Raw genomic sequence first — 57671 nt, forward strand, 5'->3', positions numbered from 1 at the left:
TTTTCTTGGTTTGCATCAGCGTTGTCAGCGGCGTTGTTCCCGGTTTGTTGTCGGTGTCGATCGCCTTCTTTGTGCCTGCGTCGCGTTTTGCTTCGACTGTCGGCTTTTTCGTTTCTCGGTTGTTATTGTAAGCGCTTTTTTTTTTTCTTTTTTTTTTTTTTTTTTTTCTTTTTTTTTTTTTTTTTTTTTTTTTTTTTTTTTTTTTTTTTTTTTTTTTTTTTTTTTTTTTTTTTTTTCTTTTTTTTTTTTTTTTTTTTTTTTAAGAGACGGCAGACGAGAGCAGCCTCGGTCTGCTGGGCTCGCGGATGTGCAGGAGAGGTGGGCTCGGACTGTGTATAAGAGACAGGTTACTGCCCTACTGCCCTACTGCCCTACTGCCCTACTGCCCCTCAATATTCCCGTGTGCTGATGTAAAGGATAACGCTTCATTAAGCTTAATATCCGATAACTGACGAACGAATCCGCCTGATCGTCACCATGACGGCAAATGGCCGGAATCTGCAGGCAGACACAGGATAGCGGGGCAACTCCCGGGAAAGGAACGGAATGATGGCGAGCCTCGGCGGAGACAAATCTCAAGCCGAAGGGGCTGAAGTCCGTCACGTTCCGGTGTTGATCTCCGAGGTGATTGACGCTCTCAAGCCCAAGCCCGGCGAAGTCATCGTCGACGGCACCTTCGGGGCAGGCGGCTACACCCGGCGCATTTTGGATGAAGGCGCCGAAGTGATCGCGATAGACCGCGATCCAATGGCCATCGAAGCCGGACGCGCCATGGAAAAGCAGTTTCCGGGGCGTCTGCATCTGGTGGAAAGCCGGTTTTCGGCGCTGGATAAAGCCGTTGCGCAAGTGAAGGGAGCAGGCAGCAAAGTGGATGGCGTTGTGCTCGATATCGGTGTTTCGTCGATGCAGATCGATGAAGCCGAGCGCGGCTTCTCCTTCCAGAAGGACGGGCCGCTCGACATGCGCATGTCCAGCAAGGGGCCGAGCGCTGCCGATGTCGTCAATCGCCTGAAAATGGGCGATCTGGCGCGCATCTTCAATTTCCTTGGCGAAGAGCGTCATGCAGGGCGTATCGCGCGGATGATCGAGAAGCGCCGCGAGGCGCAGCCTTTCACGCGCACGCTCGATCTCGCCAATGCGATTGAATCGCTGGTCGGTCGGAATCCCAAAGTGCCTATTCATCCCGCGACGCGCGTGTTTCAGGCGCTGCGCATCTATGTGAATGACGAGCTGGGCGAACTGGCCCGCGCGCTTTTGGCTGCCGAACAGGTTCTGAAGCCCGGCGGTCGGCTGGTGGTGGTGACGTTCCATTCGCTCGAAGACCGCATGGTGAAGCGCTATTTCGCGGATCGCGCAGGCGGTAGTGCGGGCTCGCGGCATATGCCCGAAACCCATGTGCGCCATCCAAGTTTCACGCCCGCGGTCAAAGGCGCTGTTGGGCCGACGCCGGAGGAAGAAGCCAGCAATCCACGCGCGCGCTCGGCGAAGCTGCGCGCCGGTTTGCGGACGGCTAATCCGCCGCTTGAAGATGATCTTTCGCTGTTCGGGCTCCCAAAATTGCCTGAAACGCATGAACTGAGCCGGAGTTGAACGAGTGCTGCGTACTTTTGATCTCATCATGATTGCGGCGATGTTGGTGGCGGCAGCTGTCACCTACACCATCAAGTATGACGCCGAAAAACAGATCGCGGTCATCGCCAAGCTGACACGCCAGATCAATTCCGAGCGCGATACGATTACGCTGTTGCGGGCAGACTGGGCGCTGATGACGCAGCCGGGCCGGTTGCAAAGCCTGACCGGCGTCTATGAAAAAGAGCTGAACCTGCAGCCCATCGTGGCCGAGCAGCTCATCCTGAGCGTATCCGATATTCCGGAACGTCCGCTGGACGACATTCAGAAAATCATCTCCGGCACGGATGAACTGGTCGCAAGCGGTGTCCTCGAACAGGACACGGTCACCACCGGCAGCATCAAGAAGAAGAGCGGGGCAAAGCACTGATCATGCGGCTGAAACTCGGTCTTTCCAAAAAGAACAAAAATGCGATGGACGGTCTGGAGCCGGTCGGCGATGAAAAGCTGGCTGGCAACATGGCTTTTGTCGGGTCGCGTAAAAAACACGGCAATCGTGCGCGCAACCGTTTGTGGATGGCGATTGCCTGCTTCGTCGGCATCTATGGCGTGATTGGCGGCAAGCTCGTCTATTTCGGCATGATCGGCGGCGAGGACGAAGACGCGTCCGGCCCCGCTGTGCACCAGCTGGCCTCGCGTCCCGATATTCTGGACCGCAATGGCGAAATTCTCGCGACCGACATCAACACCGCTTCGCTTTATGCCGAACCGCGCAAGATCGTAGATCCGGATGAAACCATCGAAATGCTGTCCACGGTGCTGCCCGATCTGGATTGGGAAGCGACCTATAAGCGCCTCAAGAGCGGCGCGGGCTTCGTCTGGGTCAAGCGCGGCCTGACGCCGAAGCAGCAGAGCCAGATCATGGCGCTCGGCGTACCGGGCATCGGCTTCCGCACCGAAAAGCGCCGCTTTTATCCGGGCGGTCCGACCGCATCGCATATTCTCGGCCTGGTCAATGTCGATAACCAGGGCATTGCCGGTATGGAAAAATATATCGACAGCCAGGGCCTGACCGATCTCCGCCTTGCCGGTCTTGCGACCGGTCAGTCGCTTGAGCCGGTGCGCCTGTCCATCGATATCCGCGTGCAGCACATCATGCGCGACGTTCTGGTCAAGGCCATGGAGCGCTATCGCGCCATTGCCGCAGGCGCCGTCGTTCTCAACATCAAGACCGGCGAAGTGATCGCCATGGCCTCGGTGCCGGATTTCGATCCGAACAATCCGGTCAATGCGCTCGACAAGGATCGCCTCAACCGCATGTCGGCGGGCACCTATGAAATGGGCTCGACCATCAAGACCTTCACGACGGCGATGGCGCTCGATTCCGGCAAGTTCACCTTGCAGTCGAAGCTCGATGCAACGCGCCCGCTGGTGTTCGGTCGCCAGACCATCCGCGATTTCCACGGCAAGGGCCGCTGGCTGACGCTGCCGGAAGTCTTTATCTATTCGTCGAATATCGGTTCCGGTCGCGAAGCCGATGCGGTGGGCATCGAAGGCCATCGCGCCTTCCTGAAAAAGATGGGTCTTCTCGACCGCATGCAGACGGAATTGCCGGAAGTGGCGCGTCCGGTCGAGCCGCGCGTCTGGAAGAAGGTCCATTCGATGACCATCTCGTTCGGTCATGGCATGATGACGACGCCGCTGCAGACGGCGGTGGGCGCGGCAGCGCTGATGAATGGCGGCAAGCTGTTCAACCCGACCTTCCTGATGCGTTCTCAGGCTGAAACTGTCGCTCTCGGAGAGAAGCAGGTCGTTCATCCACAAGTTTCTGCTGATATGCGTTATCTCTATCGCCTCAACGCCACGGCGCCGGGCGGTTCGGGCAAGCGCGCGGCCGTTCCGGGCTATCGCGTCGGCGGAAAGACGGGTACGGCTGAAAAAGTGGTTCACGGCCGTTATTCGAAGGATTCGCGTTTTAACGCCTTCCTTGCCTCGTTTCCCATCGAAGATCCGGCCTATGTCGTGCTGACCATCATCGATGAGCCGAAGCCGGAACAGGGCAAATTCGGCGCGACCGCGGGCTTCAATGCTGCACCGATGGTCTATGAAATCATCAGCCGTTCCGCGTCGTTTCTCGGTGTCAAACCTGACTTCGAACTGGATGCGCAACCGGCAACGGTTAGCAATATGAGCGGTGGGCCTGATTTAAAACAGGAATTGCCGCCAGCAATGGTTTCCAACGAATACGACTGATTCGCGCAGCATAGCTTGGGTACGCAACGAAATTTGGATTTGATTGCCATGAAACTGAAGGAAATCGCTCTTTTTACGGAACTGGCCACCGGCACCGACGGTGAGGTGGAAATCACGGGCGTGACCTCGGATTCCCGCAAGGTCGAACGCGGTTTCCTCTTCGCCGCGCTCAAAGGCGTGAAGGCGGATGGCGCGGCATTTGCTGCCGATGCGATCAAACGCGGTGCAGCCGCCGTGATCGCCGCCAAGGATGCCGCCATCGTGAATGCGAGCGTGCCGGTTCTGCATGTGGACGATCCGCGCCATTCTCTGGCAACCGCAGCGGCACAGTTCTATGGCAAACAGCCGGAGATTATGGTTGCCGTCACGGGCACCAGCGGCAAAACCTCCGTTGCTTCCTTCACACGTCAGATCTGGGCTTATGCAGGGTTTCCCGCTGCGAATATTGGCACGACGGGCGTATTTTCGCCGACCCGCAGCGACTATAATTCGCTGACGACACCCGATCCGGTGGAGTTGCAGCGGGTTCTGGCTGAACTGGCCGATGAGGGCGTGACCCATGCTGCGATGGAAGCCTCGTCGCACGGGCTTGACCAGCGCCGTCTCGACGGGGTGAAACTCGCTGCTGGCGCTTTCACCAATCTCGGTCGCGATCATATGGATTATCACGCGACCATCGAAGAATATCTTGGCGCGAAAATGCGCCTGTTCGATACGCTGCTGCCAAAGGGTGCGCCTGCGATCATCTTCTCGGACGATCATTTCTCGCAACAGGCCATCGATGCGGCGACCGCTGCCGGTTGTGACGTGAAGACCGTGGGCCGCAAGGGCAATTTCATCAACCTCAAGCGCGTCGAGCATGAGCGTTTCCGCCAGCATGTCGAAGTGCGCATTGGCGACGAAATCTTTGAAATCGAGCTGCCGCTCGCCGGTGATTTCCAGGTGGCGAATGCGCTTGTTGCTGCTGGTCTTGCCATGGTGACGGGCGTGCCCGCCGCTGCCGCCATGCGCGCATTGGAACGCCTGAAGGGCGCGCCGGGCCGTCTCGATCTGGTGGGCGCGACCGAAGACGGCGCACCGGCCTATGTCGATTATGCGCATAAGCCGGAAGCGCTTGAAAATGTTCTGACTTCGGTTCGCCCCTTCACCACGGGCCGCGTGATCGTCGTGTTCGGCTGTGGCGGTGATCGTGACAAGGGCAAGCGCCCGATCATGGGCGAAATCGCCTCGCGTCTTGCCGATGTTGTTATCGTCACCGACGATAATCCACGTTCTGAAGTTCCGGCGCAGATCCGTTCGGAAATCATGGCTGCGGCGACTGGCGCGACGGAAATCGGCGACCGTCGCGAAGCGATCTTCACGGCTGTGTCCATGATGATGCCGGGCGACACGCTGGTGGTTGCGGGCAAGGGACATGAGGAAGGCCAGATTGTCGGCAGCATCACCTTGCCGTTCTCCGACCATGCGGAAGTCGCAGCCGCACTGGCCGCACGTCTCGAGGAGCGTCAGGGATGAAAGAGTGGCTGTGGTCATCGGCTGATATGGTTGACGCCATGGGAGGCAGGCCCTTCGGCACGCTTCCCGCAGGTATAACCGGCATTTCCATCGACAGCCGCACGCTGAAACCCGGCGAGGCGTTTTTCGCGATCAAGGGCGACCTGTTTGACGGGCACGACTTTGCGACGGCGGCCATGGCGGCTGGGGCGGGTCTACTGGTGGTGGCCGAGCATCGCCTGCCTGCATTCGGCAATCTCAAAGTGCCGATGATCGTCGTGGAAGACGTGCTGGAAGCACTGACCAAGCTGGGCATCGCCTCACGCGCGCGCTCGAAGGCGCAGATCATTGCGGTGACGGGTTCAGTCGGCAAGACGACGACCAAGGAAGCGCTGCGCCATGTTCTGTCCGGCGTCGGCCAGGTTCATGCCTCGGTCGCATCCTTCAACAATCATTGGGGTGTGCCGCTGACGCTCGCCCGCATGCCAGCCGATACCGATTACGGCGTATTCGAAATCGGCATGAATCACCACGACGAAATTCGTCCGCTGGTGAAGATGGTGCGTCCGCATGTGGCGCTGATCACGCTGATCGCGCCTGCGCATCTTGGTCATTTCGCCAATCTGGAGGAGATCGCGGTCGCCAAGGCCGAGATTTTCGAAGGCATCGTTCCGGGCGGCTATGCGCTTTTGAACCGTGACGACAAGCGTTTCAAGCAGCTGGAAGAACTGGCGGAGAAAGCTGGCGTCGAACATATTTCGACCTTTGGCGAGAATGCGCGCGCCGATTATCGCCTGCGTGAAGTCAAGCTGCATCCGTCTTGCTCCTGCATGACGGTCAAGATCGGCAACCATGAAGCTGTCGTGAAGGTCAGCATACCGGGCCGTCACATCGCGCAGAACATGCTGGCGGTTCTGGGCGCTTGCGACCTCGTCGGCGCTGATCTCGCCAAGGTTACCATGGCCATGGCGACCCTTTCGGCAGAAGGCGGGCGCGGCGCGCAGCATGTGCTGCAACATCCCGATGGCGGCACGTTCACGCTGATCGACGAAAGCTACAATGCCAATCCGACCTCCATGCGGGCGGCGCTGGCATTGCTCCAGTCGTCCAAGCCGGAAGGTCCGAAAGGGCGGCGTATCGCGGTTCTCGGCGACATGCTGGAACTCGGTCGCCAGTCCGGAAAGCTGCATGCCGACCTCGCACGTCCGATCGTGGATGCCGAAGTGAATTCACTTTTTATCGGCGGCCCTGAAATGTCGGTGCTTAAAAACGCCTTGCCGGTTGAAATTCACACCGAATACAGGCAGAGCACCGATGAATTACTGCCGCTGGTGATAAAGGCGGTCCGTCCCGGCGATGTCGTCATGGTGAAATCGTCCAAGGGAATCGGCTTCTCCAAAATCGTCAAGGCTTTCACTGCCCAGTTTCCGCCGGTCGAGCCGGCGGAATAGGCGATGGTCGAGGGAATTTTCTCCACATGCTGATGCTTCTCACCTTCTTCGCCGAACACATGACACCGCTCAACGTGTTCCGCTACATCACCTTCCGCACCGGCGGCGCAATGATTACGTCGGCGCTGATCGTGTTCCTGTTCGGCCCGACGATCATCAATTCGTTGCGCGTGCGTCAGGGGAAGGGGCAGCCGATCCGCGCCGACGGCCCGCAGACCCATTTCAAAAAAGCCGGTACGCCCACCATGGGCGGTCTGATGATCATGACCGGCATTCTCATTTCGTGCCTGCTTTGGGCCAATCTCTCCAGCGTCTATGTCTGGGTGGTGCTGCTGGTCACGGTGGGTTTCGGCGCCATCGGTTTCTATGACGATTATCTGAAAGTGACCAAGCAGTCCGACAAGGGCTTTTCCGGCAAGGCGCGTCTGGGCATCGAATTCCTGATCGCAGCGATTGCCGCCTTCGTCATCATGCGCGCGGGGCAGGAGCCTTTCTCCTCTTCGCTGACCTTCCCATTCGCCAAGCAGTTCGTGATCAATCTGAGCTGGTTCTTCATTCCCTTCGCCGCCTTCGTGATGGTCGGCGCGGGCAATGCCGTGAACCTGACGGACGGTCTCGACGGTCTGGCCATCGTGCCGGTCATGGTTGCCGCCGCCTCCTTCGGCTTCATCGCCTATCTTTCGGGTAACGCGATCTTCGCCGATTATCTGCAAATCCATTTCGTGCCGGGCACGGGTGAACTCGCCGTGGTGCTGGGCGCGGTGATTGGTGCGGGCCTTGGCTTCCTGTGGTTCAATGCGCCGCCTGCCGCTATCTTCATGGGCGATACGGGTTCGCTGGCGCTGGGCGGCATGCTCGGCACCGTGGCCGTTGCGACCAAGCATGAAATCGTGCTCGCCATCATCGGCGGCCTGTTCGTGATGGAAGCGCTTTCGGTGATCATTCAGGTCGGCTCGTTCAAGCTGACCGGCAAGCGCGTCTTTCTGATGGCGCCAATCCACCACCATTTTGAAAAGAAGGGCTGGACCGAGAGCCAGGTCGTGATCCGTTTCTGGATCATCGCCATCATTCTCGCGATGATCGGCCTTTCCACCCTCAAGCTCAGATAGTCACAAGACCAGTATCGACAGGCAAGAAGAATGATCCCGATCACCGCCCTTAAAGACAAGACCGTCGCCCTCTTCGGATTGGGCGGGTCGGGCATCGCCACGGCCAAGGCCATTGTGGCCGGAGGGGCGAAGATCATTGCCTGGGACGATAATCCCGACAGTGTGGCCCGCGCACAAGGTGCGGGCATTGCAACCGGCGATCTGAGGCAGGCGGACTGGTCGCAGTTCGCCGCCTTCGTGCTTTCGCCGGGTGTGCCATTGACCCACCCCAAGCCCCATTGGACCGTCGATCTTGCCCATGCGGCAGGCGTTGAGATTATTGGCGATGTGGAGCTTTTCGTGCGCGAGCGCAATCATATCGCGCCCGATTGCCCGTTCATCGCCATTACCGGCACCAACGGCAAATCGACCACCACGGCGCTGATCGCCCATATCATCAAGGCGTCTGGCCGCGACATGCAACTCGGCGGTAATATCGGCACGGCAATCCTGACGCTGGACCCGCCAGCGGCTAACCGCTTCTATGTGGTCGAATGCTCGTCCTACCAGATCGATCTGGCACCTTCGCTGAACCCGACCGCAGGCATTTTGCTGAACCTGACGCCGGATCATCTCGACCGTCACGGGACGATGGAAAATTACGCGGCCATCAAGGCGCGGCTGGTTGCGGCAAGCCACACGGCGATCATCGGCGTTGACGATCTTTACTGCACGGCGATTGCCGAAAATCTGGCGGCGAACGGTGTCAATGTTGCGCGGATTTCCAAGGAAAAGCACCTCGACAACGGCTATTTCGCCGAGGGGCAGACCCTCTCTCATGCCACCGATGGCAAGGTTGAGGAGCTGGCTTCGCTCGCCGGGATCGGTTCGCTGCGCGGCGCGCATAATGCGCAGAACGCGCTTGCAGCCGTGGCGGCTTGCCTTGCGGTGGGCCTGTCGCTCGATGAAATCCGCGCCGGGCTGAAAAGCTTTCCGGGTCTGGCGCACCGCATGGAGCAGGTGGGGCGGCGCGGCAAAGTGCTGTTCGTCAACGATTCCAAGGCGACCAATGCCGATGCGACCGCACCCGCGCTGTCGTCCTTTCCGCAGAACATCTACTGGATCGCTGGCGGCGTGCCGAAAGCGGGCGGGATCGAGTCGCTCGGCGGGTTCTTCCCGCGCATCGCCAAGGCCTATCTGATCGGCGAAGCGGCGGCGCAATTCGCGGCGACGCTGGGCGACAGCGTGCCGTTCGAGATTTCCGATACGCTGGCTGTGGCCGTCGATCATGCCGCGCGCGATGCGGGCAATGATGCAGCCTCGGAGCCGGTTGTGCTGCTTTCGCCAGCCTGCGCCAGCTTCGATCAGTTCCAGAATTTTGAAAAACGCGGCGATGCCTTCCGCAGCGCCGTATTGGCCCTTCCGGGTATCATGCCTATTGGAGGAGAAAGCTGATGGTAAGCCGTGTCGATCGCGGTCCTGTCGCCAACTGGTGGTGGACAATAGACCGCTTCTTTCTCGTAGCCTGTCTGGCCCTGATGGGGCTTGGCATTCTCTTGTCCTTTGCGGCAAGCCCGGCCGTGGCGTCGCGCATTGGTCTCGACAGCTTCCATTTCGTCGAACGCCAGATCGTCTTCATGATCCCGGCGGTCATCGTCATGATCGGCGTGTCGTTCTTTTCTCCGCGGCAGATCAGGCGTTTCGCCCTGATCCTGCTTGCCGTTTCCATGGTGCTGATGGTTGCGGCGCTCTTCTTCGGGATTGAAGTGAAAGGTGCGCGCCGCTGGGTCAATCTGGCGGGCATTTCCATCCAGCCGTCCGAATTCATGAAGCCCGCTTTCGTGGTGGTTTGCGCCTGGCTCTTCTCCGAGCGCGAACGCGGCGGCGACATGCCGGGCTATTTCCTCGCCATGCTGCTGTTTTGCGCTGTTGCGGGTCTCTTGGTCTTGCAGCCCGATCTTGGTCAGACCATGCTGACCACCGGCACATGGGGCGCGATGTTCTTTCTCGCGGGCCTGCCGATGTTCTGGATTCTGGTTCTGGGCGGTCTTGCCGTTTGCGGCGGTTTCGGCGCTTATTTCGTGTTCGACCACGTGGCCGGTCGTATCAACCGCTTCATGACGGGCGAAGGCGATACGTTCCAGGTGGATGCCGGACGCGAAGCCATTCTGCGTGGCGGCTGGTTCGGGCAGGGGCCCGGTGAAGGCACGGTCAAGCGCATCATCCCCGATAGCCACACCGATTTCATCTTCTCGGTGGCTGCGGAAGAATATGGCATCATCCTGTGCATGATCATCATGTTCCTGTTTGCCTTCATCGTGGTGCGCGGACTTTCCATCGCGCTCAAGGAACGCGATGCGTTCACACGTCTGGCCGTGTCGGGCATCGTGATCCTTTTCGGCTTCCAGTCGATCATCAACATGGCGGTGAACCTGCATTTGATGCCTGCAAAGGGCATGACGCTGCCGTTCATTTCCTATGGCGGCTCGTCGCTGGGGGCGATTGCCATCACCATGGGTATTCTGCTGGCGCTCACCCGTCGCCGTCCGGAAGCGCGCATGACGCACACGGTTGGGCATATTGGTTCAAATCGGGGCGAACGCATTCCGGCGCTGTGAGGGATTGATGGGTAAAGGTGTTATCGTATTGGCCGCCGGGGGAACGGGCGGCCATCTTTTTCCGGCGGAAGCGTTGGCGCATGAGCTGAAATCGCGCGGCTGGGATGTGCATCTGGCGACCGACGCTCGCGCGCAGCGTTTTGCGGGCGCTTTCGATGAAAGCCATGTGCATGTGATCCGTTCGGCTACCATTGCGGGCCGCAATCCGATTGCGCTGCTCAAAACGTTCTGGTCGCTGTGGCAGGGCAATCTCGATTCACGCAAATTGTTCCGCCGCTTGAAGCCGAAGCTCGTTGCCGGTTTCGGAGGCTATCCGACCTTGCCGCCGCTTTATGCCGCGAGCAACATGCATATTCCGACGCTGGTGCATGAACAGAACGCCGTGATGGGCCGCGCCAACAAAGGCCTTGCGGGGCGCGTCAAGGCGATTGCAGGCGGGTTTCTGCCGGAAACAGGCGGTGCCTTTGCCGACAAAACGGTCACGACCGGCAATCCGGTGCGCCCGCCTGTGTTGGCGGCAGCCGCCACGCCTTACAAGCCCGCAAAGCCTGATGAGCGTTTCCGTCTTTTGGTTTTCGGCGGCAGTCAGGGTGCGCAGTTCTTTTCAAACGCGATACCGGCTGCTGTTGCTCTTCTGCCCGAGAAGGAACGTGCGCGACTTCTGATCACCCAGCAGGCGCGCAAGGAAGACGAAGCTTCCGTGCGCGAGGCCTACAAGAAGCTTGGCATTCCAGCCGATGTGGCCCCGTTCTTCAACGATATGCCGGCACGCATGGCGGATGCCCATTTCGTCATCTCGCGCTCCGGCGCATCGACGGTTTCGGAAATAACGGTGATCGGTCGTCCGGCCATTCTGGTGCCATTCCCCCATGCGCTTGATCACGATCAGGCGGCCAATGCCGCTGCACTCGCCAGCGCTGGCGGCGGCGAGGTGGTGCGGCAAGCCGACCTTTCGTCAGAACGCCTTGCACAAATCCTGCAATCGGCGATGAATGAGCCGGAAAGGCTCGAAAATCAGGCAAAAGCCGCAAAAAGCGTCGGTAAGCCAGATGCTGCGCGGTTGCTTGCCGATCTGGCAGAGGCTATTGCAGCAGGAAAATCTGTCCAGGAATTTAAAAAAGGAACTCGGTCATGAAAATGCCGCTGAACATCGGGCTCGTCCATTTCATTGGAATTGGCGGCATCGGCATGAGTGGCATCGCCGAGGTGCTGCATAATCTCGGATACAAGGTCCAGGGCTCGGATCAGTCGGACAGCGCCAATGTGCAGCGTCTGCGCGAGAAGGGCATCGAGGTCTTTGTTGGTCACAAGGCGGAAAACCTTGGCGACGCGGAAGTCATCGTTGTTTCGACGGCTATCAAGAAGACCAACCCCGAGCTGGCCGCTGCACGCGAAAAGCTGTTGCCTATCGTGCGCCGCGCCGAAATGCTGGCCGAGCTGATGCGCTTCCGTCGTGCGGTCGCCATTGGCGGTACGCATGGCAAGACGACCACCACGTCGATGGTGGCGGCGTTGCTTGATGCGGGGCATCTCGATCCGACCGTTATCAATGGCGGCATCATCAACGCCTATGGCACCAATGCCCGCATGGGTGACGGCGACTGGATGGTGGTAGAAGCCGACGAAAGCGACGGCACCTTCCTAAAGCTGCCCGCCGATATTGCGGTTGTAACCAATATCGATCCGGAACATCTCGACCATTACGGCAATTTTGACAATGTGCGCGCCGCTTTCGCGCAGTTCGTGGAGAATGTGCCGTTCTACGGCTTTGGCGTCATGTGCCTCGATCATCCAGAAGTGCAGGCGCTTGTCGGTCGCATCGAAGACCGCCGCATCATCACCTATGGTCAGAACCCGCAGGCGGAAGTGCGTTTCGTCAATCAGCGCATGGAAGGTGCGGCGAACCTGTTCGACGTCGTCATCCGTTCGCGCAAGGGCGAGACGGTCGAAATCAAGGATCTGCGTCTGCCGATGCCCGGCCAGCATAACGTGTCCAATGCCACGGCTGCCATCGCGGTCGCACATGAACTGGGCATTTCCGCTGACGATATCCGTCGCGGCCTTGGTTCATTCGGCGGCGTGAAGCGCCGCTTCACCCATACGGGTTCGTGGAATGGCGTCGAAATCTTTGACGATTACGGTCACCATCCGGTGGAAATCCGAGCCGTGCTGAAAGCCGCACGCGAAGCCACCAGCCAGGCAGGCGGTCGTGTGATCGCCATTGTGCAGCCGCATCGCTATACGCGCCTGCACAGCCTGTTCGACGAATTTGCTGCCTGCTTCAACGATGCCGACACCGTCATCGTCACGCCGGTCTATACGGCTGGTGAAGACCCTATCGAAGGCGTGAACTCCGAAACGCTCGTTAGCCGTATCAAGACGGCGGGCCATCGCGATGCGCGTTATGCCAGCGGACCGGAAGCCTTGGCTCCGCTGGTTGCCTCTATCGCGCAGCCGGGCGATTTTGTGGTCTGCCTCGGTGCGGGCAACATCACGCAATGGGCCTATGCTTTGCCCAAGGAACTCGCCGAACAGGGTAAGAAGTAATGGACTATCACCCGATGGAAAGCGGCGAGACGCTTCTCAAGAAGCTCGACGGCAAGCTGTCGGGCCTGCGCGGGCGTCTGACGCCCGATACGGGCATGGACAAGATTACCTGGTTTCGCGCCGGTGGTCCGGCACAGGTTCTGTTCCAGCCTGCCGATGAGGAAGACCTGTCGAATTTCCTGAAGGCAGTGCCGGAAGAAATACCGATCCTCGTGGTCGGTATCGGTTCCAATTTGCTCGTCCGCGACGGTGGAGTACCCGGCTTTGTTGTCAGGCTCTCCGCAAAGGGCTTTGGCGAGGTGGAGCGCGTCTCCGAGACGCAGCTTAAGGCCGGCACAGCGACGCCAGACAAGCGCGTGGCTGCGGCGGCGCTTGAGGCGGGGCTTGCGGGCTTCCATTTCTACCACGGCATTCCTGGTGGCATTGGCGGGGCGGTGCGCATGAATGCGGGCGCAAATGGCGTGGAAACGCGCGAGCGCGGTGTGGAAGTTCGGGCGCTTGACCGCAAGGGCGAGCTGCATGTGCTTTCCAATGCCGATATGGGCTATGCCTATCGCCATTCTTCGGCATCGCCGGAGCTGATATTCACCTCGGCGCTGTTCGAGGGCGTTCCGGGTGACCGCGAGGATATTCAGCGCGCCATGGACGAGGTGCAGCATCATCGTGAGACGGTGCAGCCTGTGCGCGAAAAGACCGGCGGTTCTACTTTCAAGAACCCTGAAGGCACATCTGCCTGGAAGGAAATCGACAAGGCTGGCTGTCGTGGATTGCGCGTCGGCGGTGCCCAGATGTCGGAGATGCACTGCAATTTTATGATCAATACTGGCACTGCGACCGGGCATGATCTGGAGACTTTGGGCGAGACAGTTCGCGCAAAAGTTTTCGAGAACTCGGGGATTCGCCTCCACTGGGAGATCAAGCGTCTCGGTTTGTTCCGCGACGGCGAGCGCGTAGAAGAGTTTCTCGGCAAAGTTTAATAAAAAAATTGCCCGGATTTTCTGCCTGAAATTCCGGGCTTTTTCGCCTTCGCAAGCGACGCGTAAGGTTCGTCCCTTTTGATAGGGTCTTGTCACGGAATCAATCCTCTGATTCTTTATGGTTAACCACACAGTGATTTGATTCGGCAGGATTTTCCTGCCGCGGGTGTCTGCGGCCTGTGCCGCTGGACTGTTCGGACTCTGTTCTTGATTCACCGCGCAGGGGATTGCGCAGAGGGGATGCTTAACATGACGGGAAAACACGTCGCCGTTTTGATGGGTGGATTCTCCTCCGAGCGTCCTGTCAGCCTGTCGTCCGGCGCGGCCTGTTCAAAGACCCTCGAAGAGTGCGGCTACCGCGTGACCCGCATCGATGTGGACCGCAATGTTGCCAGTGTTCTGGCCGAGCTGAAGCCGGATGTCGCCTTCAATGCGCTGCATGGCCCATTCGGTGAAGATGGCGCCATTCAGGGCATCCTCGAATATCTCCAGATTCCCTACACCCATTCCGGCGTTCTCGCTTCCGCGCTCGCCATGGACAAGGATCGCGCCAAGAAGGTTGCTGCCGCTGCTGGCGTGGCCGTCGCGCCGTCGCGTCTTATGAACCGTTTCGATATCGGTTCCGAACATCCGATGGAGCCGCCTTATGTCGTCAAGCCAGTGCGCGAAGGCTCTAGCTTCGGTGTCGTGATCGTCAAGGAAGACCAGACTCATCCGCCGCAGATCATCGGCTCCGCCGACTGGAAATATGGCGATGAAGTTCTGGTCGAAAGCTACATCGCCGGGCGCGAACTGACCTGCGCCGTGATGGGCGATCGCGCCATGGATGTCTGCGAGATCGTTCCGGTCGGCCATCAGTTCTACGATTATGATTCAAAATATGTTGCAGGCGCATCAACTCACGTGTGTCCGGCAAAAATTTTACCAAATATTTACCAAAAAATACAAACAATGGCCCTTACGGCGCATCGGGCAATCGGGTGTCGGGGCGTAAGCCGGTCGGACTTCCGTTTCGATGATCGTTTTTCAGAAGAAGGCGAAGTTATCTGGTTGGAAGTTAACACCCAACCGGGGATGACGCCCACCTCGCTCGTGCCTGATATCGCCAAAGCGGCTGGTATCTCTTTCGGTGAATTGTTGAGTTGGATGGTGGAGGACGCGTCTTGTTTGCGTTGAACGGCAGAAATGATGGATATGGGCGCTCGGGCGCGATGCGAAACGCATCGGCGATGAATGTCGCATTCGTCCTGCCGCGCTTTCTGCGCAAGCCGTTTCGCTTCGCCGCCCGTCTGTTTCAGGGCAATGTCAGCATTCCGCGCCATGCGGGCACTATCGGTATGCTGGGCTTCCTTGGCGCCACCGGTCTTTACGGCATGGTTGTTGGCGGTCACTCGCAGGACGTGGTGAAGGCCACGGCCTCGACGCTTGGTTTCGCCATTGAGGACGTCAAGGTCGTCGGCAATCACGAGACTTCCGATATCGATATTCTGGGTCAGCTTAACCTTGATGGCGAGACGTCGCTGGTCGGCCTGAGCGCTGAAGAAGCGCGCGCTGCAATCGCAAAGCTGCCATGGGTGCAGAGCGCCGAAGTGCGCAAGGTTTATCCGGGCACGGTTCAGGTCGCGCTGCAAGAGCGTCAGGCCTTCGCCATCTGGCAGAACGACAAGGAACTGTCGCTGATCGATGCCGAAGGCGATACCATCGTGCCTTTCCGCGCCGGTCGTTACAACACGCTGCCGCTCGTGGTCGGTGAAGGCGCTGAGAAGGTCGTCAAGGGCTTTGTCGACGAGGTCGCAAACTATCCGGCGCTGGCTGGCAAGGTTCGCGCCTATATCCGCGTCGCCGACCGTCGCTGGGACCTGCTTTTGGACAATGGTGTGCGCATCATGCTTCCGTCGGAAGATCCGCTGAAGGCTCTCGCGCAGATCCAGAAACTCGATGAGGAAAAGCATCTTCTGACCCGCGATATCATGGCGGTCGATCTTCGTCTGGATGACCGTGTGACCGTTCAGTTGACGGCAAGCGGTATGGAACAGCGCCAGAAGTTCCTGGCGGAGCGTAAGAAAGAATTGGCCCGCACGGGGAAGCGCGTATGAGTATTCTGGGCGGTAAGGGATCATCACAAGGCGGAACTGCAGGGCGCAAGGTGCGCCTGCTCACGGTTCTGGATGTTGGCTCAAGCAAGGTGTCCTGCGTCATCGCAAGGCTGCGTCCGCATGAAGGCGGCGCGCTTCTGCCAGGCCGCACGCACCGCATGGAAGTGCTGGGCATCGGCCATCAGCGTTCGCGCGGCGTGAAGTCCGGCGTGATCATCGATCTCGATGCCGCCGAACAGTCCATCCGTCTCGCTGTGGATGCCGCAGAGCGCATGGCCGGTCTGACTGTCGACAGCCTGATCGTGAATATTTCGGCCGGTCGCCTCAAGAGCGAAACCTTCACCGCGAGCGTCAATCTCGGCGGACACGAGGTCGAGCAGACCGATATTCGCCGCGTTCTGGCCGCTGGCGCGAAGCAGGCTTTGGCGGCTGAGCGTCACCTCGTTCACTCGCTGCCGATCGGCTATACGCTCGATGGCGAGCGCGGCGTGCGCGACCCGCAGGGCATGCTGGGCGACAGCCTCGGCGTCGATATGCATGTGCTGACGGCTGATGCCGCTCCGCTGCGCAATCTCGAGCTTTGCATCAATCGGTGCCATCTTTCGGTCGAGGCCATTGTGGCGACGCCCTATGCAAGCGGCCTGTCGGCTCTGGTCGGCGATGAAGCCGAAATGGGTGCTGCCTGCATCGACATGGGCGGCGGCACCACGACGATTTCCGTCTTCTCCGAAGGCAAATTCATTCACGCCGATGCGGTTGCCATCGGCGGCAATCACGTCACGATGGACGTGGCGCGCGGCTTCTCCACTCGCATGGAAGACGCCGAACGCCTGAAGGTCATGTATGGCTCGGCGCTGCCAAGCGCTGCCGACGACCGCGATCTCATCTCCGTCTCGCCGATTGGCGACGACGAGCGTGATGTACCCAATCAGTATCCGCGGTCGGTTCTGACGCGGATTATCCGTGCAAGAGTGGAAGAAACGCTGGAACTGGTTCGCGACAGGCTGAACCAGTCGGGCCTCGGACACATTGTCGGCAAGCGTGTGGTTTTGACCGGCGGCGCAAGCCAGTTGCCGGGTATGCCGGAGGCCGCCAGACGAATCCTTGCAAGAAATGTACGAATCGGGCGTCCTCTAGGAATAGCGGGATTGCCTGAGGCGGCTAAGGGGGCAGCTTTTGCCGCGACCGTCGGACTTCTGATCTACCCGCAGGTGGCCGGGATAGAAGAGCGGTCGGTAAAAGCAGCTTCCTCCGGTCTCATGACCGGTACGGGTGGGCGCATTCAACGTGTCAGCCAATGGCTGAGGGAGAGTTTCTGAGTAACCGATCTTTGAGTGAACAGTCGAATTTTCCGGGACGTGACCATCTGGGTAACAACCAATCAGCACCGCAGCGGCGAAACGCGGTGACGGGCTTTAAGAGGAACAAGGACCAATGACTATCAATCTGCAAAAGCCGGACATCACCGAGCTGAAGCCCCGCATCACCGTTTTCGGTGTCGGCGGTGGCGGCGGCAATGCAGTCAACAACATGATCAATGCCGGTCTTCGCGGCGTGGATTTCGTTGTGGCCAACACTGACGCGCAGGCTTTGACCATGTCGAAGTCCGACCGGATCATCCAGCTCGGCGCTGCCGTGACGGAAGGTCTGGGCGCAGGTTCCCAGCCCGAAGTCGGTCGTGCCGCTGCTGAAGAATGCATCGACGAAATCGTCGATCACCTCAATGGCACGCATATGTGCTTCGTCACCGCAGGTATGGGCGGCGGCACCGGCACCGGTGCAGCTCCGGTTGTTGCCCGCGCAGCACGTGAACGCGGTATCCTGACCGTCGGCGTCGTGACCAAGCCTTTCCATTTCGAAGGCGCGCGCCGCATGAAGACGGCCGACCTCGGCATCGAAGAACTGCAGAAGAACGTCGATACGCTCATCGTCATTCCGAACCAGAATCTCTTCCGCATCGCCAACGACAAGACCACCTTCGCCGACGCATTCGCGATGGCCGATCAGGTGCTCTATTCGGGTGTTGCCTGCATCACCGATCTGATGGTCAAGGAAGGCCTCATCAATCTCGACTTTGCTGACGTTCGCTCGGTTATGCGCGAAATGGGCAAAGCGATGATGGGCACCGGCGAAGCTTCCGGCGAAGGCCGCGCAATGGCTGCTGCCGAAGCTGCGATTGCCAACCCGCTGCTCGACGAAACCTCGATGCGCGGTGCAAAGGGTCTGCTGATCTCGATCACCGGCGGTCGCGACATGACCCTGTTCGAAGTCGACGAAGCTGCAACGCGTATCCGTGAAGAAGTCGATCCGGAAGCAAACATCATTCTCGGCGCAACCTTCGACGAAGGTCTCGAAGGCGTCATCCGTGTATCCGTGGTTGCTACCGGCATCGACAAGCAGATCGGAGATGCGGCGCCTGCGCCGCTGGAATTTCGCCAGCCGGTAAAGCAGCCGACCTCGCAAGCCAAGCCGATGGCTCCGCACGGCGCTCTGCGTCCTCCGGTCGTTGAACAGCCGCGTCAGGCCGACCCGATTGCTCAGGCAATCCAGTCTGCCGAAGTCGATATGCCGATTGCTGCGCCAGCCGCACCTGCTGCTTCCGCAGAACCTGATTTCCGTCCGCAGAGCCGCATTTTCCAGGCGCCGGCACCGGAAGCTTTCGAACGCGCTCCGGTTGCTCGCGCACCGATGCCGCAGGCGCAGGCAGCCCATGCTGTTCAGCCGCAGGCTTATCAGCAGCCGCAGCAGATGCATGCAGAACCGGCCCGCGAACCGCGCCCGGCTCCGCGTATGCCAGCTGTTTCGGATTTCCCGCCGGTTGCACAGGCTGAAATCGCCGCCCGTCGCGCTCCGCAGCAGCCACAGCCTGCTCAGGAAGAGCCGCGCGGTCCGATGAGCCTTCTCAAGCGCCTGACCCATGGTCTGTCGCGCCGTGAAGAAGAGCAGCCTGCAGCCCGTCTGGAGCCAGCGCAGCATCGCGAACCCGGCATGCGTCCGGCTGAACGCCGCCCGATGCAGCAGGACAGCTCGATCTACGCGCCGCGCCGTGGCCAGCTCGACGATCAGGGCCGTCCGCAGCCGCGTGCAGCGTCTGAAGACGACCAGCTCGAAATCCCGGCCTTCCTGCGCCGCCAGTCGAACTGATCGAACGCCGATGTAAAATCCCAAAAAGCCCGCCTGTCTCAGGTGGGCTTTTTACTTTTTGCCGGGAATGCTGGAATAAAACGGCCTTTATGGTAATAGAGCGTAAGAAAGCGTGATTTTGTCCCCGCGACCCGGCTCACTATTTTAAGCGTGGTCGGTTGTATCGGGGCTCACACGGGGTTGTGATTCTTTTTGTCTTCCCTGCCGCTAATTTTGCCATATCTAACGGATTAATCGCGTTTGCGAATTAGATTGTGCGATTGCGGGAGCAGGGTACGCCAGCGAGCAAGTGCGGCCTGTTTACGCGTTGAGCGTATATTCTGGATTTTGAATAGATTGGAACAGCCTTGAGCGCTTATCAAAAGACAATTGGTCGTGCGGTGACCCTTTCCGGTGTGGGTGTCCATGGTGGCGCTCCGGCGTCGGCCACGTTTCTTCCTGCCGATGCGGATACAGGCATCATCTTCCAGCGCTCGGACCTGAAAGGCACTGCACGCGAAATTCGCGCCCATGTTTCGGAAATCGGCGCAACGGATCTTTGCACGTCGCTCGGACCAAAAGAAGCGAAGATCGATACGGTCGAGCATCTGATGGCCGCTGTCGCCGCACTCGGCATCGACAATCTGATCGTTGAGATTGACGGTCCGGAAGTGCCTATTCTCGACGGCACCTCGGCGCGCTTCATCGAAGCGCTCGACGAGGCGGGCATTGTCACGCAGCAGGCCAAGCGCCGTTTCATCCGTATTCTCAAGACGGTCCGTGTGGAAGCCGGCGGCTCCTGGGGTGAGTTCCGTCCGTTCTCTGGCACGCGTTTTGAGGTCGAGATCGATTTCGAATGCCCGCTGATCGGACGTCAGAAATTTGCGAACGACATGGACGAGGCGGTGTTCCGTAAGGAGATTTCCACTGCGCGCACCTTCGGCTTCATGAAGGATGTGGAGCGTCTATGGGCCTCCGGCCATGCGCTTGGTTCGTCGCTCGACAATTCGCTGGTCATTGGTGACGACAATTCGGTCATCAATCCGGGTGGTCTGCGCTTCAAGGACGAGTTCGTGCGTCACAAGACGCTGGATGCCGTGGGCGATCTGGCGCTGGCCGGTCTGCCGTTCATCGGCTGTTTCCGCTCCTATCGCAGCGGTCATCGCCTGAATGCAGAAACGGTCAAGGCGCTTCTGGCCGACAAGAGCGCTTTCGATATCGTTGAAGCATCCGGCGTGCGCCGCAATGCCAAGAGCTCGGATTTCGTTGCCGTGAAGCCGAATATCGCTGCGCCCTGGGCGCTTTAAGAGGCGCTTCCGGTCTTCGTGGCACAGTCCACAATAATTTGGATGATCCCGGAACTCGGCCTTAATTGAGCCGTGTTCGCCGGTTCACCATTGTGATGCGAGTCGCCTGCCGTTTTACGGCGGGCTGATGAGGGGACCAATCTTCACGGTTCACACGTTGCGAAGGAGCCGTCCGGACAGTGTTTCGGCCAAAATCTGGCGATTGTAGAGCTAGACGATTGCGCCTGCATGTGGTTTATGGACGGCCAAAACAGCCTTGGCACTGTTTAATCTTTGCCAAAGTTGAATGATTTGGATGGATGAAGCACGGTTGCAATGCTACAAGCGCGCACGTTGCTTCAAACAGGAATGACGCTGCCAGAAGGCCGGAGACCGCATGACGAGTTTCAAATTCACGGGTGTGACGAAAACCGCGCTGTTGACTGGCGCTATCGCCGTTCTTATCCCGCTCGCCGGTTGCGCCAGCAAGAACGACGATATTGATCTCACCAAGTATGTTGAGACGATCGATCCTGCCGACAAGCTCTATAATGAAGGTCTGGCCAATCTGGATGCGGGGCGTCTTGACGAGGCATCCAAGAAGTTTGCCGCCATCGACCGTCAGCATCCCTATACGGAATGGGCACGCAAGGCGCTTGTGATGGCTGCCTTCACCAATTACCGCAAGGGTAATTACGAAGAAGCGATCAGCATGGCGAAGCGTTACAACACGCTTTACCCGACATCGCCCGAATCGGCTTACGCTTATTACATCATCGGTCTTTCCTATTTCCGCCAGATTCCGGACGTGACGCGCGATCAGGCTGCAAGCCGCCGCGCCATTGCCGCGATGCAGGAAGTGGTCGATCGCTTCCCGGATTCGGAATATACCGACGACGCGAAAGCCAAGATCCGCTTTGCCCGCGACCAGCTTGCAGGCAAGGAAATGCAGGTTGGCCGTTACTATTTGGAACGCAAGGAATATCTGGCCGCCATCAAGCGCTTCCGCGGCGTGGTCGAGGAATATTCCAACACCCGTCAGGTGGAAGAAGCGCTGGCGCGTCTGGTCGAGGCCTATTATGCGCTTGGCCTGACCTCGGAAGCCCAGATGGCCGCTTCGGTTCTCGGCAAGAACTTCCCGGACAGCCAGTGGTACAAGGACAGCTACAAGCTCTTGCAGAGCGGTGGTCTCGAGCCGCGTGATAACGGCGGTTCATGGCTGGCCAAGGCTTCGTCGCTCATCACGGGCGGCGGTTCATAACAGTTTGAGCCCGACATGCTGTCGCACCTCTCGATCCGCGATATTGTCCTGATTGAAAGGCTCGACATCGAGTTCAAGACCGGCTTGTCCGTGCTCACGGGCGAGACCGGCGCCGGTAAATCCATCCTGCTCGATTCGCTGTCGCTGGCGCTGGGTGCGCGTGGCGACGCTTCGCTGGTTCGCCATGGTGCGGACCAGGGGCAGGTGACGGCGGTATTCGATGTGCCGGGTGGTCATCCGGCCCGCCTTTTCCTTCGCGAAAATGGTTTTGACGATGACGGCGATGTCATCCTGCGTCGTCTCCAGATGGGCGATGGGCGCACGCGCGTTTTCATCAACGATCAGGCGGCAAGCGTTGCGCTGTTGCGCGATCTGGGCCGCAGGCTGGTGGAAATCCACGGCCAGCACGATGATCGCGCGCTGATCGATACCGATCTGCACCGCACTTTGCTGGATGCTTTCGGCGGTCTTGATGCGGAAGCTGCGGTGGTGCGCGAACGGCACAAGGCGTGGCGCGATGCGGAAACTGCTTTGTCGCGTCATCGCGCCCGCGTGGAAGCCGCCGAGCGCGAGGGCGATTATCTGCGCTCTTCCGTGGATGAACTGACCAAGCTCGATCCGCAGCCCGGCGAGGAAGACGAGCTCGCCGAGCGCCGTGCGGTGATGATGAAATCTGAAAAGATCGCCGGTGATGTGAATGAAGCGGGCGAACTTCTCTCGGGCAATGGTTCGCCGGTGCCGACGCTTGCAAGTCTGGTGCGCCGTCTGGAGCGTAAAATTCCGGAAGCCCCGCATCTGCTTGAGCCTGTCTGCAAAGCCATCGATGAAGCATTGAACAGTCTCGCGCTGGCGCAGGACGGCATCGATCACGCCATGCGGGAGATCGATTTCGATCCGCGCGTGCTGGAGCAGGTGGAAGAGCGCCTGTTCGCGCTGCGTGCGGCGGCGCGCAAATATTCGGTGGCGGTGGAGGGCTTGCCCGCGCTGCGCGACAAGATGGACGCCGATCTTGCCGAGCTGGATGCGGGCGCGGAAAAACTGGTGCAGCTTGAAGCGCAGGCGAGCGACACACGCGCCGCTTATGACGCCGCTGCGGCTGAACTGTCCGCCCGACGCAAGGAGACGGCGGAGCATCTGAAAGCGGCCGTCATGGCCGAGCTTCCAGCGCTTAAGCTGGAACGCGCCGAATTCCTCGTCGAGATGATCACCGACCCGCAGGCGCGCGCCGCCGAAGGCATCGACACGGTGGAATATTGGGTGCGCACCAATCCGGGTACACGCGCCGGTCCGATGATGAAGGTCGCTTCCGGCGGTGAGCTGTCGCGTTTTCTTCTGGCGCTAAAAGTGGCGCTAGCGGATCGCGGTTCTGCGCCGACGCTGGTTTTCGACGAAATCGATACCGGGGTGGGCGGTGCCGTGGCGGATGCTATTGGCCAGCGTCTGGCGCGGCTGTCGTCGCGGGTGCAGGTGCTGTCCGTTACCCATGCGCCGCAGGTGGCGGCCCGCGCATCGACGCATTTCCTCATCGCCAAATCCGCGACCCATGAAGACCGCATGTCGACATCGATCCGGTCTATCGGCGTCGATGAGCGGCAGGAAGAAATCGCCCGTATGCTCGCCGGTGCCAGCATCACCGATGAGGCGCGCGCGGCGGCGGAACGTCTGCTGGCGGAAAACAGCGCTCTGGCCTCCTGACAGCTCTCTGACAGTATCCTCTGTTCGTAAAGTCAGGCGGCTGTAGGCTAAATGACTTTTCTTGGATATGTTTCAGCTCGATTCAGATAGCCAGGATGCTTGTCGCATATGTCCGAGACGCCCGTTGAAAAACTGACCGCCCTTGAAGCCGCTGCCGAACTGGAGCGACTGGCGCGTGAGATTGCTCATCATGATGAGCTTTATCATGCCAATGACAGGCCGGAGATTTCGGATGCGGACTATGACGCCCTCAAGCGGCGCAACGAGGCGATAGAGGCGCGTTTCCCGAAATTGGTGCGCGATGACAGCCCCTCGCGCCGGGTGGGTGCAGCACCACTGCTGGCGACTTTCGCGCCGATTGTCCATTCGCGGCCCATGCTGTCGCTCGACAACGCCTTTTCCGATGAGGACGTGCGCGATTTCGTCGGCAGTGTCTATCGCTTTCTGGGGCAATTGCCGGACAATTCCATCGTTTTTCCCGCCGAGCCGAAGATCGACGGCCTTTCCATGTCGATCCGCTATGAAAAGGGTGTGCTGGTCAGCGGCGCAACGCGCGGCGACGGCACGACGGGCGAAAACGTGACCGCCAATATCCGCACCATCGGCGAAATCCCGAACCGGCTTCCGGCAGGCGCGCCTTCGGTGGTGGAAGTGCGCGGCGAGGTCTATATGGCCAAGAGCGACTTTCTGGCGCTCAACGCCCAGATGGAAGCGGAAGGCAAGCAGACCTATGTAAACCCGCGCAACACGGCGGCGGGCTCGCTGCGCCAGCTTGACGCTAAGGTCACGGCAAGCCGCAAGCTCCGCTTCTTCGCTTATGCCTGGGGGGAAATGTCGGACATGCCAGCCGATACGCAGCTTGGCATGGTCGAGGCCTTCCGCAGTTGGGGTTTCCCCGTCAATCCGCTGATGAAGCGCCTCTCGAGTGTCGATGAACTGATCGCCCATTACCGCGCCATTGGTCTGGAGCGCCCCAATCTCGATTACGATATCGATGGCGTGGTCTATAAGGTCGACCGGCTCGATCTGCAGACGCGGCTCGGTTTCCGCTCGCGCAGCCCGCGCTGGGCGATTGCGCACAAGTTCCCTGCGGAACAGGCGACCACCATCCTGCGCGGCATCGATATTCAGGTCGGGCGCACTGGCGCGATGACGCCCGTGGCGCGTCTGGAGCCGATCACCGTCGGCGGCGTGGTGGTGACCAATGCCACGCTGCACAATGAGGATTATATCAAGGGCATCGGTCAGAAGGGCGAGCCTATTCGCGAAGGGCGCGATATTCGCATTGGCGATACGGTGATCGTGCAGCGTGCTGGCGATGTCATTCCGCAGATCGTCGATGTGGTGCTGGAAAAGCGCCCGGCGGATGCGGTGCCGTTTTTCTTCCCGCATCAGTGCCCGGTTTGCGGCAGTCATGCGGTGCGTGAGGAGGGTGAAGCCGTCTATCGTTGCACGGGCGGACTAACCTGCGCCGCGCAGGCGGTCGAGCGCATTCGCCATTTCGTGTCGCGCAATGCCTTCGACATTGAGGGTCTGGGCGAAAAGCAGGTCGAGTTTTTCTTCCATGCGGATGATGAAAGTCTGAAGATCAAATCGCCTGCCGATATTTTCACGCTGCAAAAGCGACAGGCGGCATCTCCATTAAAGAAGCTCGAAAACATTGAAGGCTTTGGCGCAACTTCGGTCAAGAAGCTCTATGACGCGATCAATGACCGGCGCGAAATCGCGCTGAGCCGCTTCCTGTTTGGCCTCGGCATCCGTCATGTCGGCGAAGTCAACGCCAAGCGCTTTGCGCGGGCTTATCTGTCCTATGCTGCGTTTGAAAAGGCAGCGCATGAAGCCGTTCCGCCGAAAGGCGGCGACCGCACCGACAAGGGCAATGATGCCTGGCAGGATATGCTGGCCGTCGAGGGCATCGGTTCCATCGTCGCGGAAGCGGTGGTCGATTTTTATAGCGAACCACATAATCGCGAGGTGCTGGCCGCACTTCTGGCGGAAGTGACCCCGCTGGACGAAGCACCGCGTGTCGCCACCGGCTCACCGGTGGAAGGCAAGACGGTGGTGTTCACCGGTAGTCTCGAACGCATGTCGCGCGATGAGGCCAAGGCCATGGCGGAACGCTATGGCGCGAAGACCGCCGGTTCCGTCTCCAAGAAAACCGATCTGGTGGTGGCTGGTCCGGGAGCGGGCTCGAAGCTCGCGAAGGCTGCCGAGCTTGGCATCGAAGTGATCGATGAAGATGCCTGGTTTACGCTCGTCGGGGAGGGTTGATCGAATGGCACCGTTCAAGGGTTTTGGCGACAAGGCTATTCCATTTTTGAAGGCGCTCGATTTCCACCAGAACCGGGAATGGTTTGTGGAGAACAAGGAACTCTTCGAAGAGCACCTGAAAGAGCCGCTTGGCGATCTGGTTGAAGAGCTGAGCGCCCGCTTTGAAAAAGCGGGGCTAGGCTTCAAGGGTGATCGCGTGAAATCGCAGTTCCGCATCAAGCGCGATACGCGTTTCTCCAAAGATAAAGCGCCCTATAACCGGCACCTCTCGGCGCTGCTTTCACGCTCCGGCACTAAATGGGACGAAAGCGGCTGTTTCTATGTCTGCATCGGGCTGCCGGGCGTGCGCGATTGCTATGCCGGGGTGGCCTGGTGGGGGCCGAAACCGAAGCTCCTGCTGGCCATCCGCAAAGCCATCGCGGAGAAACCGGACGAATATCGCGCCATGGTGGCAAAGCTGAAGAAGAACGGTTTGCAGATCAGCGACAATGATCGTCTGAAGCGCACGCCGCGCGGCTTCGAAAGCGTGACCGACGCGGATCTGGTCGAGGCTATCCGCAACCGTCATTTCGCGGTGCGCATGGAAATCGATCCGGATAGTATTACGGAGGCAGCGCTTGCGGATCGGCTGGTTGATTTTGTCGAGCGCGCGCGCCCTCTGGTCGACTGGATCAGAAAGATTGAAGGCACACTGCCGCCAGATCAGCCGGATTGATCCTCATATCAATTATCTGCATGAGTGATGCCTAAATGTTGCGCGCGTCAGATAAACTGACCGCAGTTCCTCTATTTGTATGATTTTTGCGGGTAACCTATTCCAACGAGTCATGGAATTGCCTAATGACTGCTCGTCTGGAGGAGGGGATTCCGTGGACCAGGGTTTCAGGCCTGCTAAGGCCTCTGCGAGCAGCGAGTTTGTCGAGGGCGCAAAACGTGCCGTCCCGATTGTCGTGGCAGGCTCACCTTTCGGGGTGTTGTTCGGTGCGGTTGCTCTCGATCACGGCCTTTCGGTCGGCGAAGCGGTATTCATGAGCGCGTCGCTCTACGCAGGGGCAAGCCAGATGGTTGGCCTTGACCTGTTCGGCCAGAATATCGCGCCCTGGATGATCGTTCTCTCCATTTTTGCGGTCAATTTCCGCAATGTGCTCTATTCGGCGACAGTGGGGCGGCGTATCCGCCACTTCTCATTCTTGCAGAAAGCAGTCGCCTTTTTCGTGCTGGTCGATCCGCAATATGCGGAGGTCGAGATTCGCAGCGAAGCGGGCAAGAAGATCACCTTTTCCTGGTATATGGGACTGGGGCTGACTTGTTATATCTGCTGGGTTCTGGAAGCCTGGATCGGCGCCATGTTTGGCGACCTGATCTCCAACCCTTATGCGATTGGCGTCGATTTCCTGCTACCGATCTATTTCCTCGGGATGGTGATGAGCTTTCGTCATCGCAGGCATTGGTGGCCGGTGGTTGTCGTCAGCGCGATTTCTGCCATTGCCGCCTATAAATTCGTTGGTTCGCCCTGGCATGTGACACTTGGAGCCGCTGGCGGCGTGGTTCTGGCGGCGGCTCTTGCCAAGCCACACAATGTGAAGGTGTGACGCCTATGGACACCACGACCTGGATCATCATTGTTGCGGCCTTCTTCACCTATCTGACCCGTATTGGCGGGCATCTGGTTCTGTCGCGCTTCGAGCGCCTGCATTATCGTGTGGAGGCGGCGCTGAATGCCGTGCCTGCGGCGGTTCTGACGGCGATTGTCGCCGCGCCTGCCTCGGATCATGGCTGGCGGGAGCTGCTCGTGCTCGTCGTTTGCGGCTTCCTGTCCTTGCGGATCAGCATGCTATCGATGTTTTTTGCAGGCGCAGCGCTGTTGATCGCGCTGCGCCACTTTTGCCCGATTTGAGCTTATAGCGGGGCCGTTGCCGTTTCCAGCCACTTGCGCTCGGCATCCTTCAGATGACCGGACAGCTTTGCGCGCACGCTGGCGTGGTAATTGTTGAGCCAGTCCAGCTCTTCCTGCGTCAAGAGTGACTTGTCGATCAGACGACGGTCAATGGGGCAGAAGGTCAGCGTTTCGAAGCCCATCATCGGAATATCGCCGCCTTCCGGAATTTCCGGTTCGGTGACGATGATGAGATTTTCGATGCGGATGCCGAATGAGCCTGGCTTGTAATAGCCCGGTTCGTTGGAGAGGATCATGCCCGGCAGAAGTTCCTGCGAACCGGTTTTGGCGATCCGCTGTGGTCCTTCATGCACCGAAAGATAAGCGCCCACGCCATGGCCAGTGCCATGCGCATAATCGAAGCCGTGTTTCCACAGCGCGATACGCGCAAGAACATCGATATCCTGTCCGCGCGTACCCACCGGGAAGCGCGCCGTGCTGATCGCAATCACGCCTTTCAACACGAGTGTGAAAGCCTTGACGGTTTCAGACGCTACTCTGCCCACCGGAACGGTGCGGGTGATATCGGTGGTGCCGTCACGATATTGCGCGCCGGAATCGACCAGATAAAGTTCGCCATCCTGTAGAATGCGATTGGTATCCGTGTTGACGCGGTAATGGATCACCGCACCGTTGGGGCCGGCACCGGAAATCGTGTCGAAGGACACGTCTTCGAGCGGCATCTGGAAATCGCGTCCGGCGCTGGCCCGCGCTTCTTCCAGCTTTTGGGCTGCGCCGATTTCATCCACGGTGCCCGGCTTTTGCGCATCGACCCAGGATAGGAAATTGACCATGGCCACGCCGTCGCGTTCATGCGCGGCGCGCGAACCGTCAAGCTCGGCCTTGTTCTTCACCGCGCGTGGAATGCGGGCAGGGTCCTTGCCGTCGATCACGGAGCCGCCCGCGCCGGTGACGATCAGGCGCAGTTTTTCTGCCGCGAGCGCCGGGTCGAGCAGAATGGTTTCACCCTTTGCAGCGCGTGCGCTGAGATGGCCTTCCAGATTGCTGGGAGCCGACAGCTTGGCAAGCTGGGTGAGATAGGCGCGGGGCTCGATGGCGAGCTTGGCTTCGTCGATGAAGATTTCCGGTTCGCCCTTGGCCGGAATGATGGCGAAGCTCAAGGGCAAGGGCGTGTTGGAAACATCCTTGCCGCGAATGTTGAACACCCACGCGACGGATGACGGATCGGTCAGCACGGTGGCGGTGGCGCCGCTGGCAGCGACTGCCTTCTGCATGTCCCTGATCTTGTCCTTGGCCTCATGACCGGCAAAACGTGCGGGCTGAATGGTCACGGCGGCGGCCGGTGCGGCTGGCTGATCGTCCCAGATCGCATCGACCAGATTGGTTTCGACCGGCACCAGCGTGCCCCCCTGCTTTTCAAGCGCCTCGCGAAGCGCATGGGCCTCGGAAATGGTGTGAAGCCATGGATCGAAGCCGATGGTCAGGCCCTTGCCATTCTCAGCCAGCCAGACGGAAGGCGGGGTGCTGACGAGGCTTTCATAGGAAAAGACTTCCGGGTCGGTCTGCGCGCGCACCTGCAATTCATAACGCCCATCGATGAAGATATAGGCCGATTTCTTCAGGATGAGAGCCGCACCTGCCGAGCCGGTGAAACCGGTCAGCCAGGCAAGGCGCTGCGCATGGGGCGGCACATATTCGCCCTGATGCTCGTCGGCGCGGGGCACCAGAAAACCATCGAGGCTGAGCGCCGCCATTTTCTCGCGCAGCTTCGCCACGCGGGGCGCGCCATTGGCCGGGTTGGTGGTGACGTCAAAGGTCTGAAAAGCCATGGGTCTAACTCGCAACAGATGAAAGATAAGCGTTTCCGGATCGCGTTATTTCAGATGGATCGCCACCCAGCCTTCGCGATGCAGCGTCTTTTGGTGCGTCAGGCCCTGCGCCTGATAGGCGGCGAGCACCGCATCATGCTGGCTGTCCAGAATGCCGGAGAGGATAATCGAACCGCTGGGAGCCAGATGCTGCTTCAACGAGGGCGCAAGTTCGATCAGCGGATTGGCGAGGATATTCGCGACGATCAGATCGAAAGGCGTATAGGACCGGAAGATCGAATGGTCGAAACCTTCCGCGGTTGCCGTGATGACGTGCTCGGCAACGCCATTCTTGGCGGCGTTTTCTGCCGCGACGGTGACGGCGATGGGGTCGATGTCGGTCGCAAGGACCGGGATCGGCGCGAGCTTGGCGATGGCGATGGCCAGCACGGCGCTGCCGGTTCCAAGATCGAGCGCATTGGTCGGATGTTCGCTCTCAACCACGTCCTCGATCAGTTCGAGGCAGCCAGCCGTCGTGCCATGATGGCCCGTACCGAAGGCAAGACCCGCATCGATCTCGATTGGAATATCGTTCGGCTCGATCTTGTCGCGGTCATGCGAGCCATGGACGAAGAAACGCCCGGCGCGAACCGGCTTCAAGCCTTCGAGCGAATGGGTAACCCAATCGATATCCGGCAGTTCCTCGGTTTCGAACTTGTCGGCGCCAATCAGTGTGTCCGCACGGGCCGCGACCTCTTCGGCACCGTCCTCGACATAGACCGAGACCTCGAAAATCTGCCGGTCTTCATCGATTTCGGTGATGGCGATGGGAAAGCCGTCATCCTCGAAAGCCTGTTCGAGAATATTGTAAACGCGCTCGGCTTCCGCCTTGTTCGCCGAAAAGAAAAGTCGTGACTGGGCCATGAGGTAAAAAGCTCTCTAAAAGTTCTGGAGACTTTACTTACCCGTTTGTTGCGCCTTTTGCCAGATTCTTCAACTTTTCCAGTGCCGTATCCGGGTTTTCCTGATAGGCGATGGTGCTGCGGAACCGCCCGCCTTTGTCGAGCAGGAAGACAGAGGCCGTGTGATCCATGCTGTATTCGCCGTCTTCGCCCGGAACCTTCTTGGCATAGATGTGGTAGGACTTGACCATATCGGCGATATTTTCCGGCGTGCCGGTAATGCCGACGATGCGCTTTGAGACATTGCCCACATAGGTTTTCATGATGTCCTGCGTGTCGCGCTCAGGATCGACGGTGATGAAATAGGCCTTGAGGTCCTGACCTTCAGCGCCCAGCTGGTTCAACCAGCCGTCAAGCTCGTAAAGCGTCGTGGGGCAGACATCCGGGCAATGGGTGAAGCCGAAGAAAATGACCGAAGGCGTGGCCCGAAGGTCTTTTTCGGTAAATGGCTGTCCATCCATCGTGACGAGATTAAGCGGTCCGCCGAAGGGTTCCTTCGCCGCCTCTCGATCACGAAACATGTTGAAACCAGCAGCCCCGACAATCACGACGATGAAGGCAACGATGAAGATGGGCAGGAATTTTTTCATGTCCGATGAACCTTGCATTTTTGAACGCGCCTTCACGCTCTACAATCACGCACTTCTAAGTGGGCCTAATCTACGGTTCTTTTTCCAATTTTCAATAATTTCTGAAATTTTTGTTCGCTCGTTCTGTTTTGCGGGACAACCAAAGTTGATCGGCAAAATGCGATCTTTCCTTGGGTAAGGACCGATGCGTTGTTATATCTCGGTAGCAAAACTGTAATACTTCAAGAGAGCAGCATTGGAAATCGATTACGTAATCGCCTGGGTGGATGGACAAGACCCGGCGCACAAGGCCTCTCGGCAGCGATTTGCGCCAGATTCTGAAAAGACCCATTTCGAGGCGGTAACCAGCGAGCGCTATTTCGACAATGGTGAAATCTATTACAATATCGCCTCGGTGATTAAGTTCGCGCCGTTCATACGGCGTATTTTCATCATCACAGATAACCAGAAGCCGCAGCTGCTGGATGCTTTCGCGGCGGAGGGCAAGTGCGATCCGTCCTTCATTCAGATTGTCTCGCATGACGATATTTTCAAAGGACTGCCCGCGGCGCGTCCATCCTTCAATGCGAGAGCCATCGAGGGCGCGGTATGGCGCATTCCCGGACTGGCGGAACATTTCATCTATTCCAACGATGATTTCTTTCTGAATGCCCCCTTGGACGTGACAGACTTATATGAAAACGGACGTCCCAGATTGCATGGCGACTGGGTGCGGCCGGAAAATTCCCGTTTGAAATACAAGCTGCGGCGCTTTCTCGGGAAAATTTCCCGGTACGAATATACGTTCCCCAAATTCCGCCTTGCGCAATGGAAAGGCGCTGTTGCTGCCGGGGTGAAGAACAGGTTTCTGAGTATCCATCACCACCCGCATCCGCTGAGACGCAGTACGCTGGCCTCGTTCTTTGCCCAACGTCCCGATGTTCTGCATCGGCAGGTGGGGTTCCGCTATCGCAATATCGAACAGTTCAACACGGTTTCACTCGCAAACCATTTGGAAATCACGCAGCATCAAGCCCCTGTCTACCCGGCGCGGGAACTGGCTTATCTCGATTTCGTGCAAGCCAAGCACTGGATTGAAGAACTGAACAAGATCCGCAACGGTTCCGCCCCGTTCGGTTGCGTGCAGGGCTTCGAGCGGTTTGAGCCGGAGTTTCAGGCGCAAATTCATGCGTCGCTGATCGCAAAGTTTGACGATGTGCTGCCGGATGCTATCAAGGCATACTTATCGAGCGAACAGAGTTCGCAGCAGGCGGCTTAGTCGCTGTTAAGCAACCTTGAGATCTTTGATGGCCAATTCCGACGACCTTCGTTTCCAGAACAGCGAGCCGCGTATTCATTCGACGGCGCAGCTCAAATCCTCGAAGCTCGGACGCTATGCCGATATTGGCGAGCGGGTCATTCTGCGCGAAGTGACGGTCGGCGATTTCACCTATTTCGAGCGCAATGGCGAAGGCATTTATGCCGAGATCGGCAAGTTTTGCTCCATCGCGGCCAATGTGCGGATCAATGCGCTGGACCATCCGATGGAACGGCTGACCACGCATAAGCTGAGCTATCGTCCCAACGAATATTTTCGCTATTTGGGGGTAGATGGTGAGTTTCGCGCGCGCCGTCAGGCAAAACGTGTGGTGATCGGCAATGATGTCTGGATCGGCCACGGCGCGGTTATCACGCCGGGCGTGACGGTCGGCCATGGGGCGGTGATCGGCGCAAATGCGGTCGTGACGAAGGATGTGGCGCCCTATACGGTGGTCGGCGGGGTGCCGGCCAAACCTATTCGCAAGCGTTTCGACGATGCCACTGCCGAACGCCTACTGAAACTTTGCTGGTGGGACTGGCCGGTCGAAAAGCTGTTTGAGGCTGTGCCCGATATTCAAACCATGGCGATTGGCGACTTCCTCGACAAGTGGGAGTAGCCGTTTGCAGACGGGTGTTTTTCAGTAGGCTCTTGCAAAGACGGGTCAGCCGCGCCACTTCTCCTCACAGGTTTTCAGGGAGAACATGATGAAGCAGACTTTCGCCGCTTTCGCTCTTCTTGCCATGTCGGTCTTGCCGGCGACTGCCGAACAGGTCGGCAAGGTTGGCGTGGACTGGGTGGGCAACGATATCGTCATCGACGCGGTGCCCGATCCGAAGGTCAAGGGCGTGACCTGTCATCTCGCATCCTTCTCGCGCAGCATGATCGACCGGCTGCAAAAGGGAAAGTGGTTTGAAGACCCGTCCAATGCGTCGATTTCCTGCGAACAGACCGGACCGATTTCTATCGGTGATATCGAACTTGGCCAGAAGGGCGAAAGGGTCTTTTCCGAGCGCACCAGCCTGATCTGGAAGAAGCTGGCCATCACCCGCATTTACGACAAGCAGAACAATACGTTGCTTTATCTCGCCCATGCCACTCAGGTGCAGGATGGTTCGGCCAAGACGTCACTCTCGACCGTGCCGCTCTACAGAGGCGATGTGACTTGGGAAAAGGGCAAGCCGGAATAATCCGGCCTGCTTTTATCTCGCATCAGGCAGGCTGGACGAAGCCGTCGAGAACGCGCTTTTGTCCTGCCTTGTCGAAGTCGATGGTCAGCTTGTTGCCATCGATAACGGCGACCCTGCCATTGCCGAATTTCTGGTGGAACACCCGGTCGCCGACCTTGAAAGCCGAGGGCTTATCGGCCACCGACTTCGCGACCAGTTCGCCCTCAATGGTGCGGCCCTTCACCGAGCCACGCCCGGCGCCGAAACCGGAATCCGTTTCGCCGTAACCGACGCGCTCCACGCGGCTACCCGAGCGGGAGCCCCAATTGTTGCGCGTGGCTTCAGACCGGTTCTGCTGCGCGCGCTGCCAGCCCGGCGTGGAATAGGTGTTCTGGAACGGATCGGCCCGATCAAAACGGGACTGGCCGTAGCCGCTGCCATAGCCGCCGTAATTGCCTTCCAGCTCGGCGACTTCGACATGCGCTTCCGGCAGTTCTTCCAGAAAACGCGACGGAATGGTCGATTGCCACATGCCATGGATACGCCGGTTGGACACGAACCAGATATGCAGGTTTTTCTTGGCGCGGGTGACGCCGACATAGGCAAGGCGGCGTTCTTCCTCCAGCCCGGAGCGCCCGCCTTCATCAAGCGCGCGCTGGTGGGGGAACAGTCCTTCTTCCCAGCCGGGCAGGAACACGGTTTCGAATTCCAGACCCTTGGCCGAATGCAGCGTCATGATGTTGACGGCATCCATGTCTTCGTTCTGCTCTGCATCCATCACCAGAGCGATATGCTCCAGAAAGCCGCGCAGGCTTTCATAATCCTCCATGGAACGGATCAGTTCCTTGAGGTTTTCCAGTCGTCCCGGCGCTTCCGCCGATTTGTCGTTCTGCCACATCGCCGTGTAGCCGGATTCGTCGAGAATCGTCTCGGCCAGTTCCGTATGCGGTGTGGTGTCGAGCAGCGACTGCCAGCGGAGGAAGTTCGCCACGACCTCACGCAGGGCCGAGCGCGGCTTTGGCTTCAGCTCTTCCGTTTCGACCAGATCGCAGGCGGCGGCAAACATCGAAATGTCGCGGGCGCGGGCGTAATCATGCACCTGACGGATGGCCGCTTCGCCCAGGCCGCGCTTCGGCGTATTGATGATGCGCTCCAGCGCCAGATCGTCGGCGGGCTGCGCGACAACGCGCAGATAGGCCAGCGCATCGCGGATTTCTAGCCGTTCATAGAAGCGGGGGCCACCGATGACGCGGTAATTGAGGCCGAGCGTCACAAAGCGATCTTCAAACTCGCGCATCTGGAACGATGCCCGCACGAGGATTGCCATGTTATTGAGCAGATGGCCCTGACGCTGCGCCTGCTCGATCGCTTCGCCGACCGCACGGGCTTCTTCTTCCGAATCCCACGCCGCATGCACCTTCACACGCGGATCGTCGGGGTTTGGCGCTTCGGTAAAAAGCGTCTTGCCGAGACGGCCCTCATTATGGGCGATCAGATGCGCGGCAGTGCCGAGAATATGGGCGGTCGAGCGGTAGTTGCGCTCAAGCTTGATGACAACCGCGCCCGGAAAATCCTTGTCGAAGCGCAGGATGTTGTCCACTTCCGCGCCGCGCCAGCCGTAAATCGACTGATCGTCATCGCCAACGCAGCACAGGTTGACTTTGTTTTCGCTCGCGCCGAGTTCGCTGCGCTCACCGGCTCCGCGAGGGCCTCGCATTGGCTCGGACGCCCTAGCGGGCTGTATGGGAGCGTTTCCGGCTTGGGTGGTAGTCGGCGCTGCATTTCTCGCCTGCGGCCGTTGTGCGAGCAAGCGCAGCCAGAGATATTGCGCGGTGTTGGTATCCTGGTACTCGTCCACCAGAATATAGCGGAACTTGGCGTGATATTCGCGCAGGATATCGGGATGGTTGCGGAAGATGCGGATCGGATGCAGCAGAAGATCGCCGAAGTCGCAGGCGTTCAGCGTGCGCAGGCGCTCCTGATAGGCCTGATACAATTCGCGGCCCTTGCCATTGCCGAACGAGCGCGCATCGCCTTCCGGAATGTCGGAGGGGCCAAAGCCCTTGTTCTTCCAGCCGTCGATCATATTGGCGAAAGTGCGGGCAGGCCAGCGCTTGTCATCCAGACCTTCCGCCTGAATGAGCTGCTTGATCAGCCGGATCACATCGTCGGTATCGAGAATGGTGAAATCGGAAGTGAGATTGACCAGTTCGGCATGACGGCGCAGCAATTTCACGCCGATGGAGTGGAACGTGCCAAGCCACGGCATGCCTTCCACCGCGCCGCCGACCAGATGGCCGATACGCTCTTTCATTTCGCGCGCGGCCTTGTTGGTGAAGGTCACGGCGAGAATCTGGCTCGGATAGGCAAGGCCGGTGCTGATAATGTGGGCAATGCGCGTGGTCAGAACGCGGGTCTTGCCGGTGCCAGCCCCCGCAAGCACCAGAACCGGGCCCTCGGTCGTCAGCACAGCCTGACGTTGTTCCGGGTTCAGCCCTTTCAGGTAATCGGGCTCGCCACGCTGCTGGTTGCGCGCGGCCATGGCGCGCGCAGCAATACCGCCGGTAGCTGGCGCGCGGCCAGCCGGTGCATCATCGCCGAAAAACGGCATATCGTCGGGAAAATCGGACATCTGACCCCGAATGTAATGATTCGCTCAAGTATTTCCAGCAAAACTGCGCAGCATTTTTGCGTTCGGAAACACGCCAGGCAAAAGCCAAGACCAGCGAAAGGGTTAAAATATTCGCCTACTCTAATTGAGTAACGCGCCGATCCGTGAAATTCAGGCGGTGGGCAGCCAGCGCTTCCACAAGGCCGCGCAGTTCCGGCTCGCGCTGCAACAGATCGTCCAGCTCCGTCATCTGGTTCATGGCGATCAGCCGCAGAATATCGTCGCGGATGGTGCCGTCTTCACGGCGCGGCAGGTGCGCGACCGGCTGGATCAGCTCCACCTTCTGGCTTTTCAGGCGCGCCCGCAGGCTTTTCTCGTCCGCATCCAGCGTTTCCACGAAAGCATAGAGACCCACACCCTTCGCTGGCAGCGAATAAAGCGCCAGCGCCACGTCCTTGACGCGCGGATCGGACTTGAGTGCGGCCAGAATTGCCGGACCTTCATTGTCGATACGGTCGCCCGTACCTTCGCCGTCCGACCAGCTGAAAATGCCGCGTGTGATGAAATTGTATACTTTCTTGCCGGTGGCGAGCCAGATGCGCGACGGCAGCGAACGGCGCGCCAGAATGCGCTTTTCCGTCGGCGTCATCAGATCCTTTGCGAAAGCCCGCTTCTGCTTGATGAGATGGCGGAAGTCTTCATAGGCCATCAGCCGGTAGAGCGCGCCGCGACGGCGATGGACGCTGGCGAGCTGGAAATCGATCACGGCTGCTTCGCCTTCCGGCGTCATCAGCCAGTTCTGCGGCTTGGCAAGATCGTTATGCGTGACGCCAAGGCGGCGCATATCACGTAAGATTCGATGGGCCGAGCGATACCATTTCGGATCGGACGGACGCGCAAGATGCAGCGGGGTGCCTTCTGTCCACGAGCGATAAAGGCCGTCGCGGTCGGTGGCGATCAGCTGCGGAACGCCTTCGATGCCGCGCACGGTCTTCAGGCCGCGAATTTCGCGCCGGGCGAGAATCCATGCCAGCGGGCTTGACCACCAGGGCGCGGCGCTCACCACACGGCGGATAATGCGCGTGTCGGGATCGTTCGCAAAATAGCCCGCGCGCGTTTCGGAAAACACGTCGCGCTTGAACACGGCTGTTTCCACAAACGGGGGGATTTGGTCGCCCTTCAAAGGCACATCGATATTGGGGTTCTGAGCCATAAGGTTCCACTAGCGTCTTGTGTACCATCAATCAAGTTTGCCGATGAACATCGGTGGATATCCGTTGTTGCAAACATGCGAATGAAGGAGCACAAGAAACCCATCTGAGTTTCCATGGAGCGATAGACGTGGCGCAAGGCGACGACATTAAACAGATCATCCGTCAGGAACAGGCGCTGATTTTTTCGTCCTTCGACGAGAACGACGCTTTTGCGCTGGGCCAGAGAATTCGCGATATCGCCGTGAAAGAAAAGCTGGGCGTTGGCATCGATATTTCGCTGTGGGACCGCCGCCTGTTCTTCGCGGCGACTGTCGGCACCACTGCGGATAATACGGAATGGCTGCGCCGCAAGTTCAATGTCGTGCGCCGTTTCCACGCTTCGACCTATCGTCTGGTTCTGGAACAAAATCGTGAAGACCGCATGTTTGCGCCGCACAAGGCGCTGGATGTAAGTGATTACGCGCTGGCGGGCGGCGGATTCCCGATCCGCGTTGCGGGCGCCGGTGTGATCGGAGCTGCCATCGTTTCCGGCTTGCCGCAGCGCGAGGATCACAATCTCGTCGTGCGCGCCATCGCCTTGCAGCTGGGTCAGGACCCGGCGGCGCTAGCTCTTCCTGCTAATTAAGCTTTTGAAATTCGGAGAATGAACAATGTCGCTTGAGCATGTGATCGCGCTTCCACGCAATGAAGAGGGTATCGCCGCTGCGGTCGGTATCCTCAAGCAGCGTTTTGGCGAGCGGGCGCAGACCGGGCAGGCCATGCGTGAGCAGCACGGCCACACCACCAGCTATGTGCCGACGCAGGCGCCGGATATCGTGGTGTTCGCTGAAAACACGCAGGACGTGCAGGATGTGGTGCGCATCTGCGCCGAACATCGCGTGCCGCTAGTGGCTTTCGGCGCGGGTTCGTCGCTGGAAGGTCAGGTTAACGCGGCGGCGGGCGGCGTATCGCTCGATCTGACGCATATGAACCGCATTCTGGCCGTTCATGCCGAAGATCTCGACTGCGTTATCGAGCCGGGCGTGACGCGCCGTGAGCTGAACGAATATCTGCGCGATACGGGCCTGTTCTTCCCCATTGATCCGGGTGCAAATGCAACGCTTGGCGGCATGGCCTCGACGCGTGCTTCCGGCACCAATGCGGTTCGTTATGGCACCATGCGCGAGAATGTTCTGGCGCTGAAAGCCGTCATGCCGGACGGTCGCCTGATCGAAACCTCGAAACGCGTCAAGAAGACCGCCGCCGGTTACGATCTCACCCGCCTGCTGATCGGCGCGGAAGGCACGCTCGGCATCATCACGGAACTGACCTTGAAGCTTCAGGGCATTCCGCAGGCGATTTCCGGCGGCATCTGCCCGTTCCCGGATGTGGAATCGGCCTGTCGCGCGGTGATCGATACGATCCAGATGGGCGTGCCGGTGGCGCGTATCGAGCTGGTCAACAAGCTTCAGATGGAAGCGCTCATCCTCTATTCGAAACTTCCTTACGAAGCGCAGCCCTATCTGTTCGTGGAGTTCCACGGCACCGAAACCGGCGTTGCCGAACAGGCCGAGATTTTCGGCGAGATCGCCGCCGGACATGGCGGCGGGCCGTTTCACTGGACGCAGAATGCCGAGGAGCGCGACCGTCTGTGGCGCGCGCGCCATGACGCCTATTTCGCCTCCTCCATGCTGCGTCCCGGCTGCAAGGGCATTTCGACCGATCTGTGCGTGCCGATTTCGCGTCTGGCCGATTGCATCACCGAGACGGAACGCGATCTGGCAGAGAGCAACATCCTCGCGCCGATCGTCGGTCACGTGGGCGACGGCAATTTCCATCTGCTTTTGCTGCTCAATACGGAAGACCCGGAAGAGATGGAGCGGGCGGAAGCTTTCATGGACCGGCTCGTGATGCGGGCGCTGGCCATGGAAGGCACCTGCACGGGCGAACATGGCATCGGTCAGGGCAAGATGAAATATCTGGCCATGGAGCTTGGTGAAGCGACCGATTATATGCGCGTGATCAAAAAAGCGCTCGATCCGCTGAATATCATGAACCCCGGTAAAATACTGATTTCGTGAGTCAAATCAGCCTTCTGCGCCGCTCGGCTCAGAAGGTGATTCAATGAACGAGCTTGTTTGCATCGGTTAGAGCGCATCCCGAAAAGTGGGAACCGGTTTTCGGAAAAGATGCGCGTTAAAACAAAGGACTAGAGCGCCGATCTGATTCTATCAGATCGAAACGCGCTCTAGGCGGCAGCTTGCCTTGTTGTCGCCGAACCGATGCTGTTTTTTGTTGCCGCGCAACCCTCAAAACCGCTTCGCACTTTGTGTGTCGATGCACTATGTTGCGTTGGTAAATATGGCGTGATTCACCCGTGGTCTCGCGCCTGACTGAATCCACGTGACTGACCGGAGCTGCTTCTTGGGCCGCATATTCGTCATTGTCGGCGGGCTTCTGGTGCTGCTTTTGACTGCAGCGCTGGTGGTGCCGCCTTTTGTCGACTGGAGCGGCTATCGGGCCGATTTCGAGCGCGAGGCGGGCCGTATTCTGGGGCGCCCTGTCAAGGTTGCGGGCGATGTGAATGCGCGGCTGCTGCCGTTCCCATCCGTGACCTTTTCCGACGTCCGCGTCGGGGCCGATGCAACGCATCCGGTGATGACCCTCGACCGTTTCTCGATGGATGCGGAACTGATGCCTTTCCTGCGCGGTCAGGTGCTGATTTTCGACATGCGTGTCGAGCGCCCGCGCGTTTCGATATCGCTGGATAAGGACGGCAAGGTCGATTGGGCCATTCGTCCGTCCACGCCGCTCAATCCATCGCAGATCAAGGTCGAGAGGCTGTCGATCAGCGATGGCGCGGTGACGCTGCATGATTTGGCGAGCGGACGCGTTCATGAGGCCACGGGGCTGAACGCCGTCCTGTCGGCCAACAGCCTTGCCGGCCCATGGCAGGCGCAAAGCAGTTTCAGCCTTGGAGGCCGCAAGCTTGCAGTCGATCTGACGAGCGGCGAGGCGAAGCCCGACGGCTCCCTGCGGCTGCGAGCCCGTATTTCGCCGCAAGCCATTCCCGCTGCATTCGAAACCGATGGCGATATCGTTCTGAAGGATGGCCGGTTGAATTATGCGGGCGATTTTTCGCTTCGCTCTTCTGACATGGTGGCGCAAAATGACAAAAACCAGAAAGACGCTTCCGCCGACAAGCCGTTTTTCAGCGGCCTGCGCCTGACAGGAAAATTCACCGCCGATACCGACCGCTTCGATGCGAGCGAGTTTCGCATGGAGCAGGGGCCAGCCGACAACCCCTATGTCGTCAACGGCAAGGCGCTGATTGATTACGGCAATGTGCCGCGCTTTGAAATCAGCGCCGATGGGCAGCAGATTTTCTGGGGGCCGAGCGAGACGGCGGAAGACCAGCAGGTCACGTCCGCCATGCCGCTTTCGGACCGCATCGCCATTGCGCGCAGGGTTCTGGACCAACTGCCGATCCCGACCATACCGGGCCGCATCGACCTCCGTCTGCCAGCGGTCGTTGCCGGTGGAACCACTATTCGCTCGGTGACGATCAATGCCGAACCGGACGGCGGAGACTGGAATATTCGCCAGTTCGCCGCCGATCTGCCAGGGCGCACCAAAGTCGAAGCCAAGGGTAAGCTGTCCGTCGGCAACGCTTTCGGTTTCAAAGGCGAAATGCTGGTTGCATCGCGTCAGCCGTCCGGTCTTGCCACCTGGCTCAATGAGACAGTGGATGAATCGATCCGCACGCTCGACGGGGCCGGTTTTTCCGGCAAGGTCGATCTGCGCGATGGGATGCAGCGCATCGACGATCTTGAAATCGGTCTGGGCAAGACGTCGCTGAAAGGATCACTGCTGCGGCAGGTCAAAGGCGCGGCGCAGCCGACCATCGACGTCAATCTGCAGGGCGGCGCGGTGGAAAGCGATGCCTTGCAGGCTTTCGTTTCGTTTTTCTCCGGCGGCGAGGGGCTGGCGCTTCTCGATGCGCAGACGCTCAATGTCGGCTTCAAGGCCGGGCCGATGCGGTTCAAGGATATGGAAGCGGCCAATGTCGATCTGGCGATGCGCCTTCACGATGGGCGTTTCGATTTTGACCGGCTGATGATCAGCGATGTGGCCGATGCGACACTGACGGCCACCGGCGCTTATGAGCCCTTCGCCAATTCACCATCGGGCAAGCTGGATGCGACGATCCTCTCTGGCGATCTGTCGCGCTTCATCTCCCTGATGGCCAATCGTTATCCGCAATTGCCTTTGTTCCGCGCTTTGTCGGCGCGTGCGGCGAATTTTCCCGGCCTGTTCGAGGACAGCGAGATCAACGTGATCGCCAACGCGGTCGCGCCGGTCAGGCCGGAAACGCAAGCCAGTCCCGCGAAGAACGGTGCGGCGAAGGGCAAAAGCGCGAGACCTGCCGAGACGAAAACCAAAACTTCGCCCGGCAGCGGCGAATTTTCCTTCAGCGTCACCGGCAAGACCGGCGGGATGAAGCTCGACCTGTCGGGAACCGCCAGCGGCGGCGAGACGGATGCTGACCCTTTGCAGATGCAGCTCAACGGCACGGCTACTTCCGAGCAGGGGGAGTCTGTGCTGGCCCTGATCGGCCTGCCGTCGCTGCCTCTGGGGCTTGCCGGTGAACTGACTGCGGACCTCACCATGCAGGGCGCGCCGAGCGCCGGGATGCGCACGCTTCTCAAGCTGACAGCGCCCGATGGCACGGCGTCGGCAGACGGGGTGATTTCGCTGATCGGCGGCGATATTGCCGCAAGCGGCAAGGCGCATATCAAGTCCGCCGATCTGCAGCCATTCATCGCCACGGCAGGCTATGCGTTGCCGGGTTATGGCGCGGGCCTGTCCGCTGATCTTTCCAGCGATTTCCAATTTGCCAAGGGCATTTTGCGCTTTCCGAATCTTGCCGGGCAGCTGAGCGGCGAAGACGTGTCGGCGCGGCTGGAGGCGAATTTTGCCGATAGCGGGCTGCCGCAGCTGAAAGGCGAGGCGAAGCTCGCTTCGCTTGAGGTCGATGGGCTGGCGGCCATCATGCTCGGACAGGACGCGTTTGAACCGGCGAAGCCGACAGAAAAGTCCATCTGGCCGCGCGGGGCTTTTGCGGTTCGGCCGTCGCTGCCGCTGCTGATCGACGTGAAGCTCAATGTTGCTGAGGCCCATATGCAAGGTTTCGGCACCGCGACGGAATTTTCGACGCGCCTGCAAAAGACGATCGATAGTCTGAGCCTCACCGAACTGACCGGCAACTGGGCAGGGGGCTATCTCGTTGGCACCCTGTCACTGCGCAACAGTGATAAGAACGCGCTGCTGTCGACCGATCTGAAATGGAGTGGTGCGGACCTCGCCAATTTCTACCATCTGGAAGACGGTTCGGCCCCGTTGGGCGGCGTCGTCAAGGCTGCGGTGACGCTGAATGGCAGCGGCGAGAACGCCGCCGCGCTGGTCAGTTCGCTGGCGGGAACGGCGACCGTCGATGTGGAAAAATTCGCAGTGACCGGTCTGGATGGTGCAGCCCTGCCTGCCATGGTCGCAGCCGCTGACGCCATTGGCGATCAGCCTGCCGGTGATGAGAAACTGGATGCGAAGCGGTTTACTGCTATTGCTGACAAGGCCGTCGCGCCGGATGCACGCTTCACGCCTGGCGATGCGCGTTTCGAATTTACTGTTGCTGGCGGTATTGCGCGCATGACTTCCGCCAATCTGTCGGATGGCAACGCGACCCTGTTGAGCGATTTGCAATTCGACCTCTCGACGCTCGGCATCGGTGGCAGCGGAACCTTCACATTCCAGGGCGATGAGCGCGCGCAGACGGGTCTATCGCCGCAGGTGGCTTTCACCATTGGCGGGACCTACGACCGGCCCGAAGTGAAGCTCGACCGGCAGCCGCTTGTGCAGTTCCTGACCCAGCGCGCATTGGAGCGTGAGCAGGAACGCGTCGAGGCCATGCAGGCCAGTCTGATGGAAAAGCAGCGTCTGCGCCGTCAGCTTGGCGTGTTGGAAGCCGACGCGGCAGAACGCGCACGCGCCCAGCAGGAAGACGAGACACGTCGCCGTACGGAGGCGGCGGCGCGCGTTGCAGCGGAAAAACGAGCGGAAGAGCAGAAGCGTCGCGCGTCGGAGCCGCCCCAGCCTGCCGATCCGGAAGGCGGGGCGGCCAATGGTGCAGCTGCACCGTTGACGAGCCCGGAAGGCGGGCAGTCGCTCAATGAATTTCTGAAAACTCTGGAGCCGACCCCAACCGCGCCCGCCCAGCAGCCCTGACCGCGTCTGTGTTCAGCGGGCTGGCGGTATCTGCGATTTGAGCCAGTTCAAGACGTGAAGACGTAGCGCCGAAGAAAGATTGGTGGTGCGCTCACGCTTGCTGTCAACCTCCGCCACCAGTGATGCAATCGACTGGCCGCGCATTTCGGCGATCTGGTTGAGTATCTCGAAGAATTCGTCTTCCAGCGTATAGCTGGTCGCATGGCCGCGAATGCTGACGGAGTGCTTGCGCAGGCCGCCGGTGCTCAAAGCTCGCTGTCCGTGTCGTCTTTGCGCTCAAGGCGGTTCATATCCAGGAAGTGCTCGCTCTTGCGGGTCTCTTCGCGCGCAAAGTCTTTTTCCACTTTCGTCCGTCCGAAAAGAATGCGGTTTTGATCCGCCTGCTTTTCCTTGGCGTCACGCGCTTTCTTTTTCTTGAACTGCCGCAGATTGACGATGTCGCTCATTTCCGTCTCTCGGATGCCTCAGTGCTTTGCAACGCGCGTTTATAACGCGGCGCTCCGATGGCCTGCAAGCTGTCGTCTTGGCTTATTTCGGTTCCTTGGGATTGGTGAACCACCAGATCGCGACTGAAACCGCGACGAGCAGCAAAAGGCCAATGGTCATTTGCCAGAGGGGAAAGTTCGGCGCATCGCTCGCGATGAAGAACGCAGCGATAACGCCGCTTATCCAGAGAACTGCCTGCGCTAACAAACGAACCATGAGATTCCCGCCTTGATTTCCAATGCCGTAATGGCCGCTATCTTATCTTTTTAAACTTCGGTTGCCTTGATCGAAGTCAAAACGAATGGTCTGGTTAGTACTATACTATGAAATAACGCCCTGTCTGGCCACAGTTTTATACGAACGGCTTCTGCGCCAAAGCAACATGCTTGCAGCGTAGCCAAAGCCTTCATGAATTCATGCAAAATTGGGAAGAAGATTTACTTCTTGCGGAAAGCGTCCAGCGAAACCACGTCGGCAGAGGGCTTGGGCGTATCTTCGCCCTCAGCATTATCCTTCGCGGCTGCTGCCTGCTTTTCAGCCGCAGACTTGCGCGACTTCGCCTTGGTCTTCTCCGGCTTTTCGGGCGCTGTTTCCACCGGGATCATCTCGATGGGCGCGATGTTTGCGTCTTCATCGTTGTCGCTGGTCGGCTGAACTGCCGCAACGTCGAACTCAAGCTCGAAATTGACCGAGGGGTCGTAAAAACCGCGCACCGCCGAGAATGGAATCACCAGCTTTTCAGGGATGTCGCCGAAAGACAGGCCGACCTCGAAAAGCTGATCGGTGACATTCATGTCCCAGAACTGATGCTGCAACACAATTGTCATCTGCTCGGGATATTTCTCCTTCAGGCGCGAGGAAATGCGCACGCCCGGCGCTCCGGTGAGGAACGTGATAAAGAAATGATGATTGCCCGGCAGGCCAGCCTTGGCCACCTCCGCAAGAACCTTGCGAATGACGCCACGAAGGGCTTCCTGAGCGAGAATGTCGTAACGGATCAGATCCTGTACCATGGGTTTCTTATCCCACGGATTCGCAGGCAGATGTCAAGTTCGTTCTCGCAGGAAACCATGATATATATTGCGAAAGTGCGGTGGCGCTGGCCGATCTGTCAGGGGCGAGGAGCCGCTTGCGGGGACGATTCAGGCACACCAAATGCCAGCAGGAACGTCCTCACACCATTGATCGCGCTGCGTTCGATGGTGTCGTCATCGACGGCGCATCCATGCAAGGCGCGAAGTTGCGTATCGGCGCTGATCAGCGCCATGAAATGCAGCGCTGCCAGATCGGGATCGTCGAGACGGAGATGCCCGGCGAGCGCGAGACGGGAAAGGCACGCGGCAATGGCCGGGACAGCCTGCGCCGGCCCCTTGGTCTTGCAGATGTAACCGGCAGACGGCAGATCAGGTGCGTTGGATTGCAAGAGCTTGCGCAGAAAAGCACCCGATGGATCGTAAACACAATTCCGGTTCATGCGGATCGCGAAAGTCGTCAGGTCCTGCTCAAGATTGGCGCCGGTCTGTGGAAAAGTGGAAAGTACGGCGAACAGGCTCGCATTCATGCGGTCCAATGCATCTTCGACCACAGCGGCGAGCAGGGCTTCCTTGTCGCGGTAGTGGTTATAGATGGTCTGCCGCGAAACGCCCGCCTCATTTGCGATGAGATCGATGCTGGCACCCTGAAACCCGTCGCGCGAGAAAACGCGCGCCGCAGAACACAGGATGAAATCGCGTTTCATGCACTGTCCCGGCTTCATTGCGGTGGAGCCAACCGCGGCGTTCAACCCTTTTCCAGGGGGGCTGCGCTTCACCGGCGGGGCGGCCATTTCGATTATGTCAGTAGTTTTCATAAGCCCAACATAAGATGACTTGACGTTTTGGACAATGGTGTCTAATTTGACATCAATGTCAAATTCCTTTTGGCATTTCGTCCAGATAAGAGACTGTGACGGTTATTTCAGAGGTCCGATATGCCCGTTTGCGAGCGTATATCCCGGATCTGGTCTGAAAAGCCATAGCAGTTACAGAGAGTTATTCAATCCAGTACCGGTTTTGCGAGCCCAGCGATCCATCCTCCCAAGCGAAGTTGGCGATCCGAAACCGGTGCGGGCACCTCACGAAACATTGATGAAAGCGCGTCTCCCATGGCTTCGAGTCTTGTGCGCAATGCGATTGTTCTTGGTCTTCTTTCCGCCGTCGGTCCGTTCGCGATCGACATGTATCTGCCTGCCTTGCCGACGATAGCCGCCGATCTCCATGCGGAAACCGGCGCGGTACAGATGAGTCTGCTTGCCTTTTTTATTGCTTTGGCGATTGCGCAGCTTTTCTGCGGTCCTTTGTCGGACATGGTCGGGCGCAAAGTCCCGCTTTACGGTGGGCTGATTCTGTTTGCCATCGGCAGTGTCGGCTCTGCGCTGGCGACCAATATCGATGTGCTGGTGCTGTTCCGCTTCCTGCAAGGGCTTGGCGCGGCGGCGGGTATGGTGATTCCGCGCGCCGTGGTGCGCGATCTGCATACCGGCGTGGAAGCAGCGCGACTCATGTCGCTGTTGATGCTGGTCTTCTCGATTTCACCGATTCTGGCGCCTCTTACGGGCTCGGTCATCATCAGCTTCTTTGGATGGCGCGGTGTGTTCTGGGCCGTTCTGGTCGCGGCACTTATCGGCATCCTGCTGCTTGCCACCGCCCAGCAGGAAACGCGAACGCGTGAAGCGCGGCTTGAAAGCAGCATCGGCAGCGCTCTGCGCGGCTATGGCCGTCTGCTCAAGGACCGTTATTTCCTTGGGCTGGTTTTCGTCGGCGGCTTCGGCATCGCATCGTTCTTCGTCTATCTGGCCAATTCGTCCTTCGTGCTGATCGACCATTACGGCTTGACCCCGAACCAGTATGCGCTGGCTTTCTCGGCCAATGCTGTGTCGTTCTTCGGTGTTTCGCAGCTGAATGGCTTGCTTGGCGCTCGGTTTGGCCTGCGCCGTGTGATGCGCGTTGCCGTATCCGGGTTTGCCGCCGCCATGCTTGCCATGTTCGCCGCCGTTCTCATGGGGCATCATTCGCTCTGGCTGATCGCAGGCTTCCTGTTCGTCGGCTACGGCTTCCTTGGACTTGTGATTCCGACAACGGCGGTTCTGGCGCTGGAGGATTACGGCGCGATTGCCGGTACAGCTTCGGCCTTGATGGGAACGCTGCATTTCGTGATTGGCGGTCTGGCAATCGGCATTACGGGCTCGTTCTTCGACGGATCGGCTTTGCCCATGGTTGGCGGAATTGCCGGTTGCGCGCTGACTGCATTCGTGCTGACGCAGATCGTCCTCTCCCGCAAAACGGGCGATCTCGATACAGAAGCGGCAGCAGCCTGATATGATGAGGGAAAGTGGAGGCTTCTGTTGCCAGGTGCCTCCGAACCCCGCCTTAAGGTGCTAACCCTAAGGGCTTTAGAGTGGGTTTCCCGCACCGCCATTAGGCAGCGAGAGCATAACCCTGAGCTTTGTTGTCATTTGCAACTACTCAATCGACCCGATAACGGTGGTATCATGCCGAGTAAAAGAGCGATCTTTACACCCTTGTCGATCCTATTTCGCCCCCGCCACAGCACAGACTGACGATAAAGCCTGTGTTCTGGTGGAGGCGCCGGGTACCGCCCCCGGGTCCAATGGGTTTATTACACCGTCCGTTTATCACCATAGCTGGCTTGCGCCAGCGAGACGTATATAGGCGTGCTCGATCCATATTGGAAGAGGGGCGATTATATTTGTCAGGTGCAAATCTACTCCTGAATCTTCTGAAGGATGAATAAGGCAGCTCGTTTCGTGGCGGCCGGAAGAGACAAAATATCGATTGTCTCATTTTCCGTATGCGCGCCTTTACCCCACGGCCCTAATCCATCAATGCCCGCCTTCATATAAGGCATGACATAGGAAATATCCGCGCCGCCACGGTCCTGCGGGGCTACAGCCTTGAGCGCAGGGCCCCCAAGTTGCTGCGATATGGCGCTATATTGCAATAGCAACGCATAATTGGCGTTAGTCGCTGGCATTGCCGGCATGATGTCCTGAAACGCGACCTTGCTGTGCGTCCCGGCAAGCGGCTGCGCCGTAATCCTTTGCAGGGAGGCTTCGATCGCGTCACGTTCGTCCTTCGTCATGAAGCGCAGATCGCCATGGGCCAGAGCATTGGGCGGAACGATGGTCTTGCGTCCGCTGGCGGTCCCTGTTCCCTGATCAATATCCTCATCGACCTGCTCGCCGCCGAGGAGAAGCCCCACATTCATGCTGATATCGGGCTTTTTCGCCAGTTCCGTTCGCAATGCGTCGATTACTCTGGCTATTTCATAAACAGCGCCAAAGCCGACATCTGGCTGGAAAATCTGCGAAGAATGCGCTGCCTTACCGGTGGCGGTCAAAAACCACTCAGACAGGCCGCGTCTGGAAACGACCATTTCATCAGGGGCCAGTGCAAACTCAAACCCCAGCGCGATATCGCTGCGTTTCGCCGCGTCCATCAGAACTTTCCGGGAGAGGCTTGTCGGTCTCGCGGCCAGTTCTTCGTCGCCGGTCATGACGATTGTGATATTCGCATCCTTGAGCGCATCGGCGTCTTTGAGCGCCTTCATCGCATAGAGGATCGTGACCAGCCCGCCCTTGTCATCGATAACGCCGGGGCCGCTTGCCTCTTTTCCGTCCTTGGAAAGAGTGAAGTGCTGAAACTTGCTCGTTGGCGGGAACACCGTATCCAGATGCGCGATCAGGAGAATGCGTGTTCTGGCGTTTCCGGTATGTCTCGCAACCAGCGTGCCTGCATGTTTCAGGTCTGCCGGAAGATCGTGCCAGTGAACATCAAAGCCAAGCGCTTCGAATTCGGGTTTCAGAACATTCCGGATTTGCTTTACACCTTCGGCGTTCGCCGTTCCGCTGTTGATGTTGACCAGTTTTTCGAGCAGCAATAACTGCTCATTCTTCCGATCCTGAATATAGCCAGCAATATTTTTGTTTCTATCATCAGCTGGTTCAGAATGTGCGTGGACAGGATGAAGAAAAATCTGCAATGCGATCAGCAATGACAAAGCTCTAAGCATAATTAAACCCGTTGCGAACTTTAAATTGGATTTGAAAATTTAATCAGAATTGTATTAAACATATGAATGAATTTCATTTCGAGAATATGTTAGACCGTATTTTGTCCTTTGCGGGGCAAAGGAACATTATCGCGTGTTGCTTCTCTAAAATGTCGTTGACAGCTTGCTCGCACTGGTCAATCTTGGTTGTATCTATATTGGAAAGGCTGGGTTTTCTTCCGGTCGATCGGGATTTGCAGTGATATAGGGCGGTGTGCCCATACTGAAGGAGAGCCGATATATGAGTGAATACCTTGCAGATGTCCGCCGCTACGATGCTGCCGCTGATGAAGCGGTTGTCGAGAAGATCGTCAAGCATCTGGGCATTGCGCTACGCAATCGCGACTCTTCGCTCGTTTCGGCGACCGATCCGGAGGAACTGAAGCGTGTGCGCGACAGCTGGGTTGGCAAGAAGCTTGGCGTGACCGATGCGGCCAAGGCTGAAGAAGTGGTGAACCACGTCGCTGAAGTGATGAAGGGCGACCGCAACAAGCACCGCGTGACCTTCTATTATCTTGTGGCCAAGCAACTCGGCAAACTCGGCGACCTCTGAGAGCCTGTTCCAAAAGTCGTCCTGTGCGGCTGCAAATGGCAATCTTCTCCGTTCCGGTGCTCACGTAGCATTTTTCGACGCATAATCTTGTCCGAAAAGTCTGCAACTTTTCGGGATTATGCTGGGAAGTACGCTCCGCTCCGGTACTCGAAAATCACCATTTTCGCACACACATGCCGCTTTTTGATTCAGGCACTGATCAGTGCATATTGTCTGTGGAATTTTAACCCCGGTGCCCCGCGCCGGGGTTTTTCCTTATAGTAGGGTCGAAACGAATCGATCTCGAAAAACCCTATCCGGGAACATTCCATGCGCACCTATCTCGATCTTCTCCAGCATGTGCTCGATAACGGCACCGATCGCGGCGACCGCACGGGAACGGGCACGCGCTCGGTTTTTGGCTATCAGATGCGCTTCAATCTGGAGGAGGGCTTTCCGGTCCTGACCACCAAAAAGCTGCATCTGCGCTCCATCATCTATGAGCTGTTGTGGTTCCTGAAGGGCGATACCAATATCGCCTATCTGAAGGAAAACGGCGTTTCGATCTGGGATGAATGGGCCGACGAGAAGGGCGACCTCGGCCCCGTTTATGGCTATCAGTGGCGCTCCTGGCCCGCGCCGGATGGGCGGCATATCGACCAGATCGCCAATCTCATGAAGATGCTGCATGGCAATCCGAATTCACGCCGCCTGATCGTTTCGGCGTGGAACCCGGCGCTGGTCGATGAAATGGCGCTGCCGCCATGCCATTGCCTGTTCCAGTTCTATGTCGCGGATGGCAAGCTTTCCTGCCAGCTCTATCAACGCTCGGCGGATATTTTCCTCGGCGTACCGTTCAACATCGCTTCCTACGCGCTTTTGACCATGATGATCGCGCAGGTGGCGGGCCTCAAGCCCGGCGAATTCATCCACACGCTGGGTGACGCGCATATTTATTCCAACCATTTCGAGCAGGCGCGGCTGCAATTGACGCGCACGCCGAAAAAACTGCCGGTCATGCGCATCAATCCGGACGTGAAGGATCTGTTTTCCTTCCGCTTCGAGGATTTTACGCTGGAAGGCTATGAAGCCGATCCGACGATCAAGGCGCCGATTGCCGTATGAGTGACAGCGTGAGCACGGACAAGCCCGTCATTTCGATTATCGTGGCCGCAGCCGAGAATGGCGTGATCGGGCGCGACAACGATATGCCATGGCGGCTTTCGACGGACCTCAAGCGCTTCAAGGCGCTGACGCTGGGCAAACCGGTTATTATGGGCCGCCGCACGTGGGAATCGATCGGGCGACCCTTGCCGGGGCGGCCCAATATCGTCGTGACCCGTGCTGAGAATTTTCAAGCCGAGGGAGCGCACATCGTCGGCTCGCTGGAAGACGGCATTGCGCTTGGGCGCAAGCTTGCGGAAGAGCTTGGCGTTGGTGAAGTCTGCATCATCGGCGGCGGCAAGATTTATGCGCAGGCCTTGCCGCTAGCGGATCGCGTGCATCTGACGCGTGTGCTGGCGGAAATCGACGGGGACACGCATTTCCCGGAGATTAAGCCCGATGCGTGGCGTCTGGTGTCGTCGGAAGATGTGCCAGCCGGCGAAAAAGACAGCCATCCGACCCGTTATATGGTGTACGAAAAGCGTGTTGCGTAAAGCATAACATAGGAATTTTATTGCGCTTCCGTTGAAAGCGCGCCTCCCGATGCCTATAAAACGGTAACATTAGTTGATGACGGGGGTTTGCGCCTTGCTTTCCCGTCTTCCGGGAGCATCTCCGTTAGAAGCGCCGACGCGTTTTTGCCGGGGATGCGGGAAACAGAAGCTTAGAGGTGAGGATGCCCTGGAGCAATCAGAATGGCGGCGGCGGCCCATGGGGTGGCGGCGGCGGTGACAACAATAATAACAACAATAATAATGGCCCCTGGGGACAGGGCCCGAAGGGACCTCGTGGGGGTGGCCAGAATACACCACCTGATCTCGAAGATATTTTGCGCAAAGGCCAGGATCGCCTGAAGCAGGTATTTCCCGGTGGCGGCGGTGGGCGGAGCGGCGGCAATCGTCCGATCTATTTCCTGATCGGTGCGGCCTTGCTCGGCTTCTGGGTTTTCCAATCCGTCTATACGGTGCAGCCGGACGAGCTGGCGGTTGAACTTCGTTTCGGCAAGCCGAAGGATGAAGTTTCCGAGCCGGGCCTGCATTTCCATTGGTGGCCGATTGAGACCTATGAAAAAGCGCAGATCGTCGAAAAGCAGATCAATATCGGCGCTCAGGGGTCCCGCACGGCGACGCAAGGTCTGATGCTGACCGGCGACCAGAACATCGTGAACGTCCAGTTCTCGGTTCTTTATCGCGTGTCCGATCCGCGCGCCTATTTGTTCAATGTCGACAGCCCCGATGCGATGGTACAGCAGGTGTCCGAAAGCGCGATGCGTGAAATCGTCGGTCGCCGTCCGGCGCAGGACGTTTTCCGCGACAATCGTGCCGAGATCGCGCAGAGCGTTCGCAATATCGTGCAGCAGACGCTCGACAGCTATCAGGCCGGTATTCAGGTCAATGCCGTGTCGATTGAAGATGCGTCGCCGCCGCGTGAAGTGGCCGACGCCTTCGATGAAGTGCAGCGTGCCGAACAGGATGAAGACCGTTTCATCGAGGAATCGAACCAGTATTCGAACCAGAAACTCGGTCAGGCCCGCGGTGAAGCGGCCCAGCTTCGCGAAGAAGCAGCCGCCTATAAGAACCGCGTGGTTCAGGATGCCGAAGGTGAAGCGCAGCGTTTCAGCTCGGTCCTCAGCCAGTATGAAAAAGCGCCGGAAGTGACCCGGAACCGTCTCTTCCTCGAAACCATGGAACAGGTGCTTAAAAGCACCAAGAAAGTCATTGTGGAACCCGGAAAGGATGTCGTGCCCTATCTGCCGCTGAACGAACTGATGCGCCAGCAGCCGCGCGCAGGCACAACGCCGGGTGCAACCGTGACCACGACCCCCTCGACCGGCGGAGGTGCCCAGTAATGGCCCAGAACAGACTTCCGATCATTGCGGGTATCATCGCTGTCCTCGCCTTCCTGCTCTATTCCGCGACATTCATCGTTTCGGAGCGCCAGCAGGCCATCGTTCTTCGTTTCGGTCAGATCGTCAACGTGAAGACCGAGCCGGGCATCTATTTCAAGCTGCCATTCGGCTTCCTTGATGCCGATACGGTGCAGATGATCGATGACCGTCTGCTGCGTTTCGATCTGGACGATATCCGCGTTCAGGTTTCGGGCGGCAAGTTCTATGACGTCGACGCGTTCCTCGTCTATCGCATCACCGATGCGCGCAAGTTCCGTGAAACGGTTTCGGGCAGCACGCTCCTTGCCGAACAGCGTCTGCGCACCCGTCTCGATGCCGCTCTGCGCGGTGTCTACGGTCAGCGCGGCTTTGAAGCCGCCCTTTCGGAAGAGCGCGGCGACATGATGCGTGAAGTGCGCGATCAGCTGCGTCCCGATGCGACATCGCTTGGTCTGACCATTCAGGATGTCCGCATCCGTCGCACGGATCTGACGGCCGAAGTCTCGCAGCAGACCTATGAGCGCATGAAGGCGGAACGTCTGGCCGAAGCCGAGCGCCTGCGTGCCCGTGGCCGTGAAGCCGCCCAGCGCATCCGCGCCGTGGCAGACCGTCAGGTTGTGGAAACCATCGCCGAAGCGCGCAAGGAATCGGAAATCCTTCGCGGTGAGGGCGATGCGCAGCGCAGTGAAATCTACGCCGCCTCCGCATCGAAGGATCCGGGCTTCTTCGCCTTCTATCGTTCGATGGCCGCTTATCGCGAAGCGCTCGAAACGCCGGATACGACGCTGGTTCTCTCGCCGGATTCGGAGTTCTTCAAGTTCTTCCGTGATGCTGGCGGCAAGCTGGCAACGCCTTCGCAGTAAAACGCGGGAACAGCTCTCATGAGCGATTTTTTAGCCGCCGTAGGTCTTCTCTTCGTTATCGAGGGGCTGCTCTACGGCGGCTTTCCTTTTTTCGCCAAGAAACTCGCACGCGAGGCGAGTGAAGCCCCGGAAGGCGCATTGCGCATTGCCGGTATCGCGGCGCTGGCCATCGGCGTCGGCATCGTCTGGCTTGTCAGGGGATAAGCCCCTTGGGCTCCGTTATTTATGGCCATTCGCCTGTACGGGGCCGCAAACAGGCCTTAATTTACGGCGATCTAACCTTTAGGTTATTTGCGTAGATATACAGGATCGGAGCAGAGCTTTATGGCAATCGTACCGAAGGCGGGATTCGCTCGCACCCTATTCGCAACCGTGGCAATGGGCGCGCTGGCTGTCACCGGAACGCTGACGGTCGCAACGCCGCCCGCCCTTGCGCAGGACGCTGCCGTGAAAGGCATTCAGGGGCCGGGTTCTGTCGCCGATCTTGCGGAAGGGCTTCTGGATGCGGTGGTGAATATCTCCACGTCGCAGACCGTAAAGGACGATGGCGGCGAGGGCGATGGTCCCGTGCCCATGCCGAAAGTGCCGGAAGGCTCTCCGTTTCAGGAATATTTCAAGGATTTCTTCAACAACAAGGATGGCGAGCAAAGCGACGAATCCCGCAAGGTTCAGTCGCTTGGATCGGGCTTCGTCATCGATGCCGAAAAAGGCTTCGTCGTCACCAATAACCACGTCATTGCGGATGCCGACGAGATTGAGGTCAATTTCAACGACGGCACCAAGCTGAAAGCCGATCTGGTCGGCAAGGATATCAAGACCGATCTTGCTGTCCTGAAAGTCGATCCGGCCAAGCACAAGCTCAAGGCCGTGCAATTCGGCAATTCGGAAAAGGCGCGCATTGGCGACTGGGTTCTGGCCATCGGCAATCCGTTCGGGCTTGGCGGAACTGTGACCGCCGGTATCATTTCGGCCCGCAAGCGCGATATCAATTCCGGCCCCTATGATGACTTCATCCAGACGGATGCTGCCATCAATCGCGGCAATTCGGGCGGGCCGCTGTTCGATATGAGCGGGCAGGTGATCGGTATCAATACGGCGATCATTTCGCCTTCGGGCGGCTCCATCGGCATCGGCTTTGCCATTCCGGCTGAAATGGCCGTGGGCGTGATCGATCAGCTGAAGGAGTTCGGCGAGGTCAAGCGCGGCTGGCTCGGCGTCCGCATCCAGCCGGTGACGCAGGATATTGCCGACAGTCTCGGTCTGAAAGAACCGAAAGGCGCGCTGATTGCAGGGCTGATCGAGAATTCCGGCGTGGATAATACGGCGCTGAAGGCCGGTGATGTGGTCATCGGCTATGAAGGAAAGCCGGTAGACACCGCGCGCGATCTGCCGCGCCTCGTGGCTGAAAGCCCGGTCGGCAAGGAAGTGGAAATCAAGGTTGTTCGGGATGGCGCGGAACAGACCATCAAGGTGAAGCTCGGACGCCTTGTCGAAGACGACAAGAGCACGGAAGCCGTTAGTGAAGACCAGGCGCCTGCACCGGATGGAACGGAAGGCGAAGACGGCGAGGAAGCGCCTGCCAAGCCGAAGAAGGAGCAGAAGAGCGAAGCCACCGGCCCGACCGTGCTTGGCATGAAGCTGTCCGCGCTCGATGACAATGTTCGCGGCGAGTTCGGCATTGCCGAAGATGTGCAGGGCGTGGCCATTCTTTATGTCGCTCCGGGTTCGGCTGCGGGCGACAAGCGCGTTGAAACCGGCGATGTCATCGTCGATATCAATCAGGTCACCGTCAAAGCGCCGGAGGACGTGAAGAAGCGCATCGATGCGCTGCGGCGGGAAGGGCGCAAGAATGCGCTGCTCATGCTGGCGTCGCGCTCCGGCGAGCTGCGTTTCGTGACGGTTCGGATCGACTAGCACTTCGATAAGATAGAATTGGAGCGGCGCTGCGGATCATCCGCAGCGCCGTTTTCATTTGCGATTTGAATCAAATAGCGGCAAGTGCTGAGAATGAGATTCAATGCCCGGTCGGGCGAGGGAGCGGTGCGGGTTTGGAAACTGTCGATATTGTCGTGATAGGCGCGGGCGCAGCCGGGATGATGTGCGCCATCGAAGCGGCCAAGCGCGGACGTTCCGTACTGGTTGTCGATCATGCCAAGGCAGCGGGCGAGAAAATCCGCATATCCGGCGGCGGCCGGTGCAACTTCACCAATATTCACGCCAGCCCGAAGAATTATCTGTCGCGCAATCCGCATTTCTGCATCTCGGCCTTGAGCCGTTATACGCAGCGCGATTTCATCGCCTTGGTCGAGCGGCATCGCATTGCCTATCATGAAAAGACGCTCGGACAGCTCTTCTGCGATGGGTCGGCCACGCAGATCATCGACATGCTGCTTGGCGAAATGAAGCGTCATGGCGCGCGGCTGAAACTCTCCTGCGGTGTCGAAACTGTGGCCAAGACAGCCGATGGCTTTGAACTGCGGCTGACGGAAGGCGGTGTTCGCACGACGGTCAGATGCCGTTCCGTGGTCGTTGCCTGTGGCGGCAAATCGATTCCCAAAATGGGCGCGACCGGCTTCGGCTACGATATCGCCGAACAATTCGGACTGCGGCTGGTCGAGACGCGTCCGGCGCTGGTCCCGCTCACCTTTGAACCCAATACGCTGGAACGCCTGAAGCCGCTGGCCGGTATCGCCGTCGATGCGGTGGTGTCCTGCGGCAAGACGAGCTTTGCCGAGGCCATGCTGTTCACGCATCGGGGCATCAGCGGGCCGTCCATCCTGCAGATATCATCCTACTGGAAAGAGGGTGATGAGATCCGCATCAACATGTTACCGGGTACAGACCTGTTCGAAACTTTGCGCGCCCAGCGCGCGCAAAATGGCAAGCAGGCCTTGCAGACAGCGCTCGGCCTGCATCTGCCGAAGAAACTTGCGCAGACAATTGCCGAGGAAAACGGCGCAAGCGGGCAGCTCGCCGATATGTCCGACAAGCTGTTTCGCCGCGTGGAAGCCGCTGTCCAAGGCTGGCGCATCAAGCCTGCCGGTTCGGAAGGCTATCGCACGGCAGAAGTGACGCTGGGCGGCGTCGATACGCGCGACCTCGATTCGCGCACCATGGAGGCCAAGTCTGTGCCGGGCCTCTATTTCATCGGCGAAGTGGTCGATGTTACCGGCTGGCTTGGTGGATATAATTTCCAGTGGGCTTGGTCGTCGGGCTGGTGCGCCGGTCAAGTCGCATAACACTACAGTGCAAATTCGTGATGCCGGACTGCAAAGAGCAATTTTCTGCGTTCCGGTGCTCACGTACCCTTAAGTACGCTCCGCTCCGGTACTCGAAAATCACTCTTTTCGCCACGGCCTGACGAATTTTCAGCTGTAGTGTTCGGCCCGGAGGCGAATTTCTATTCGACGAAATCCGCTTTCCTGTAACCCTGAATGTAGAGAAGGGCGGTGAGGTCGCCATGGTCGATCCGCACCTTGGCTTGCGCCGCCACTGCCGGTTTGGCATGAAGCGCCACACCTGTTCCCGCGAGCTGGATCATGCCGAGATCGTTGGCGCCATCGCCGACCGCGATTGCGTCTTCGGTTGACAGGCCGAGACGGTCAGCGATTGCTTCCAGCCGTTCCACCTTGGCTTCGCGGCCCAGAATGGGTTCCGCAACAACGCCGGTAAGCTGGGCGCCATCGTCCAGAAGAAGATTGGCGCGGTCTTCATTGAAGCCGATCATTTCGGCAATACGGTGGGTGAAGGACGTAAAACCGCCGGAGACGAGCGCGGTATAGGCGCCGTGCTTGCGCATGGTCCGCACCAGTTCCGGGCCGCCGGGGGTGAGCGTGATGCGGGTGGCGATCACCTTGTCGATAACCTGAAGCGGCAGGCCTTTCAGCAGCGCAACGCGTTCCCGCAAGGCTGGTTCAAAGGCGATTTCACCATTCATGGCGCGGGCGGTGATCGCAGCCACATGGTCGCGCAGGCCTGCTTCTTCCGCCAGTTCGTCGATGCATTCCTGCTGGATCATGGTGGAATCCATGTCGGCGATCAGGATTTTCTTGCGGCGGCGATCCTGCGCCTGCACAACCACATCGACCGGT

Annotated in this window: 49 protein-coding genes, 1 other RNA gene and 1 pseudogene (1 of these 51 running past the window's edge); 37 read left to right on the forward strand and 14 right to left on the reverse strand. The window is 58.8% G+C overall.

Features of this window, described 5'->3' with window-relative positions:
- A pseudogene (locus tag JAU75_RS24190) lies at positions 1–133 on the reverse strand (imidazolonepropionase); the annotation flags it as partial.
- 413 nt (positions 134–546) lie between these two features.
- Between JAU75_RS24190 and rsmH the strand changes: the two are divergent.
- The 22 genes from rsmH (at position 547) to JAU75_RS00110 (ending at position 27626) form a co-directional block, all read left to right on the forward strand.
- Complete coding sequence (gene rsmH / locus JAU75_RS00005) at positions 547–1590, forward strand: 16S rRNA (cytosine(1402)-N(4))-methyltransferase RsmH (RefSeq protein ID WP_199053581.1); 1044 nt, start codon at positions 547–549, stop codon at positions 1588–1590.
- A 4-nt stretch (positions 1591–1594) separates the two neighbouring features.
- Positions 1595–1999 carry a hypothetical protein gene (locus JAU75_RS00010; protein WP_199053583.1) on the forward strand — a complete coding sequence of 135 codons (405 nt, stop codon included), beginning with the start codon at positions 1595–1597 and terminating at the stop codon, positions 1997–1999.
- Between the two features lie 2 nt (positions 2000–2001).
- Positions 2002–3822 carry a penicillin-binding protein 2 gene (locus tag JAU75_RS00015; protein WP_199053585.1) on the forward strand — a complete coding sequence of 607 codons (1821 nt, stop codon included), beginning with the start codon at positions 2002–2004 and terminating at the stop codon, positions 3820–3822.
- 42 nt (positions 3823–3864) lie between these two features.
- Positions 3865–5337 carry a UDP-N-acetylmuramoyl-L-alanyl-D-glutamate--2,6-diaminopimelate ligase gene (locus JAU75_RS00020; protein WP_199054872.1) on the forward strand — a complete coding sequence of 491 codons (1473 nt, stop codon included), beginning with the start codon at positions 3865–3867 and terminating at the stop codon, positions 5335–5337.
- On the forward strand, positions 5334–6767 hold the full coding sequence (locus JAU75_RS00025; protein ID WP_199053587.1) for a UDP-N-acetylmuramoylalanyl-D-glutamyl-2,6-diaminopimelate--D-alanyl-D-alanine ligase: 1434 nt from the start codon (positions 5334–5336) through the stop codon (positions 6765–6767). Before JAU75_RS00020 ends, JAU75_RS00025 begins: the two co-directional genes overlap by 4 nt.
- 26 nt (positions 6768–6793) lie before the next feature.
- The gene (gene mraY, locus JAU75_RS00030; protein ID WP_199053589.1) at positions 6794–7876 is read left to right on the forward strand and encodes a phospho-N-acetylmuramoyl-pentapeptide-transferase; all 1083 of its coding nucleotides are present in this window, start codon (positions 6794–6796) and stop codon (positions 7874–7876) included.
- A gap of 30 nt (positions 7877–7906) precedes the next feature.
- Positions 7907–9310, forward strand: coding sequence for a UDP-N-acetylmuramoyl-L-alanine--D-glutamate ligase (murD, locus tag JAU75_RS00035; protein ID WP_199053595.1), 1404 nt, complete (start codon positions 7907–7909; stop codon positions 9308–9310).
- Entirely contained in the window at positions 9310–10473 is a 1164-nt protein-coding gene (ftsW, locus tag JAU75_RS00040) for a putative lipid II flippase FtsW (protein WP_199053596.1), read from the forward strand. The genes murD and ftsW overlap by 1 nt, the downstream gene beginning before the upstream one ends.
- Before the next feature lie 7 nt (positions 10474–10480).
- Positions 10481–11608 (forward strand): undecaprenyldiphospho-muramoylpentapeptide beta-N-acetylglucosaminyltransferase, encoded by a 1128-nt coding sequence (gene murG / locus JAU75_RS00045; protein ID WP_199053597.1) that lies wholly within the window; start codon positions 10481–10483, stop codon positions 11606–11608.
- The gene (gene murC, locus JAU75_RS00050) at positions 11605–13020 is read left to right on the forward strand and encodes a UDP-N-acetylmuramate--L-alanine ligase (RefSeq protein ID WP_199053598.1); all 1416 of its coding nucleotides are present in this window, start codon (positions 11605–11607) and stop codon (positions 13018–13020) included. The genes murG and murC overlap by 4 nt, the downstream gene beginning before the upstream one ends.
- Positions 13021–13034: 14 nt before the next feature.
- Positions 13035–13997 carry a UDP-N-acetylmuramate dehydrogenase gene (murB, locus tag JAU75_RS00055; RefSeq protein ID WP_199054873.1) on the forward strand — a complete coding sequence of 321 codons (963 nt, stop codon included), beginning with the start codon at positions 13035–13037 and terminating at the stop codon, positions 13995–13997.
- A gap of 249 nt (positions 13998–14246) precedes the next feature.
- On the forward strand, positions 14247–15173 hold the full coding sequence (locus JAU75_RS00060) for a D-alanine--D-alanine ligase (RefSeq protein ID WP_078339427.1): 927 nt from the start codon (positions 14247–14249) through the stop codon (positions 15171–15173).
- Positions 15161–16093, forward strand: coding sequence for a cell division protein FtsQ/DivIB (locus JAU75_RS00065; RefSeq protein WP_199053599.1), 933 nt, complete (start codon positions 15161–15163; stop codon positions 16091–16093). The genes JAU75_RS00060 and JAU75_RS00065 overlap by 13 nt, the downstream gene beginning before the upstream one ends.
- Positions 16090–17412, forward strand: a complete 1323-nt coding sequence (ftsA, locus tag JAU75_RS00070; RefSeq protein ID WP_109369408.1) for a cell division protein FtsA — start codon at positions 16090–16092, stop codon at positions 17410–17412. The genes JAU75_RS00065 and ftsA overlap by 4 nt, the downstream gene beginning before the upstream one ends.
- Positions 17413–17527: 115 nt before the next feature.
- On the forward strand, positions 17528–19237 hold the full coding sequence (ftsZ, locus tag JAU75_RS00075) for a cell division protein FtsZ (protein WP_199053606.1): 1710 nt from the start codon (positions 17528–17530) through the stop codon (positions 19235–19237).
- A gap of 347 nt (positions 19238–19584) precedes the next feature.
- The gene (gene lpxC / locus JAU75_RS00080; RefSeq protein WP_199053608.1) at positions 19585–20523 is read left to right on the forward strand and encodes a UDP-3-O-acyl-N-acetylglucosamine deacetylase; all 939 of its coding nucleotides are present in this window, start codon (positions 19585–19587) and stop codon (positions 20521–20523) included.
- 376 nt (positions 20524–20899) lie between these two features.
- Positions 20900–21763 (forward strand): outer membrane protein assembly factor BamD, encoded by an 864-nt coding sequence (locus JAU75_RS00085; protein ID WP_199053610.1) that lies wholly within the window; start codon positions 20900–20902, stop codon positions 21761–21763.
- A gap of 15 nt (positions 21764–21778) precedes the next feature.
- On the forward strand, positions 21779–23458 hold the full coding sequence (gene recN, locus JAU75_RS00090) for a DNA repair protein RecN (protein ID WP_199053612.1): 1680 nt from the start codon (positions 21779–21781) through the stop codon (positions 23456–23458).
- A 108-nt stretch (positions 23459–23566) separates the two neighbouring features.
- Positions 23567–25729 (forward strand): NAD-dependent DNA ligase LigA, encoded by a 2163-nt coding sequence (ligA, locus tag JAU75_RS00095; RefSeq protein ID WP_199053614.1) that lies wholly within the window; start codon positions 23567–23569, stop codon positions 25727–25729.
- A 4-nt stretch (positions 25730–25733) separates the two neighbouring features.
- Positions 25734–26444, forward strand: a complete 711-nt coding sequence (locus tag JAU75_RS00100) for a TIGR02453 family protein (protein ID WP_199053616.1) — start codon at positions 25734–25736, stop codon at positions 26442–26444.
- Positions 26445–26598: 154 nt separating this feature from the next.
- Positions 26599–27321, forward strand: a complete 723-nt coding sequence (locus JAU75_RS00105) for an AzlC family ABC transporter permease (RefSeq protein WP_371836091.1) — start codon at positions 26599–26601, stop codon at positions 27319–27321.
- A gap of 5 nt (positions 27322–27326) precedes the next feature.
- The gene (locus tag JAU75_RS00110; RefSeq protein WP_199053628.1) at positions 27327–27626 is read left to right on the forward strand and encodes an AzlD family protein; all 300 of its coding nucleotides are present in this window, start codon (positions 27327–27329) and stop codon (positions 27624–27626) included.
- A gap of 2 nt (positions 27627–27628) precedes the next feature.
- Here the strand turns inward: JAU75_RS00110 and JAU75_RS00115 are convergent, their stop codons facing one another.
- The 3 genes from JAU75_RS00115 to JAU75_RS00125 are packed head-to-tail and all read right to left on the reverse strand — an operon-like array spanning position 27629 to position 30986.
- A complete protein-coding gene (locus JAU75_RS00115) occupies positions 27629–29455 on the reverse strand; it encodes an aminopeptidase P family protein (RefSeq protein WP_199053630.1) in 1827 nt (608 codons plus the stop codon).
- A gap of 45 nt (positions 29456–29500) precedes the next feature.
- Positions 29501–30358, reverse strand: a complete 858-nt coding sequence (locus tag JAU75_RS00120; RefSeq protein WP_199053631.1) for a 50S ribosomal protein L11 methyltransferase — start codon at positions 30356–30358, stop codon at positions 29501–29503.
- A 37-nt stretch (positions 30359–30395) separates the two neighbouring features.
- Positions 30396–30986, reverse strand: a complete 591-nt coding sequence (locus JAU75_RS00125) for an SCO family protein (protein ID WP_199053632.1) — start codon at positions 30984–30986, stop codon at positions 30396–30398.
- Positions 30987–31221: 235 nt separating this feature from the next.
- Between JAU75_RS00125 and JAU75_RS00130 the strand changes: the two genes are divergently transcribed.
- From JAU75_RS00130 to JAU75_RS00140, 3 genes are all read left to right on the forward strand, one after another.
- A complete protein-coding gene (locus JAU75_RS00130) occupies positions 31222–32244 on the forward strand; it encodes a Stealth CR1 domain-containing protein (RefSeq protein ID WP_199053633.1) in 1023 nt (340 codons plus the stop codon).
- Positions 32245–32272: 28 nt separating this feature from the next.
- Entirely contained in the window at positions 32273–32902 is a 630-nt protein-coding gene (locus JAU75_RS00135) for a DapH/DapD/GlmU-related protein (protein WP_199053634.1), read from the forward strand.
- A gap of 88 nt (positions 32903–32990) precedes the next feature.
- Positions 32991–33473: a CreA family protein gene (locus JAU75_RS00140; RefSeq protein ID WP_199053635.1), complete on the forward strand. Its 483-nt coding sequence runs from the start codon at positions 32991–32993 to the stop codon at positions 33471–33473.
- Between the two features lie 22 nt (positions 33474–33495).
- Here JAU75_RS00140 and JAU75_RS00145 read toward each other — a convergent pair whose 3' ends face one another.
- Both JAU75_RS00145 and JAU75_RS00150 read right to left on the reverse strand, forming a co-directional pair.
- Positions 33496–36084, reverse strand: coding sequence for a UvrD-helicase domain-containing protein (locus tag JAU75_RS00145; RefSeq protein WP_199053636.1), 2589 nt, complete (start codon positions 36082–36084; stop codon positions 33496–33498).
- Positions 36085–36199: 115 nt separating this feature from the next.
- Positions 36200–37276 carry a serine/threonine protein kinase gene (locus JAU75_RS00150; RefSeq protein ID WP_199053637.1) on the reverse strand — a complete coding sequence of 359 codons (1077 nt, stop codon included), beginning with the start codon at positions 37274–37276 and terminating at the stop codon, positions 36200–36202.
- Between the two features lie 128 nt (positions 37277–37404).
- Here JAU75_RS00150 and JAU75_RS00155 point away from each other — a divergent pair, with 128 nt between their 5' ends.
- From JAU75_RS00155 to JAU75_RS00165, 3 genes are all read left to right on the forward strand, one after another.
- Complete coding sequence (locus JAU75_RS00155; protein ID WP_199053639.1) at positions 37405–37902, forward strand: heme-degrading domain-containing protein; 498 nt, start codon at positions 37405–37407, stop codon at positions 37900–37902.
- A 25-nt stretch (positions 37903–37927) separates the two neighbouring features.
- Entirely contained in the window at positions 37928–39337 is a 1410-nt protein-coding gene (locus tag JAU75_RS00160; RefSeq protein ID WP_199053641.1) for an FAD-linked oxidase C-terminal domain-containing protein, read from the forward strand.
- 343 nt (positions 39338–39680) lie between these two features.
- Entirely contained in the window at positions 39681–43538 is a 3858-nt protein-coding gene (locus JAU75_RS00165; RefSeq protein WP_199053643.1) for an AsmA family protein, read from the forward strand.
- Positions 43539–43550: 12 nt separating this feature from the next.
- On the opposite strand, the gene JAU75_RS00170 is transcribed toward JAU75_RS00165, so the two are convergent.
- From JAU75_RS00170 to JAU75_RS00190, 5 genes are all read right to left on the reverse strand, one after another.
- Complete coding sequence (locus JAU75_RS00170) at positions 43551–43787, reverse strand: ribbon-helix-helix domain-containing protein (RefSeq protein WP_199053645.1); 237 nt, start codon at positions 43785–43787, stop codon at positions 43551–43553.
- Positions 43784–43984, reverse strand: coding sequence for a DUF4169 family protein (locus tag JAU75_RS00175; protein WP_199053646.1), 201 nt, complete (start codon positions 43982–43984; stop codon positions 43784–43786). Before JAU75_RS00175 ends, JAU75_RS00170 begins: the two co-directional genes overlap by 4 nt.
- 82 nt (positions 43985–44066) lie before the next feature.
- A complete protein-coding gene (locus JAU75_RS00180) occupies positions 44067–44240 on the reverse strand; it encodes a hypothetical protein (RefSeq protein WP_199053647.1) in 174 nt (57 codons plus the stop codon).
- Positions 44241–44461: 221 nt separating this feature from the next.
- Positions 44462–45037, reverse strand: a complete 576-nt coding sequence (locus tag JAU75_RS00185) for an SspB family protein (RefSeq protein ID WP_199053648.1) — start codon at positions 45035–45037, stop codon at positions 44462–44464.
- A 98-nt stretch (positions 45038–45135) separates the two neighbouring features.
- A complete protein-coding gene (locus tag JAU75_RS00190) occupies positions 45136–45873 on the reverse strand; it encodes a TetR/AcrR family transcriptional regulator (RefSeq protein WP_199053649.1) in 738 nt (245 codons plus the stop codon).
- Between the two features lie 294 nt (positions 45874–46167).
- Here JAU75_RS00190 and JAU75_RS00195 point away from each other — a divergent pair, with 294 nt between their 5' ends.
- Positions 46168–47379, forward strand: a complete 1212-nt coding sequence (locus JAU75_RS00195) for a multidrug effflux MFS transporter (protein ID WP_247880349.1) — start codon at positions 46168–46170, stop codon at positions 47377–47379.
- Positions 47380–47392: 13 nt separating this feature from the next.
- Here the strand turns inward: JAU75_RS00195 and ssrA are convergent.
- Together ssrA and JAU75_RS00205 are read right to left on the reverse strand one after the other, a co-directional pair.
- Positions 47393–47760, reverse strand: a transfer-messenger RNA (tmRNA) gene (ssrA, locus tag JAU75_RS00200).
- Positions 47761–47786: 26 nt separating this feature from the next.
- Positions 47787–48962 carry a M20 family metallopeptidase gene (locus JAU75_RS00205; RefSeq protein WP_199053650.1) on the reverse strand — a complete coding sequence of 392 codons (1176 nt, stop codon included), beginning with the start codon at positions 48960–48962 and terminating at the stop codon, positions 47787–47789.
- A 412-nt stretch (positions 48963–49374) separates the two neighbouring features.
- Between JAU75_RS00205 and JAU75_RS00210 the strand changes: the two genes are divergently transcribed.
- The 8 genes from JAU75_RS00210 to JAU75_RS00245 all read left to right on the forward strand — a co-directional run bounded on the left by JAU75_RS00210 (position 49375) and on the right by JAU75_RS00245 (position 56819).
- A complete protein-coding gene (locus JAU75_RS00210; protein WP_109369383.1) occupies positions 49375–49686 on the forward strand; it encodes a DUF2853 family protein in 312 nt (103 codons plus the stop codon).
- Positions 49687–49995: 309 nt separating this feature from the next.
- Positions 49996–50790, forward strand: coding sequence for a thymidylate synthase (locus JAU75_RS00215; protein ID WP_199053651.1), 795 nt, complete (start codon positions 49996–49998; stop codon positions 50788–50790).
- A complete protein-coding gene (locus tag JAU75_RS00220) occupies positions 50787–51323 on the forward strand; it encodes a dihydrofolate reductase (protein WP_199053653.1) in 537 nt (178 codons plus the stop codon). The genes JAU75_RS00215 and JAU75_RS00220 overlap by 4 nt, the downstream gene beginning before the upstream one ends.
- Positions 51324–51505: 182 nt before the next feature.
- Entirely contained in the window at positions 51506–52678 is a 1173-nt protein-coding gene (gene hflK, locus JAU75_RS00225; protein WP_247880350.1) for an FtsH protease activity modulator HflK, read from the forward strand.
- Positions 52678–53580, forward strand: a complete 903-nt coding sequence (gene hflC, locus JAU75_RS00230) for a protease modulator HflC (protein WP_199053655.1) — start codon at positions 52678–52680, stop codon at positions 53578–53580. Before hflK ends, hflC begins: the two co-directional genes overlap by 1 nt.
- Positions 53581–53598: 18 nt before the next feature.
- Entirely contained in the window at positions 53599–53784 is a 186-nt protein-coding gene (locus JAU75_RS00235; protein WP_199053664.1) for a DUF2065 domain-containing protein, read from the forward strand.
- A 120-nt stretch (positions 53785–53904) separates the two neighbouring features.
- On the forward strand, positions 53905–55494 hold the full coding sequence (locus JAU75_RS00240; RefSeq protein ID WP_199053666.1) for a DegQ family serine endoprotease: 1590 nt from the start codon (positions 53905–53907) through the stop codon (positions 55492–55494).
- A gap of 134 nt (positions 55495–55628) precedes the next feature.
- Complete coding sequence (locus JAU75_RS00245) at positions 55629–56819, forward strand: NAD(P)/FAD-dependent oxidoreductase (protein WP_199053669.1); 1191 nt, start codon at positions 55629–55631, stop codon at positions 56817–56819.
- 161 nt (positions 56820–56980) lie between these two features.
- Here JAU75_RS00245 and serB read toward each other — a convergent pair whose 3' ends face one another.
- Positions 56981–57671: the 3' portion of a phosphoserine phosphatase SerB gene (gene serB / locus JAU75_RS00250; protein WP_199053671.1), read on the reverse strand. 209 nt of this gene lie beyond the right edge of the window; the window shows 691 of its 900 coding nt (coding positions 210–900); the start codon falls outside the window, past its right edge; its stop codon occupies positions 56981–56983.

This window comes from Ochrobactrum sp. Q0168 (genome assembly GCF_016427605.1).
Taxonomy (GTDB): domain Bacteria; phylum Pseudomonadota; class Alphaproteobacteria; order Rhizobiales; family Rhizobiaceae; genus Brucella.

What these genes read in the sequence shown, in the direction of transcription:
- rsmH (WP_199053581.1), top strand. Translation starts at nt 547, where the DNA reads ATGATGGCGAGCCTCGGCGGAGACAAATCTCAAGCCGAAGGGGCTGAA.
- JAU75_RS00015 (WP_199053585.1), top strand. Translation starts at nt 2,002, where the DNA reads ATGCGGCTGAAACTCGGTCTTTCCAAAAAGAACAAAAATGCGATGGAC.
- JAU75_RS00025 (WP_199053587.1), top strand. Translation starts at nt 5,334, where the DNA reads ATGAAAGAGTGGCTGTGGTCATCGGCTGATATGGTTGACGCCATGGGA.
- mraY (WP_199053589.1), top strand. Translation starts at nt 6,794, where the DNA reads ATGCTGATGCTTCTCACCTTCTTCGCCGAACACATGACACCGCTCAAC.
- murD (WP_199053595.1), top strand. Translation starts at nt 7,907, where the DNA reads ATGATCCCGATCACCGCCCTTAAAGACAAGACCGTCGCCCTCTTCGGA.
- ftsW (WP_199053596.1), top strand. Translation starts at nt 9,310, where the DNA reads ATGGTAAGCCGTGTCGATCGCGGTCCTGTCGCCAACTGGTGGTGGACA.
- murG (WP_199053597.1), top strand. Translation starts at nt 10,481, where the DNA reads ATGGGTAAAGGTGTTATCGTATTGGCCGCCGGGGGAACGGGCGGCCAT.
- murC (WP_199053598.1), top strand. Translation starts at nt 11,605, where the DNA reads ATGAAAATGCCGCTGAACATCGGGCTCGTCCATTTCATTGGAATTGGC.
- murB (WP_199054873.1), top strand. Translation starts at nt 13,035, where the DNA reads ATGGAAAGCGGCGAGACGCTTCTCAAGAAGCTCGACGGCAAGCTGTCG.
- JAU75_RS00060 (WP_078339427.1), top strand. Translation starts at nt 14,247, where the DNA reads ATGACGGGAAAACACGTCGCCGTTTTGATGGGTGGATTCTCCTCCGAG.
- ftsA (WP_109369408.1), top strand. Translation starts at nt 16,090, where the DNA reads ATGAGTATTCTGGGCGGTAAGGGATCATCACAAGGCGGAACTGCAGGG.
- ftsZ (WP_199053606.1), top strand. Translation starts at nt 17,528, where the DNA reads ATGACTATCAATCTGCAAAAGCCGGACATCACCGAGCTGAAGCCCCGC.
- JAU75_RS00085 (WP_199053610.1), top strand. Translation starts at nt 20,900, where the DNA reads ATGACGAGTTTCAAATTCACGGGTGTGACGAAAACCGCGCTGTTGACT.
- recN (WP_199053612.1), top strand. Translation starts at nt 21,779, where the DNA reads ATGCTGTCGCACCTCTCGATCCGCGATATTGTCCTGATTGAAAGGCTC.
- ligA (WP_199053614.1), top strand. Translation starts at nt 23,567, where the DNA reads ATGTCCGAGACGCCCGTTGAAAAACTGACCGCCCTTGAAGCCGCTGCC.
- JAU75_RS00100 (WP_199053616.1), top strand. Translation starts at nt 25,734, where the DNA reads ATGGCACCGTTCAAGGGTTTTGGCGACAAGGCTATTCCATTTTTGAAG.
- JAU75_RS00110 (WP_199053628.1), top strand. Translation starts at nt 27,327, where the DNA reads ATGGACACCACGACCTGGATCATCATTGTTGCGGCCTTCTTCACCTAT.
- JAU75_RS00115 (WP_199053630.1), bottom strand. Translation starts at nt 29,455, where the DNA reads ATGGCTTTTCAGACCTTTGACGTCACCACCAACCCGGCCAATGGCGCG.
- JAU75_RS00120 (WP_199053631.1), bottom strand. Translation starts at nt 30,358, where the DNA reads ATGGCCCAGTCACGACTTTTCTTTTCGGCGAACAAGGCGGAAGCCGAG.
- JAU75_RS00125 (WP_199053632.1), bottom strand. Translation starts at nt 30,986, where the DNA reads ATGAAAAAATTCCTGCCCATCTTCATCGTTGCCTTCATCGTCGTGATT.
- JAU75_RS00135 (WP_199053634.1), top strand. Translation starts at nt 32,273, where the DNA reads ATGGCCAATTCCGACGACCTTCGTTTCCAGAACAGCGAGCCGCGTATT.
- JAU75_RS00140 (WP_199053635.1), top strand. Translation starts at nt 32,991, where the DNA reads ATGAAGCAGACTTTCGCCGCTTTCGCTCTTCTTGCCATGTCGGTCTTG.
- JAU75_RS00145 (WP_199053636.1), bottom strand. Translation starts at nt 36,084, where the DNA reads ATGTCCGATTTTCCCGACGATATGCCGTTTTTCGGCGATGATGCACCG.
- JAU75_RS00150 (WP_199053637.1), bottom strand. Translation starts at nt 37,276, where the DNA reads ATGGCTCAGAACCCCAATATCGATGTGCCTTTGAAGGGCGACCAAATC.
- JAU75_RS00160 (WP_199053641.1), top strand. Translation starts at nt 37,928, where the DNA reads ATGTCGCTTGAGCATGTGATCGCGCTTCCACGCAATGAAGAGGGTATC.
- JAU75_RS00175 (WP_199053646.1), bottom strand. Translation starts at nt 43,984, where the DNA reads ATGAGCGACATCGTCAATCTGCGGCAGTTCAAGAAAAAGAAAGCGCGT.
- JAU75_RS00180 (WP_199053647.1), bottom strand. Translation starts at nt 44,240, where the DNA reads ATGGTTCGTTTGTTAGCGCAGGCAGTTCTCTGGATAAGCGGCGTTATC.
- JAU75_RS00185 (WP_199053648.1), bottom strand. Translation starts at nt 45,037, where the DNA reads ATGGTACAGGATCTGATCCGTTACGACATTCTCGCTCAGGAAGCCCTT.
- JAU75_RS00190 (WP_199053649.1), bottom strand. Translation starts at nt 45,873, where the DNA reads ATGAAAACTACTGACATAATCGAAATGGCCGCCCCGCCGGTGAAGCGC.
- JAU75_RS00195 (WP_247880349.1), top strand. Translation starts at nt 46,168, where the DNA reads ATGGCTTCGAGTCTTGTGCGCAATGCGATTGTTCTTGGTCTTCTTTCC.
- JAU75_RS00210 (WP_109369383.1), top strand. Translation starts at nt 49,375, where the DNA reads ATGAGTGAATACCTTGCAGATGTCCGCCGCTACGATGCTGCCGCTGAT.
- JAU75_RS00215 (WP_199053651.1), top strand. Translation starts at nt 49,996, where the DNA reads ATGCGCACCTATCTCGATCTTCTCCAGCATGTGCTCGATAACGGCACC.
- JAU75_RS00220 (WP_199053653.1), top strand. Translation starts at nt 50,787, where the DNA reads ATGAGTGACAGCGTGAGCACGGACAAGCCCGTCATTTCGATTATCGTG.
- hflK (WP_247880350.1), top strand. Translation starts at nt 51,506, where the DNA reads ATGCCCTGGAGCAATCAGAATGGCGGCGGCGGCCCATGGGGTGGCGGC.
- hflC (WP_199053655.1), top strand. Translation starts at nt 52,678, where the DNA reads ATGGCCCAGAACAGACTTCCGATCATTGCGGGTATCATCGCTGTCCTC.
- JAU75_RS00235 (WP_199053664.1), top strand. Translation starts at nt 53,599, where the DNA reads ATGAGCGATTTTTTAGCCGCCGTAGGTCTTCTCTTCGTTATCGAGGGG.
- JAU75_RS00240 (WP_199053666.1), top strand. Translation starts at nt 53,905, where the DNA reads ATGGCAATCGTACCGAAGGCGGGATTCGCTCGCACCCTATTCGCAACC.